55 protein-coding genes and 2 pseudogenes (2 of these 57 cut by a window edge) are annotated in these 55,528 nt (G+C 72.9%); 26 read left to right on the top strand and 31 right to left on the bottom strand.

The features are described from left to right. The 3 genes from ACZ7LT_RS25940 to ACZ7LT_RS25930 all read left to right on the top strand — a co-directional run. Positions 1–368, top strand: partial view of an alpha/beta hydrolase family protein gene (locus ACZ7LT_RS25940; protein WP_471238492.1) — the 3' end only. The gene continues 610 nt to the left of window position 1, outside the view; only the last 368 of its 978 coding nucleotides appear in the window; its start codon lies beyond the left edge, outside the window; it ends in the stop codon at positions 366–368. A 47-nt stretch (positions 369–415) separates the two neighbouring features. Further along, positions 416–964: a heme-binding beta-barrel domain-containing protein gene (locus ACZ7LT_RS25935; RefSeq protein WP_471238491.1), complete on the top strand. Its 549-nt coding sequence runs from the start codon at positions 416–418 to the stop codon at positions 962–964. 234 nt (positions 965–1,198) lie between these two features. Next, a complete protein-coding gene (locus ACZ7LT_RS25930; RefSeq protein WP_471238490.1) occupies positions 1,199–1,732 on the top strand; it encodes a hypothetical protein in 534 nt (177 codons plus the stop codon). Here ACZ7LT_RS25930 and ACZ7LT_RS25925 read toward each other — a convergent pair. Further along, on the bottom strand, positions 1,719–3,107 hold the full coding sequence (locus ACZ7LT_RS25925; protein ID WP_471238489.1) for a glycosyltransferase 87 family protein: 1,389 nt from the start codon (positions 3,105–3,107) through the stop codon (positions 1,719–1,721). The genes ACZ7LT_RS25930 and ACZ7LT_RS25925 overlap by 14 nt on opposite strands. A 230-nt stretch (positions 3,108–3,337) precedes the next feature. Between ACZ7LT_RS25925 and ACZ7LT_RS25920 the strand changes: the two genes are divergently transcribed. Both ACZ7LT_RS25920 and ACZ7LT_RS25915 read left to right on the top strand, forming a co-directional pair. Further along, positions 3,338–4,498: a molybdopterin-dependent oxidoreductase gene (locus ACZ7LT_RS25920; RefSeq protein ID WP_471238488.1), complete on the top strand. Its 1,161-nt coding sequence runs from the start codon at positions 3,338–3,340 to the stop codon at positions 4,496–4,498. Continuing rightward, positions 4,495–5,028 carry a hypothetical protein gene (locus ACZ7LT_RS25915; protein ID WP_471238487.1) on the top strand — a complete coding sequence of 178 codons (534 nt, stop codon included), beginning with the start codon at positions 4,495–4,497 and terminating at the stop codon, positions 5,026–5,028. Before ACZ7LT_RS25920 ends, ACZ7LT_RS25915 begins: the two co-directional genes overlap by 4 nt. Here the strand turns inward: ACZ7LT_RS25915 and ACZ7LT_RS25910 are convergent. The 5 genes and pseudogenes from ACZ7LT_RS25910 to ACZ7LT_RS25890 form a co-directional block, all read right to left on the bottom strand. Next, positions 4,943–5,617, bottom strand: coding sequence for a class I SAM-dependent methyltransferase (locus ACZ7LT_RS25910; protein ID WP_471238486.1), 675 nt, complete (start codon positions 5,615–5,617; stop codon positions 4,943–4,945). The genes ACZ7LT_RS25915 and ACZ7LT_RS25910 overlap by 86 nt on opposite strands. Then, positions 5,614–6,258, bottom strand: coding sequence for a TIGR04282 family arsenosugar biosynthesis glycosyltransferase (locus ACZ7LT_RS25905; RefSeq protein ID WP_471238485.1), 645 nt, complete (start codon positions 6,256–6,258; stop codon positions 5,614–5,616). Before ACZ7LT_RS25905 ends, ACZ7LT_RS25910 begins: the two co-directional genes overlap by 4 nt. A gap of 611 nt (positions 6,259–6,869) precedes the next feature. Then, positions 6,870–7,565, bottom strand: a pseudogene (locus tag ACZ7LT_RS25900) (glycosyltransferase family 2 protein); the annotation flags it as partial. A 355-nt stretch (positions 7,566–7,920) separates the two neighbouring features. Further along, the gene (locus tag ACZ7LT_RS25895; protein ID WP_471238484.1) at positions 7,921–9,003 is read right to left on the bottom strand and encodes an NAD-dependent epimerase/dehydratase family protein; all 1,083 of its coding nucleotides are present in this window, start codon (positions 9,001–9,003) and stop codon (positions 7,921–7,923) included. Between the two features lie 95 nt (positions 9,004–9,098). Beyond that, entirely contained in the window at positions 9,099–9,545 is a 447-nt protein-coding gene (locus ACZ7LT_RS25890; protein ID WP_471238483.1) for an SRPBCC family protein, read from the bottom strand. A 120-nt stretch (positions 9,546–9,665) separates the two neighbouring features. Between ACZ7LT_RS25890 and ACZ7LT_RS25885 the strand changes: the two genes are divergently transcribed. The 4 genes from ACZ7LT_RS25885 to ACZ7LT_RS25870 are packed head-to-tail and all read left to right on the top strand — an operon-like array spanning position 9,666 to position 13,043. Then, the gene (locus ACZ7LT_RS25885; protein WP_471238482.1) at positions 9,666–10,379 is read left to right on the top strand and encodes a hypothetical protein; all 714 of its coding nucleotides are present in this window, start codon (positions 9,666–9,668) and stop codon (positions 10,377–10,379) included. After that, entirely contained in the window at positions 10,376–11,584 is a 1,209-nt protein-coding gene (locus tag ACZ7LT_RS25880; protein WP_471238481.1) for an MAB_1171c family putative transporter, read from the top strand. Before ACZ7LT_RS25885 ends, ACZ7LT_RS25880 begins: the two co-directional genes overlap by 4 nt. After that, on the top strand, positions 11,581–12,558 hold the full coding sequence (locus tag ACZ7LT_RS25875; RefSeq protein WP_471238480.1) for a DNA-binding protein: 978 nt from the start codon (positions 11,581–11,583) through the stop codon (positions 12,556–12,558). Before ACZ7LT_RS25880 ends, ACZ7LT_RS25875 begins: the two co-directional genes overlap by 4 nt. An 8-nt stretch (positions 12,559–12,566) precedes the next feature. After that, a complete protein-coding gene (locus ACZ7LT_RS25870) occupies positions 12,567–13,043 on the top strand; it encodes a DUF3574 domain-containing protein (RefSeq protein ID WP_471238479.1) in 477 nt (158 codons plus the stop codon). A 27-nt stretch (positions 13,044–13,070) separates the two neighbouring features. On the opposite strand, the gene ACZ7LT_RS25865 is transcribed toward ACZ7LT_RS25870, so the two are convergent. Beyond that, on the bottom strand, positions 13,071–14,618 hold the full coding sequence (locus ACZ7LT_RS25865) for an FAD-dependent oxidoreductase (RefSeq protein ID WP_471238478.1): 1,548 nt from the start codon (positions 14,616–14,618) through the stop codon (positions 13,071–13,073). Positions 14,619–14,777: 159 nt separating this feature from the next. Between ACZ7LT_RS25865 and ACZ7LT_RS25860 the strand changes: the two genes are divergently transcribed. Further along, the gene (locus ACZ7LT_RS25860; RefSeq protein WP_471238477.1) at positions 14,778–14,948 is read left to right on the top strand and encodes a CsbD family protein; all 171 of its coding nucleotides are present in this window, start codon (positions 14,778–14,780) and stop codon (positions 14,946–14,948) included. Positions 14,949–15,103: 155 nt separating this feature from the next. Here the strand turns inward: ACZ7LT_RS25860 and ACZ7LT_RS25855 are convergent, their stop codons facing one another. Continuing rightward, positions 15,104–15,901, bottom strand: coding sequence for a VOC family protein (locus ACZ7LT_RS25855; protein WP_471238476.1), 798 nt, complete (start codon positions 15,899–15,901; stop codon positions 15,104–15,106). 45 nt (positions 15,902–15,946) lie between these two features. Beyond that, on the bottom strand, positions 15,947–16,222 hold the full coding sequence (locus ACZ7LT_RS25850; RefSeq protein WP_471238475.1) for an isoamylase early set domain-containing protein: 276 nt from the start codon (positions 16,220–16,222) through the stop codon (positions 15,947–15,949). Positions 16,223–16,442: 220 nt separating this feature from the next. On the opposite strand from ACZ7LT_RS25850, the gene ACZ7LT_RS25845 reads away from it, so the two are divergent. Next, positions 16,443–18,464 carry a SpoIIE family protein phosphatase gene (locus ACZ7LT_RS25845; RefSeq protein WP_471238474.1) on the top strand — a complete coding sequence of 674 codons (2,022 nt, stop codon included), beginning with the start codon at positions 16,443–16,445 and terminating at the stop codon, positions 18,462–18,464. A 26-nt stretch (positions 18,465–18,490) separates the two neighbouring features. On the opposite strand, the gene ACZ7LT_RS25840 is transcribed toward ACZ7LT_RS25845, so the two are convergent. The 3 genes from ACZ7LT_RS25840 to ACZ7LT_RS25830 all read right to left on the bottom strand — a co-directional run bounded on the left by ACZ7LT_RS25840 (position 18,491) and on the right by ACZ7LT_RS25830 (position 23,383). After that, positions 18,491–21,184: a SpoIIE family protein phosphatase gene (locus ACZ7LT_RS25840; protein ID WP_471238650.1), complete on the bottom strand. Its 2,694-nt coding sequence runs from the start codon at positions 21,182–21,184 to the stop codon at positions 18,491–18,493. A 385-nt stretch (positions 21,185–21,569) separates the two neighbouring features. Then, a complete protein-coding gene (locus ACZ7LT_RS25835) occupies positions 21,570–22,019 on the bottom strand; it encodes an SRPBCC family protein (protein ID WP_471238473.1) in 450 nt (149 codons plus the stop codon). Between the two features lie 98 nt (positions 22,020–22,117). After that, on the bottom strand, positions 22,118–23,383 hold the full coding sequence (locus ACZ7LT_RS25830; protein ID WP_471238472.1) for an MFS transporter: 1,266 nt from the start codon (positions 23,381–23,383) through the stop codon (positions 22,118–22,120). A 324-nt stretch (positions 23,384–23,707) separates the two neighbouring features. Between ACZ7LT_RS25830 and ACZ7LT_RS25825 the strand changes: the two genes are divergently transcribed. Further along, on the top strand, positions 23,708–24,862 hold the full coding sequence (locus tag ACZ7LT_RS25825) for an epoxide hydrolase family protein (protein ID WP_471238471.1): 1,155 nt from the start codon (positions 23,708–23,710) through the stop codon (positions 24,860–24,862). 3 nt (positions 24,863–24,865) lie between these two features. Here the strand turns inward: ACZ7LT_RS25825 and ACZ7LT_RS25820 are convergent, their stop codons facing one another. Both ACZ7LT_RS25820 and ACZ7LT_RS25815 read right to left on the bottom strand, forming a co-directional pair. Continuing rightward, positions 24,866–26,239, bottom strand: coding sequence for a vWA domain-containing protein (locus ACZ7LT_RS25820; RefSeq protein WP_471238470.1), 1,374 nt, complete (start codon positions 26,237–26,239; stop codon positions 24,866–24,868). Continuing rightward, a complete protein-coding gene (locus ACZ7LT_RS25815; RefSeq protein WP_471238649.1) occupies positions 26,236–27,093 on the bottom strand; it encodes an AAA family ATPase in 858 nt (285 codons plus the stop codon). The genes ACZ7LT_RS25820 and ACZ7LT_RS25815 overlap by 4 nt, the downstream gene beginning before the upstream one ends. Before the next feature lie 197 nt (positions 27,094–27,290). Between ACZ7LT_RS25815 and ACZ7LT_RS25810 the strand changes: the two genes are divergently transcribed. Then, positions 27,291–28,556 (top strand): MFS transporter, encoded by a 1,266-nt coding sequence (locus ACZ7LT_RS25810; protein WP_471238469.1) that lies wholly within the window; start codon positions 27,291–27,293, stop codon positions 28,554–28,556. Here ACZ7LT_RS25810 and ACZ7LT_RS25805 read toward each other — a convergent pair. The 3 genes from ACZ7LT_RS25805 to ACZ7LT_RS25795 all read right to left on the bottom strand — a co-directional run bounded on the left by ACZ7LT_RS25805 (position 28,535) and on the right by ACZ7LT_RS25795 (position 30,248). After that, positions 28,535–28,903 (bottom strand): cupin domain-containing protein, encoded by a 369-nt coding sequence (locus tag ACZ7LT_RS25805; RefSeq protein WP_471238468.1) that lies wholly within the window; start codon positions 28,901–28,903, stop codon positions 28,535–28,537. The genes ACZ7LT_RS25810 and ACZ7LT_RS25805 overlap by 22 nt on opposite strands. A 109-nt stretch (positions 28,904–29,012) precedes the next feature. Then, on the bottom strand, positions 29,013–29,690 hold the full coding sequence (locus ACZ7LT_RS25800) for an HAD family hydrolase (protein WP_471238467.1): 678 nt from the start codon (positions 29,688–29,690) through the stop codon (positions 29,013–29,015). A 69-nt stretch (positions 29,691–29,759) separates the two neighbouring features. Continuing rightward, positions 29,760–30,248 (bottom strand): Lrp/AsnC family transcriptional regulator, encoded by a 489-nt coding sequence (locus ACZ7LT_RS25795; protein WP_471238466.1) that lies wholly within the window; start codon positions 30,246–30,248, stop codon positions 29,760–29,762. A gap of 321 nt (positions 30,249–30,569) precedes the next feature. On the opposite strand from ACZ7LT_RS25795, the gene ACZ7LT_RS25790 reads away from it, so the two are divergent. Then, positions 30,570–32,069, top strand: a complete 1,500-nt coding sequence (locus tag ACZ7LT_RS25790) for an FUSC family protein (RefSeq protein ID WP_471238648.1) — start codon at positions 30,570–30,572, stop codon at positions 32,067–32,069. Between the two features lie 83 nt (positions 32,070–32,152). Continuing rightward, entirely contained in the window at positions 32,153–33,217 is a 1,065-nt protein-coding gene (locus ACZ7LT_RS25785; RefSeq protein ID WP_471238465.1) for a lactonase family protein, read from the top strand. A 77-nt stretch (positions 33,218–33,294) separates the two neighbouring features. On the opposite strand, the gene ACZ7LT_RS25780 is transcribed toward ACZ7LT_RS25785, so the two are convergent. From ACZ7LT_RS25780 to ACZ7LT_RS25760, 5 genes are all read right to left on the bottom strand, one after another. After that, positions 33,295–34,215, bottom strand: a complete 921-nt coding sequence (locus ACZ7LT_RS25780) for a sirohydrochlorin chelatase (RefSeq protein ID WP_471238464.1) — start codon at positions 34,213–34,215, stop codon at positions 33,295–33,297. Between the two features lie 95 nt (positions 34,216–34,310). After that, positions 34,311–35,378 carry an N-acetylglucosamine kinase gene (locus ACZ7LT_RS25775; RefSeq protein WP_471238463.1) on the bottom strand — a complete coding sequence of 356 codons (1,068 nt, stop codon included), beginning with the start codon at positions 35,376–35,378 and terminating at the stop codon, positions 34,311–34,313. Continuing rightward, a complete protein-coding gene (locus tag ACZ7LT_RS25770; protein WP_471238462.1) occupies positions 35,375–36,052 on the bottom strand; it encodes a uracil-DNA glycosylase in 678 nt (225 codons plus the stop codon). Before ACZ7LT_RS25770 ends, ACZ7LT_RS25775 begins: the two co-directional genes overlap by 4 nt. A 52-nt stretch (positions 36,053–36,104) precedes the next feature. Continuing rightward, on the bottom strand, positions 36,105–37,190 hold the full coding sequence (locus ACZ7LT_RS25765) for a WD40/YVTN/BNR-like repeat-containing protein (RefSeq protein ID WP_471238461.1): 1,086 nt from the start codon (positions 37,188–37,190) through the stop codon (positions 36,105–36,107). Between the two features lie 156 nt (positions 37,191–37,346). Then, positions 37,347–38,426, bottom strand: coding sequence for an NADH:flavin oxidoreductase/NADH oxidase (locus ACZ7LT_RS25760; protein ID WP_471238460.1), 1,080 nt, complete (start codon positions 38,424–38,426; stop codon positions 37,347–37,349). A 134-nt stretch (positions 38,427–38,560) separates the two neighbouring features. Between ACZ7LT_RS25760 and ACZ7LT_RS25755 the strand changes: the two genes are divergently transcribed. After that, positions 38,561–38,911 (top strand): ArsR/SmtB family transcription factor, encoded by a 351-nt coding sequence (locus tag ACZ7LT_RS25755; protein ID WP_471238459.1) that lies wholly within the window; start codon positions 38,561–38,563, stop codon positions 38,909–38,911. A 103-nt stretch (positions 38,912–39,014) separates the two neighbouring features. On the opposite strand, the gene ACZ7LT_RS25750 is transcribed toward ACZ7LT_RS25755, so the two are convergent. Further along, positions 39,015–40,361, bottom strand: a complete 1,347-nt coding sequence (locus tag ACZ7LT_RS25750; RefSeq protein WP_471238458.1) for an FAD-dependent oxidoreductase — start codon at positions 40,359–40,361, stop codon at positions 39,015–39,017. A 120-nt stretch (positions 40,362–40,481) separates the two neighbouring features. Continuing rightward, positions 40,482–41,120: a DUF305 domain-containing protein gene (locus ACZ7LT_RS25745; protein WP_471238647.1), complete on the bottom strand. Its 639-nt coding sequence runs from the start codon at positions 41,118–41,120 to the stop codon at positions 40,482–40,484. 199 nt (positions 41,121–41,319) lie between these two features. Between ACZ7LT_RS25745 and ACZ7LT_RS25740 the strand changes: the two genes are divergently transcribed. After that, on the top strand, positions 41,320–42,840 hold the full coding sequence (locus ACZ7LT_RS25740) for an LVIVD repeat-containing protein (RefSeq protein ID WP_471238457.1): 1,521 nt from the start codon (positions 41,320–41,322) through the stop codon (positions 42,838–42,840). Here ACZ7LT_RS25740 and ACZ7LT_RS25735 read toward each other — a convergent pair. From ACZ7LT_RS25735 to ACZ7LT_RS25720, 4 genes are all read right to left on the bottom strand, one after another. Beyond that, positions 42,810–43,496, bottom strand: a complete 687-nt coding sequence (locus tag ACZ7LT_RS25735; RefSeq protein WP_471238456.1) for a TetR/AcrR family transcriptional regulator — start codon at positions 43,494–43,496, stop codon at positions 42,810–42,812. The two genes, ACZ7LT_RS25740 and ACZ7LT_RS25735, sit on opposite strands and share 31 nt — an antisense overlap. A 117-nt stretch (positions 43,497–43,613) precedes the next feature. Next, positions 43,614–44,312, bottom strand: a complete 699-nt coding sequence (locus ACZ7LT_RS25730; RefSeq protein ID WP_471238455.1) for a phosphatase PAP2 family protein — start codon at positions 44,310–44,312, stop codon at positions 43,614–43,616. Positions 44,313–44,344: 32 nt separating this feature from the next. Further along, a complete protein-coding gene (locus tag ACZ7LT_RS25725) occupies positions 44,345–45,280 on the bottom strand; it encodes a M56 family metallopeptidase (protein WP_471238454.1) in 936 nt (311 codons plus the stop codon). A gap of 105 nt (positions 45,281–45,385) precedes the next feature. Next, positions 45,386–45,967, bottom strand: a complete 582-nt coding sequence (locus ACZ7LT_RS25720; RefSeq protein ID WP_471238453.1) for a DUF5134 domain-containing protein — start codon at positions 45,965–45,967, stop codon at positions 45,386–45,388. A 165-nt stretch (positions 45,968–46,132) separates the two neighbouring features. On the opposite strand from ACZ7LT_RS25720, the gene ACZ7LT_RS25715 reads away from it, so the two are divergent. Beyond that, positions 46,133–46,687, top strand: coding sequence for a GNAT family N-acetyltransferase (locus tag ACZ7LT_RS25715; RefSeq protein WP_471238646.1), 555 nt, complete (start codon positions 46,133–46,135; stop codon positions 46,685–46,687). A gap of 93 nt (positions 46,688–46,780) precedes the next feature. Here ACZ7LT_RS25715 and ACZ7LT_RS25710 read toward each other — a convergent pair whose 3' ends face one another. Together ACZ7LT_RS25710 and ACZ7LT_RS25705 are read right to left on the bottom strand one after the other, a co-directional pair. Further along, complete coding sequence (locus tag ACZ7LT_RS25710) at positions 46,781–47,464, bottom strand: glycerophosphodiester phosphodiesterase (protein ID WP_471238452.1); 684 nt, start codon at positions 47,462–47,464, stop codon at positions 46,781–46,783. 181 nt (positions 47,465–47,645) lie between these two features. Further along, entirely contained in the window at positions 47,646–48,275 is a 630-nt protein-coding gene (locus ACZ7LT_RS25705) for a PadR family transcriptional regulator (RefSeq protein ID WP_471238451.1), read from the bottom strand. Positions 48,276–48,327: 52 nt separating this feature from the next. On the opposite strand from ACZ7LT_RS25705, the gene ACZ7LT_RS25700 reads away from it, so the two are divergent. From ACZ7LT_RS25700 to ACZ7LT_RS25675, 6 genes and pseudogenes are all read left to right on the top strand, one after another. Then, a complete protein-coding gene (locus ACZ7LT_RS25700; protein ID WP_471238450.1) occupies positions 48,328–49,455 on the top strand; it encodes an LLM class flavin-dependent oxidoreductase in 1,128 nt (375 codons plus the stop codon). Between the two features lie 152 nt (positions 49,456–49,607). Further along, positions 49,608–51,002 carry a DUF6421 family protein gene (locus ACZ7LT_RS25695; RefSeq protein ID WP_471238449.1) on the top strand — a complete coding sequence of 465 codons (1,395 nt, stop codon included), beginning with the start codon at positions 49,608–49,610 and terminating at the stop codon, positions 51,000–51,002. A 32-nt stretch (positions 51,003–51,034) separates the two neighbouring features. Further along, positions 51,035–51,793 carry an SDR family NAD(P)-dependent oxidoreductase gene (locus tag ACZ7LT_RS25690; RefSeq protein WP_471238448.1) on the top strand — a complete coding sequence of 253 codons (759 nt, stop codon included), beginning with the start codon at positions 51,035–51,037 and terminating at the stop codon, positions 51,791–51,793. Continuing rightward, positions 51,790–52,860 (top strand): threonine aldolase family protein, encoded by a 1,071-nt coding sequence (locus tag ACZ7LT_RS25685; RefSeq protein ID WP_471238645.1) that lies wholly within the window; start codon positions 51,790–51,792, stop codon positions 52,858–52,860. Before ACZ7LT_RS25690 ends, ACZ7LT_RS25685 begins: the two co-directional genes overlap by 4 nt. A 92-nt stretch (positions 52,861–52,952) precedes the next feature. Then, positions 52,953–53,093 (top strand): annotated as a pseudogene (locus ACZ7LT_RS25680) (transglutaminase); the annotation flags it as partial. 38 nt (positions 53,094–53,131) lie between these two features. Beyond that, positions 53,132–53,827, top strand: coding sequence for a B3/B4 domain-containing protein (locus ACZ7LT_RS25675; protein ID WP_471238447.1), 696 nt, complete (start codon positions 53,132–53,134; stop codon positions 53,825–53,827). 15 nt (positions 53,828–53,842) lie between these two features. Here ACZ7LT_RS25675 and ACZ7LT_RS25670 read toward each other — a convergent pair whose 3' ends face one another. Then, a complete protein-coding gene (locus ACZ7LT_RS25670; RefSeq protein ID WP_471238446.1) occupies positions 53,843–54,559 on the bottom strand; it encodes a lysophospholipid acyltransferase family protein in 717 nt (238 codons plus the stop codon). 299 nt (positions 54,560–54,858) lie between these two features. On the opposite strand from ACZ7LT_RS25670, the gene ACZ7LT_RS25665 reads away from it, so the two are divergent. Together ACZ7LT_RS25665 and ACZ7LT_RS25660 are read left to right on the top strand one after the other, a co-directional pair. Further along, positions 54,859–55,194 carry a thioredoxin family protein gene (locus ACZ7LT_RS25665; protein ID WP_471238445.1) on the top strand — a complete coding sequence of 112 codons (336 nt, stop codon included), beginning with the start codon at positions 54,859–54,861 and terminating at the stop codon, positions 55,192–55,194. Between the two features lie 198 nt (positions 55,195–55,392). Next, positions 55,393–55,528: the 5' end (the start) of a flavin reductase family protein gene (locus ACZ7LT_RS25660; RefSeq protein WP_471238444.1), read on the top strand. Its footprint extends 398 nt past the window's final position; the window shows 136 of its 534 coding nt (coding positions 1–136); the start codon lies at positions 55,393–55,395; its stop codon lies off the right edge, out of view.

The raw sequence follows: 55,528 nt of genomic DNA, 5'->3' as shown, positions 1-55,528 counted from the left end.
GTGTCAACATGGACGGCAACTTCCGCTACCTCAACGACATACCCCTGAACCGGCCGTTCCTGATGCTCGGCAAGCCCAGCCACGTGCCCGGCGGTCCCGACACGACCTGGGACGAGACCTGGACCGAACTGACCGGCTGGAAGCGCTGGCTGACCATCGACGGCAGCGAGCACAACTCCTTCACCGACCTGGCGCCTCTGGCCAAACAGCTCGCCGTCCCGCTCCAACCCCTCGACGGCGACCGCTGCGACGCGATCACCCGCGCCTATGTCACGGCCTTCCTCGACACACATCTACGGGGACGGGAAGCGCCGTTGCTGGACGGGCCGTCGGCGCGGTACCCGGAAGTCGCCTTCCACCGGCCGTAGCGTTCACTTCCCCCGTCCGGAATCGTCTCGACCCAGGAGTGCGCAGCATGTTCGACCCCACTCAGGAGCCCCCTTACCCCGACGCCCTCGGGCCGGACCAAGCACCGGCGCCGCATCCACTGCTCGCGCCGGTGACCGGGCTCCTGGGCACCTGGGTCGGGCGGGGCCGCGGGGAGTACCCGACGATCGACGAGGGGTTCGCGTACGCGCAGGAGGTCACCTTCAGCCACGACGGGCGGCCCTTCCTCCACTACGAGGCGCGCGCCTGGCTGATCGACGCCGAGGGCCGCCCGCTGCGGCCGTCGGCTCGGGAGAGCGGCTGGTGGCGGGTGCAGCCCGAGGGGAGCGTGGAGGCGTTGATCACCCAGCCCACGGGAATCGCGGAGATCCTGGTCGGCCGCGCCGGCGACGGCAGGGTCGACCTCGTGACCCATCAGGTGGCTCTCACTCCCACCGCCAAGGAGGTCAACGCCACCCGCCGTCGCTACACCTGGAGCGACGACGGCCAGCTCGAGTTCATCCACGACCTCGCGGCGGTCGGCCAGTCGCTGCAGCACCACCTCTCCGCACAGCTGCGACGTGGGGGCGGAGCCTAGGTCACCGGTGGCCGTGGGGCCATCATCCCGCCGGGTCGGCGTCAGCGGCGCCGCGCCCCGGGGAGGTCCTCCAGCTGCTGCCACGCCTCGACGACCTGGGCGGGAGAGGGCGTGTCGCGCATTTAATTGGTCAGCCAAGTAATTCCATCCTTGGGGGGACTCATGCGAACCATCAGTGCGACCGTGCCGGTCAACGACCCCGCCCGGACGGATCAGGTCCATACCCTCCGCCCTGTGACAACGGAGAGGAACGAGGCCGAGGAGCCGGCCGAGCACGCGCGCTTCGCGCGGTACCTCGACGCCTTCGCGCAGGTTCCGCCCGAGCGCGAAGTCGCTCTGATCGCCGACGTACTCGCCGATCCCGACCGGGCCATGGCCGAGTCGGCCGTGACCCGGCACCTGGACCGGCGGGCGGCGGAGCTGCTCGCGGACCCGCGATTCGGGGTCTGGGTGGAGACCGTGAGCGAGGCCGTCGCCTCCGTCCCGTTCCTCACCCGGCGGTTGGCCGAGTGGTCGCTGCTCAGAGCGGTCTCAGCCGTCTCAGCCGTCTCAGCCGCCTCGGGTGTCTCAGTCGTCTCGGTCGTCTCACTGGACGAGCCCTGGGAGCCCGACGCGCTGATCGCCGCGACCGACTGGCTCCAGCGCAAGGTTGTTGGGGGGTCGGCCTCCGCGCAGGCCCTGCGGATCCTCGCCGAGCACGGCCGGACCCGACGCGTCCGTAACGCCGCCAAGGCTCGGCTGAACAAGCAAGGGCTCAGAGGCGGATGACGGCCGCACGATCAGCGCGATCCGCCGGCCGGCGCCGTAGCAGCGCGCCCGCCGTCACCGTCGCGGCCGCCAGACCGTAGGCCACTGTGCCCGTCGCGGCGCCGAACGTGCCCGCCCCGACGTACGTCACCGCGCCCGCGGCGGCCACCGTGAGCCATTCCCAGCGGCCGTCGAGGGCGACCAGCGCCACCAGGAGCAGGGCGTACCAGGAATAGCCGGGGGTGATCAGGAGGAACACCGTCCCGGTCACCAACAGGGCGCCGCTCCAAGGGCGTTCGGGATCACCACGGCGCAGGACATGGACGGCGAGTGCCGTCATGGCGAGGACGACGGCAGGCAGCGCCCAGGCGTCCGGGAGCGCGAGCCTCAGCAGGGCGTAACGGCCGCCCGCCGACGGGTCCTCGTACCCCTCCTCCCGCGCGTACCCGCCGAGGTAGCCGAGGACCGAGGTGCTGGAGGTGAGGACGTACGGCAGGTAGAGCAGGGCGACGATCGCGGCGGCGGGCAGCAGGACGGCGGCCGCGTCGCGCACCCGCCGTACGCCCGCCAGCGCACCCGGCAGCAGAACCGCCGGGAGCAGCTTCACCGCGACGGCCAGGCCGAACAGCGCGCCGCCGAGCGCCCGGCGCCGGCCCACCACGGCGAGTGCGGCGACGGCGAGGAGGATGCCGAGGACGTCGGCGTGGGCATTGTTCACCGCCTCGACCGGAACGGCCGGGCAGAAGGCCCAGTACGCGGCCGTGCGCGGGTCGCCCCGCCGCCGCAGGACGGCCAGCAGCACCGCCGTCACCGCCACGGACAGTAGCGCCCCGCCGAGCTGGAGGGCCTTGTGCCGGGAGCCGGGCGGCGACAGCACGTGGACGGCGAGGAAGTAGCCCTCAGCGGCGGGCGGGTAGATGGTGTGCACCAGCGGGCGGTTGATCCGGGTGCATACGTCGTCCCCGACCGGGGCGAGTTCGGGACCGTCGCAGTCGGCGCCGCGTGGGAAGAGCCATCCGTCGCGCAGGGCGGCGAGCGCCTCGTCGGCCGGGGCGTGGTCGTACGGCGAGACGCCCGCCGCCTGCACCCGGCCGTCCCAGGCGTAGCGGAAGGAGTCGGTGCTCGTACGTGGCGGCCCGGCCAGGCCGGTGGCGGTGATGGCCAGCGAGCCGGCCAGTACGAGCGGTACGACCCGGCGCGCCGGGGCGTACCGCAGCGCGAGGACACAGCCCGCGAAGAGCACCCAGCAGAGCGCGTACCACCCGGTCAGCGCCGCCGGGCCGGAGGCGGGGCCGTCCTCGCGGGTCGCGACCGTGAGCGCGGCGACCAGCGCGGTCAGCAGGACGGCGACGGTCGCGAGGGCCCAGACGGCGACGGCGGTACGGGGGCGGCTCATGCGGCCAGAGTGGCAGCGGGGGAGGCCGGGTGACGGCGCACGCGCCACGGTGTCCGCGTTTCGTAAGGCCGCCACGTGTCGGACGCCCGCCGACCCCGCGGTGAGCGCACGCGCCGGGCCGTCACGTGCCGGCCACCCGGCCCGCCGCGGCGGGCGCACGCGCCACGGTGTCCGTGTTCCGTAAGGTGTCGGACCCGCCATCCGTCCCGCCGCGGCGGTGTGATGGGGGCATGACCCCGCACACCCGACGGCGCCCCGCCCTGCCGCCCCTCCGGCCGCCCTCCTTCACCCGCCCGTTGCACGACGCCCGCACCGCCACCGCCGTCGGCCGCTGGCTCGGGCTCGCGTTCGCGGTGTGCTTCGTCACCGGCCTGATCAGCCATTACCTCCAGCATCCGCCCGACTGGCTGGCCGGCTACCTGCCCAGCCGGCCCGTCTGGGGCTACCGCTTCACCCAGGGCCTGCACGTCGCCACCGGACTCGCGGCGATCGTGCTGCTGCTCGTCAAACTCTGGGCCGTCTACCCGAGGCTGTTCGTCTGGCCGGCCGTACGCGGCGTACGGCACGCCCTCGAACGGCTGTCCGTGGCGGTGCTGGTGGCCACCGCCGTCTTCCAGGTCTTCACCGGGCTGCTGAACATCGTCGAGTGGTATCCGTGGCCGTTCGCGTTCGTGCCCACGCACTACGCCGTCGCCTGGATCGTCGCCGGGTCCGTCCTCCTCCATGTCGCGGTCAAGGCGCCCGAGATCAGGGCCCACTGGAGCCGTCGGTCGCCCGGCACCCTTCAACTGCCCGCCGAGGACGGTCCCGACCGCCGCTCGCTGCTGCTCGGCGTGGGCACCGCCGTGGGGGCGGTCACGGTGACCACGGTCGGCCAGGCGCTCACCCCGCTCGCGCCGCTCGACCTGCTGGCACCCCGCCACCCCGACCATGGCCCCCAGGGCCTCCCCGTCAACCGCACCGCGGCCGCCGCGGGGGTGACCACGACCGCCCTGCGCGACTGGCGGCTGGAGGTCCTGGGCCCCCGCCCGTACACGCTGACCCTCGATCAGCTCCGGGAGCTGCCGCAGACGACCGTACGGCTGCCCATCGCCTGCGTGGAGGGGTGGAGCATGGACGCCCAGTGGCGGGGCGTACGGGTACGGGACCTGCTGGACCGGGCGGGAGCGGCGCCGGAGGCGGGCGCGCGGGTGGTCTCGCTCGAAGTGAGCGGCGCGTACCGGGTGATGGACATGGGGCAGGAGTACGCGAAGGATCCGCTCACGCTGCTCGCGCTCGCTCTCAACGGGCAGGCGCTCTCCCTCGACCACGGCTTCCCGGCGCGCATCATCGCGCCCAACCGGCCCGGGGTCCTGCAGACGAAGTGGGTCGCGCGGCTGGAGGTGCTGTGAGCGGCACGACGGTCCTGCGGTACGCCCTCGGAGTGCTCGGTCTGGTGCTCGTCGGCGTCGGCGCCCGGCAGCTGGCGCTCGTACCCGAGGCGGGGGCCGTGGCCCTGTGGCTCGCCGGGGCGCTCGTCCTGCACGACGCGGTGATCGCGCCGCTCGTCCTCGCCGTCGGGCTGCTCGTCGCGGCGGCCCCGGCGCGGGGGGTGCTGCGAGGGGCGCTGGTGACCGGTGGCGCGCTCGTACTGATCACCCTGCCGGTGCTGCTACGCCCCGGCGCGCCGCCCAACCCGTCCGCGCTGCCCCTGCCGTACGGCCGCAACCTGCTGCTGGTCCTCGCGGCGGTGGCCCTCGCGGCTCTGCTCGTGACCGCCGTGCGGTCGTGGCGTCGGCGGTCCTGGCAGCGCGGCGAGCGCGACGGACGGCGGGAGCTGACGGGGCCCCGCGCGTTCAGGAGCGTGGCGACGGGAACGCGCCGTGCCCCGGCCTCGCCAGCTCCGCGAAGGCCCGTCCCGCCGCCGTCCACCGGTGCGTGACGGCCCATCCGGCCGTGGCGGCGTACGCGCTGAGCGCCGACGTGCCGAGCCGGGCCCAGGAGAATGGCGCCCCGAGGCCGCCCCGGCCGTTGTCCACCCTGACCTCGCAGCGCTCGTCGACCTCCACGGCCGCGCACTCGACGACGGCCCGGCCGATGGGGGCGAGCACGTCCGTCAGCCGCCGCAGCAGCCCGGCCGGATCGCCCCCGATGCCGATGTTGCCGTCGACCAGCAGCGCGGTGTCCCAGCGGCCCAGGCCGGGCAAGGGGTCGAACACCGACCGGCAGAGCGCCGCACCGCCGGTGTCTCGGGTACGGGCCACCGCCGCCGGGCTCACGTCGATACCTAGGACGCGGTGGCCCCTCGCCGCGAGCGCGGTGACCAGCCGCCCGGGGCCGCAGCCGATGTAGAGGACCGTGCCACGGCCCCGGGCGAGGACGGTCCGGTCGGCCGGGTCCGGCTCCTCGCACCAACGCTCGACCTCCAGCGGCAGCGCCCAGCCGTCCCCGCGCCGCAGATAGAGCGGGCCGCGGCCCGCCCGCAGCGCGTCCGTGTACGGATCGGCCGTCCACCCGGCCGCCCCGCTCACCGGCCCACCGCCGCCCCGAGCCGAGCGGTCAACTCCCCGTGCAGGGCGGCGAACCGTCCGGTCGGAGCCTCGGCGGCGACCAGCCGGGCGTCCTCGGCGGTATCCACGTCCCGCAGCTCGGGCAGCAGGCCCACCCGCAGCCCGGCCGCCCTGAGCCGCTCGTACTGGACCGCGCCGGTCTCCGGCACGGACATGGGTACGCCCCGCAGCAGCGCGGGGTCCGCGTCGGCCAGGCCGAGCGCCCAGAAACCGCCGTCCACCGCCGGTCCGAACCAGGCGTCGTACGCGTCCCACGCGTCCGGGGCAAGGGCCGGGGCGAGCAGCTTCGGTGTCACCTGAGGGGTGTCCATGCCGATCAGGAGAGCCGGCCCGGCAACGGCGCCGAAGGCCGCGGCGAGGCGTTCGTCGAGGCCCCCGGCGCACTGCGGCACCACCGTGAACCCGGCCGGCACCCACGGACCCGGGCGGCCGTCGAGGACGAGAACCCGTCGGCGGACGGGGCAGGCGGCGACGACGTCCAGCGTGTCGACGAGCGCGGCCCGCGCCAGCCCGGCGGCCTGCGAGGCGGTGAAGGGCGGCGTCAACCGGGTCTTGACCCTCCCCGGCAACGGCTCCTTGGCGATGACGAGCAGGGTCGTCACCGGCCGACCTCCGGGGTGGCGGGTGCGGTGGGTGCACCGGGTGCGCCTGCCTCGGCAGCCGCGGCGGTCTCCGCGGGTGCGGCCGGCGCGACGGTCTCCCCGGCCGCGGGCGGCGCGGCCGGCACGGCGGGTCCGGCGGGTGCGGCCGACGCGGTGGTTTCGGCAGCCGCGGCGGTCTCGGCAGGCACAGCGGCTTCCACAGGCGCCGTCGGCGCGGTGGTCTCCATGGTTGCGGGTGGCGCGAGTGGCGCGGCCGGCACGGCGGGTCCGGTGGGTGCGGCCGGCGCGGTGGTTTCGGCAGCCGCGGCGGTCTCGGCAGGCACAGCGGCTTCCACAGGCGCCGTCGGCGCGGTGGTCTCCATGGTCGCGGGTGGCGCGGCTGGCACGGTGGGTCCGGCGGGTCCGGCGGGTCCGGCGGGTCCGGCGCGTCCGGCGGGTCCGGTGGTCTCCGTGGTCCCGGGTGGCGCGAGTGGCGCAGCCGGCACGGTGGGTCCGGTGGGCTCTGCGGGTGCGGCCGGCGCGGTGGTCGCGGCAGGCACGGCCGTCTCCGAGGCCGCGGCTGACTCGGCGGTGTCGGTGGGTGCGGCAGCCGCAGCGGGTTCCGCGAGCGCGGCGGATGCCGCCGGTTCGCCTGCCGCCGTCGGCTCCGCCAGGACCCGGCTCATGTCGCGGACCGCCTGCCAGGTCCCGCGCCACGTCCCGGTCACCTTCGAGCGGCCCGTACGGGGCAGATAGGGCACGTCGACCTCGCTCACCCGCCATCCCGCGTCGGCCGCGCGTACCACCATCTGCAGCGGGTAGCCGCTGCGGCGGTCCGTCAGGCCGAGGGTGAGCAACTCCGCGCGGCGCGCGGCCCGCAGCGGGCCGAGGTCGTGCAGGCGCAGTCCGGTGCGGCGGCGCAGCATCCGGGCGAGTGCCAGGTTTCCGGCGCGGGCATGGGCCGGCCAGGCCCCGCGGCCCTGCGGTCGGCGGCGGCCGAGGACCAGGTCCGCCCGGCCCTCGGACACGGCCGTCACGAACCCGGTCAGCAGCCCCGGATCGAGGGAGGCGTCGCAGTCGCAGAAGCAGACGATGTCCGCCTCGGCGGCGAGGAGCCCGGCGTGGCAGGCGGCGCCGAAGCCTCGGCGGGGTTCGTACACCACCGTGGCGCCGCACACGCGGGCGACGTCGGCGGATCCGTCGGTGGAGCCGTTGTCCACGACGAGGGCGCGCCAGTCGGCCGGGATCCGGGCCAGTACCCACGGCAGGGCCTCGGCCTCGTTCAGACAGGGGAGTACGACATCTACGGTCACGGTCACGCCCTCCACCGTAGGAATCCGGGCCGGACATTGCGGACATCGACTCCTTACGAAACGCGGACACCGCCCCGGTGGCGGCCCACCCGGCCCCCCCCGCGCCGGGTGGTGGCTGCCAGGCTCGGTCCATGGAGCGACCCGAGCCCCGGCCACCGTCCTCGTCGTGGACGACCCGACCGTCACCGAAGTCGTCACCGGCTGTCGAGGACGACCCGCCCGCCGGCCCTGGAGCGCGCGGCCCGGCACCCCGCACGCACCCCCGGGCCGCCACGGCCGTGCGGCCACCAGTCCCGTCCTGCCGTGGCAGTCGTCGCCTGCCTGGCGGACCTGCACGCATCCCCGGTCCGCCACCGCCCCCGCCCCGCAGTCACCCGCGCTTCGCCGACACCCGTTGCCCCGCGTGGGCGAATTCCGTCATGCCGGCCGTGAACGGCACACTCGGGCGCCAGCCCAGGTCACGGCGCAGGCGGGCCGAGTCGGCCGTGATGTGGCGGACGTCGCCGAGGCGGAACTCGCCCGTCACCAGGGGCTCCGGCCCGCCGTGGGCCGTCGCCAGGGCCGAGGCCATCTCGGCGACCGTGTGCGGCTCGCCGCTGCCCGTGTTGTACGCGGTGAGCGTGCCGGGCGCGCCGGGCGCATCGGACGCGGCGGTCGCGAGGGCCTCCAGGGCGGTGACGTTCGCCGTGGCCACGTCCCGTACGTGCACGAAGTCCCGCCGCTGGCCGCCGTCCTCGAAGACCCGCGGTGCCTCGCCGCGAGCCAGGGCCGAGCGGAAGAAGGACGCGACGCCGGCGTACGGCGTGTCCCGGGGCATCCCCGGCCCGTACACGTTGTGGTAGCGCAGCGACACCGCCGTGCCGCCGACCGCCCTCGCCCAGGCGGCGGTGAGGTGCTCCTGCGCCAGTTTCGTCGTGGCGTACACGTTCCGCGGGTCGGCGGGCGCGTCCTCGGTGACGAGGCCGGGCTCCAGCTCCGCCCCGCAGTGCGGGCAGCGCGGCTCGAACCGCCCGGCCGCGAGGTCCTCGGCGCGGCGCGGGCCCGGCCGTACGAGCGCGTGGACCGGGCAGGTGTAGCGCCCCTCGCCGTACACCACCATCGACCCGGCGAGCACCAGCTTCCGTACCCCCGCCTCGGCGGCGGCCGCGAGCAGCACGGCGGTGCCGTGGTCGTTGCAGTCGACGTACGCGGGGGCGTCGGCGAAGTCCTTTCCTAGGCCGACCATCGCGGCCTGATGGCACACGGCGTCCACGCCGCGCAGCGCCCGCCGTACGGCCTCGCCGTCGCGCACGTCGGCCCGTACGAACTCCGCGTCCGGCAGCTCGGGCGGCGGCCCGGGGTGGGCGGCGGGCACGAGCGCGTCCAGGACCAGGGGTTCGTGGCCGCGCGCCGTCAGCGCCGTGACGATGTGGGCGCCGATGAAGCCCGCGCCTCCGGTGACGAGTACTCGCATGGGCGCAGCGTAGGGACGCCGCGGGGGGCGTGGTCGCTCCCGCGCGCGACCGTAAGATTTCGGTCACTGTCTCCGCACGGCCGGCCCCCGCCCCCTCAGGACGCTTCGACCGCGGCTTTGATGCGGCGCCCGAACGCGGGCGCGTCCTTGCGCGCGGCGCGCAGGGCGAATCCGGCCAGGAGCTTGCCGAAGCCGTGGCCCTCCAGGACGTTGAAGATACGCACCCGCGTCCGCCCGCCGGGCAGCTCTTCCAGGTCGTAGCCGCCCTCCGGGACCGTCACGAGGTTCTCGCTCACCTCGGCCCACCGGATCCGGTGCGGCGCCTGGAACTCGCTGATGCGAAAGGCCCGTCCGGTGGTGACCCCGGCGTCCTTCACCGTGCTGCGGAACACCGTCCCGACCTGCGTCGGTTCGTCCGGGGACCGCTCGATGCGCTGGACGCGGGGGCTGAAGGCGGGGTCGTTGCGGCCGTCGGCGAGGAAGGCGAAGACCTCCTCGATGGGGCGGTCGATCTCGACGCTCGCCTCGAACTGTCCGGCCATGTTCTCTCCTGACTCACCGGTAACTGCTCACCCGCAGGATCCCAGAGCCCCCGAGGCCCCGCGCGCCGGGCCGCGCGGGGCGAACACCCTCGGCCATCGGCGTCGAACACCGGATCCCGAATGCATCATCAGTTTGTCAAGGGTGTGGCATCATGGCGGCGCATCCGCAAGACCGCCGGCAGGACCACGGGATGGACCACCGGCAAAGACCATCCAAAAGCTTCAGGGACTTCCGAACGTGAAGGACTGCGAATGAAGTTACCTGGCCCTGCGTTACCGTCGTCGGAAGAGCGGCGGCTCAGGCGCCGTCTCAAAGAGGTGCGGCACACCTGCGAGGCGCTGCTTGCGGACTGGGGTATGGAGCACGGCTGTGGGATAGAGGAACTCCACCACTATCTGTCCACGCAGCGCCGAAGGCCCATACATCTGATACCGATGACCTTTCCGGAACGGCATCTCTTCGGCATGTGGCTGAAAATGGATGACTTCGACATCATCGTTTTCGAGAAGGCCGCTTCGGCGTCCCACAAAGAGCACATCATCGCCCATGAACTCGCCCACATCGCCTTCGAGCACCGTGGATCCGTGAGCCCCTCCCCGAGTGGTTCCGGCCAATTGCTGGACGATGTGGACCCCGCGGACGTACGCAGCATGCTGATGCGCTCGCGCTACAGCGAGGACGAGGAGCAGGAGGCCGAGACCATGGCCTCGCTGATTCTCGCGCGGGCCACCAAGCGCTGGCTCGAACCGGCCTGGGGCGTCCCCGAGGAAGCGGCGGAAATCGTCGCGCGCATCGAGAGCGGTGTCGGAAACCCGGACCAGGGGGCCGTGTGATCTACGGAGTTCTCTCGTGGATCTGCGCGATCGGCGGACTCGCGGCCTTCGGCTACCGGCTGCCCGATCTGCTGCGCAGAAAGCACGACATCGCCCTGTGGGCGCTGTGCACCTACTTCCTCTGCTCCGGTCTCAGTTTCCTCGTCGACCTGGACGTCCTGCGGCTGCACATCTCCGACCTGTTCGGGCTCCCCAACATCACCTCACTGATCGTGCAGGTGCTGGTCGTCGTCCTCACCGCGGCCCAGCAGGTCGTGCTCGTCTACTGGTCCTGCCCGCCCGACGAGGCCCGGCGCCGGGCCCGCGGCCGGCTGCTCTTCTTCGCCGCCGCGCTCTGCGTCCTGGTGGCCGCGTCCCTCGCCGTCAGCCCGGTGGCCGACTCCGAGACGGCGACCTCGACGATCCTGCTGAGCATCCAGGACGGCGGATACGCGGCCTACATGTCGTTCTATCTGCTGCTGTGCGCCGTGGGGCAGTTCGAGACCGTACGGCTCTCCCTGCGGTTCACCAAGATGGCCAACCGGCAGTGGCTCAAGGTCGGCATGCGCACCGTCACCCTCGGCGCGAGCCTGATCATGGTCTACTGCGTCACCCGCGGCATCCAGATCGCCGGCACCCGGCTGCACTTCGACGGCTCCGGGCTCGACCCCATCCAGTGGACCTGCGGCAGCATCGGCGCCCTGCTCCAGATCACCGGCTGGACCATTCCGTCCTGGGGCATCCACCTCACCCGCGCGCTCGGCTGGCTGCGCAGCTACCGCTCCTACCTCCGGCTGCGGCCCCTGTGGTGGGCCCTCTACCAGGCCTCGCCGGACATCGCGCTGGCCCCGCCCCGGTCCTGGCCGCGCGACATCATCCCCACCCGCGACCCGCACTACAGCCTCTACCGGCGCGTCATCGAGATCCGTGACGGCCAGCTGATGCTGCGCACCTCGCTCTCCCTGGAGGACTTCTCCCGGATGGCCCGCTCCCTGCGGCTCCCCGAGGACCCCACGTCACCGCTGGGCGAGGCGCTCCAGGTCCGCGCCGTGCTCAGCAGGCCGCCCGCGGAGCGGGCCGAGCGGGCCGACGCCACCGACATTCCCGTACGCCCGCCGTACGAGGACTTCCGTGACGAGGTGGAGTGGCTGACCAAGGTGGCGTCGTCGTTCTCCGCCCTCGGCCGGCGCCGCCTGGGCCGCGACGACGCCCAGCTGCTGTCATGACGCGGGCCGCCCGGCCCGCTGCGGGCCTCGGGGCGGCGTGCGGCGACGGATCCGGTACGACGGTTGCGCGCGCCCTGAGTGCCATCCGGCGGCTCGTCGCCCTGGACGCCGAGCACGGGGCGACCGCCGCGATGGAGGGCGTACGGGCGACCCTGCGGGAGGTCCCCGAACTCACCGCACCACCCGCGAGACTGACCGGACTCGACGGCGACCTGCTCGCGGCGCTGTCGGAGCTCACCGAGGTCATCGGCTGGATCCTCTTCGACGCCGGTCTGCCCCGGCACGCCCACCGGGCCAACCTGCGCGCCCTGGCGCTCGCCGAGCGCGCGGGGGACCGCTGGACGGCCCGGCTCGTGCTGCTCAACCACAGCATGCTCGGGGCCCACACAGGGCAGCCGAAGGCCGCCCTGGAGAGCGCCGCCCGCGTGGGCGGCGCGCGCCCCCTGCCGGCCCGGGTGGACAGCCTCGTCCTCATCCGTCAGGCGCACGCCACCGCCCTGCTCGGCGGCCACGACGAGACCCTGCGGCTGCTCTCCCGCGCCCGCGGCCGCTTCCTCGATGGTCTCTCCCGCCACGATCCCCCCTGGGCGTGGTGGATCGACGAGACCGAACTCCTCGGCCACCGGGGCTGGGTCCTGGCCCGGCTGCGGCAATGGGGCCGGGCCATACCCCTTCTGTACGAGGCGGCCACCGCGCCCGGGCCCTCGTACCGCCATCTGTTCGGCGCGGAGCTGTTGTCGGCGCTGGTGCGGGCCGGGGCCTGGCGGGAGGCGGAGGACCTGATCGAGGACCTCGCCCCCCGGGCCGCCCGTATCGGGTCCGTACGGACCACCGAGAGACTCGGCGGCACCGCGCGCGCCATGCGCGCCCACGCCGCCGCTCCGGCGCGGCTACGGGACGCCGCCGCCTACCTGCTGGACTCCCTGCCCGCCTCGGCAGCCGGCACCAGCAGCCCCCACCCCCGCTACAGATAAGGGACAGCATGCGCCACATCCGGGTGTCGACGTCCGCGGCCGCGATCTTCATCGCGGCGTTACTCCTCCTCGCCTCCGGAGGACCCGTCACGGGCGCCGCCGTCCAAACCCCTGCGGCGCCCGCCGCGGCGGAGCAGAACACCACCGGACGCATGAGTCCGTACGTGTCCACCCATCTCTACTTCGGCACCGGCCGGCACGACGGCAAACCACCCATAACCGACGCGGAGTTCATGCGGTTCGTCAACGACGTCATCACCCCCCGCTTCCCGTCAGGACTGACCCTCCAGGAGGGCCGCGGCCAGTGGCGCGACAAGGATGGCGACATCAACCGCGAGCGGTCCTACGAACTGACCGTGCTCTACCCCGCGAGACAGGCCCCGGACCTGAACGACGACATCGAGTACATCCGCCGGGCCTACTGCGCCCTCTACGACCTGGAGTCCGTCGGCCGGGCCGACGTCCGCGCCCAGGTCGACTTCTGACCTTCTGACCGGCACCCGACCCGTCGGTCAGCTCCGGGGATCGTCCGCCGCCTCCAGAGGGTCGGTGGCCGGTCCCTGGAGGACCGAACCGTCCGGGGCGAAACGCGAGCCGTGGCACGGGCACTCCCACGCCTCCTCGACGTCGTTGTACGCCACCAGACAGCCCATGTGGGTGCAGCGGGCCGAGACCGTGCGCAGGGTGCCCGACGCGTCCCGGTGGACGGCATACGCGTGTCCCCGGTCGCGTACGACGGTGCCCGCGCCCGGGGCCAGGTCCGCCACGGTCTCGGGGCCCGGCAGATGGAGCCGGTCGCCCACGAAGTGCCCGGCGACCGTCGCCTGGGACTTCAGCAGCCCCGGCACCTCGCGGACCGGCGGCAGCCGGCGCGGGTCGTAGAGCTCGGTCCACGGCGGCCGCGGACCGCCCGTCAGATGCGCGGCGAGCAGCCGGCCGGCCATGATGCCGCCGCTCATGCCCCAGCCGCCGAACCCGGTGGCCACATGGACGTGCTCGGTCCCCGGATGCAGATGCCCCACGAACGGCAGCCCGTCGGCCGGGTCCACGTCCTGCGCCGCCCAGCGGAGCAGGGGCCCGGTCTCGCCGAAGCCGGGGAAGTACGCCCGCGCCCAGGTCTCCAGCCGCTCCTGGTGCCCGGCCACGTCGCCGTCGCCCGGCCGGAAGGCCTCGCCGGTCACGATCAGCAGCCGGGTGTCCCGCCCGTACGGCGCCGTGCGGACCGAGCGGGTCCCGTCCTCCGGGCTGATGTACATGCCGTCCGGATCCGTCTCCAGCGGTACGGGGGCCGCCACGACCAGCTCCCGCCGCGGGGTCAGCCGGACCATCAGGGAGACCGGGCCGAAGGCCGGGAAGTGGGTGGCCACCACCACGTCGGAGGCGTGCACGTCGAAGCCGTCGGACGTCTCCAGGTGGATCCGGGCGTGCTCGTGCAGGGAGGCGACCCGGGTGTGCTCGAAGATCCGCCCGCCGGCCGCCGTGAACGCGTCCGCCAGGGCCGTCAGGAAGGCGGCGGGGTGGAACTGGTACTGCTCGTCCAGCCGTACGGCGGCCGCCACCGGAAACGGCAGCGGGGTCTCGGTGACGAAGTGCGCGTCGAGCCCCGCGGTCCGGGCGGCGGCCGACTCGGCCCGGATCTCCCGGACGCGGTCGTCCGCGCGGACGTACGTGTAGGCGGACCGCCGCTCCAGTTCGGCGTCGATGCCCCACTCGGCGCAGCACGCGGCCGCATGGGCGAGGGCGTCCTGCTGCGAGGCGGCGTAGAGCTCGGCGCCTTCGGTGCCCACCGTGTGCCGCAGCCGTTCGTAGCGCAGACCGTGCAGGGCCGTGAGCTTGCCGGTGGTGAAACCGGTGGTCCCCGAGAGGATCTGATCCGCCTCCAGGAGCACCGTCTCGCGCCCGGCCTTGACCAGCTCCCAGGCCGTCATGAGCCCGGCGATCCCACCGCCGACGACGGCGACGTCGGTGCTGAGGTCCTCCTCCAGGCGGGGCCTGGCGGGACGGTGCGCGGTGGCCAGCCAGTGCGAGAGCGGGGCCGCCCGCCCGGTCGTGCCGTTCATGATGCCTCCCGCCGCTCGTAGGCCCGTGTCGAAGGGCGGCTACCCGACGAGGGGAGCCGGATGCGTGAGTGATCGGACCGTCACGGGTTGCGACCGGCCCCGGGGCGCCCCAGAGTGAATGAGGCAAACCCCCTCAAATGCCAAGAAAAGGAGTCTGAGATGGCCAAGGCAAAGGGCAAGGCGCGTCAGGTCAAGGGCAAGATGAAGGAAGCCGCCGGTGACATGACCGACGACCAGCGCATGCAGGCCGAAGGCCGCGGTGAGCAGGCCGGCGGCAAGATGGAGGAGACCGCGGCCAAGGCGCGCGAGCGGATGAAGAAGAACAAGTAATCCGCGCGGATGAAGAAGGACACGTAGTCCGAGCCGCGAGCTGTCCGTGACCGGTGGCCCCGTACCCGCTTTCGGGTACGGGGCCACCGGCTGCCGGGGATCGTCGGGTGCGAGGGCACGTACGGGCCCCTCCTGCCGCCCAGGATGAGGCGTGGTCACCCGGCCCTGGGGGATTCGTCGAGGGTGAACAGGCCGCCGTCCGGGTCGCGCAGGGTCACCTGCTGCCCGCCGCGCCACGCGGCGCTCTCGACGACACCGCCGCCGTGCTCGATCGCCGCTGCCTTGGCCGGTTCGAGGGCGGGGACCTTGAAGTGGACCAGCCAGCGCGGCCGCAGCTGCGGCTTCGGCGCCGCCTCCTCCACCGGGCCGCTGTTCAGCCGGGCGACGGCCTGGCCGTCATGGCGCAGGACCACCCGGTCCTCCTCGTAGGAGACCTCGCAGCAGCCCGCGCCATCCTGGCTGTCCTGACCCCATTCCAGGACCTCGCCGTAGAACATGGCCGCGTCGAAGGCGTTGCGGGTGTGCAGCTCCAGCCAGGCGGGCGCCTCCCCGTCGCCCACCCGCCAGTCGGCCAGCACGCGCCCCTCCCAGACTCCGAAGGACGCGCCCTCGGGGTCGGAGACGAGGGCCGCCCGGCCTCCCGGCGGGTAGGAGACCGGGCCGACGCCGACCGTCCCGCCGCGCTCTCGGACGCGTGAGGCGGCGGCGTCGGCGTCGTCGACGGTGAAGTACGGCATCCAGGCCACGGGCACGGCGAGCTCGCCGGCTAGCGCCCCGATGCCCGCCACCGGCACACCGTCCAGCTCGGCCACGGAGAACACCTGGCCGAGCGCGCCCCGCTGGAACGTCCACCCCAGGACCGCGCTGTAGAAGCGCTCCGCCGCCTCGAGATCGCGGGCCATCAGACTCAGCCAGCAGGGCGCGCCGAGCACCTCCGACTTCACCAGCACCATGGCCACCCCTCCTTCCGTCGGTGCGGGTCCGTTCGGTGAGGTGAATCAGGTGTGCAGGCGGCTGTTGGGGCCGTCCTGACCGTCGGCCGACTCGTCGTTGAACCAGTAGTCACCTGCGGCCAGATAGCGGAAGGAGTGGCTGCTGCTGCTCGGTAGGGCGATGGTGACGGCCCGCCGCTCGTCCGCCGTGGCCTTGAGGGGGTGGGCGTGCGGGTCCCAGTCGTTGAAGTCGCCGACCACGCTCACCGGCCCCGGCGGGTTGTCGGCCGGAAGGACGAAGGTGACCTCGGTCCGGTCCTTGCGGTGGGTGCGTTCGAGCATGGGGCGGCTCCTGCCGGAATCGGAGGGGGAATCGCGACCATCCTGCTCCCGGCTCCGGCGGTCCGCACGTCGACACGGCCGACGGCCACCGGTCGGCGGGCCTGAGAGGCGCTCCCGCTCGATGTCTCGGATAGGGTGATTCGATAGGAAATGCGCCCCCCGGGGTTAGGTCGTTGCGTTGGACACTCATCAGTCGACGAGCGAGGTACCGGACCAGCACATGGCGGCTGTCGGGTACGCGGGCGTGCTCCGCGAGCTCCTGCCGATCGCCCTGTGGCGCGAGGACACCCACGGACGCGTCGTGGAGTGGTCGCTGGCCGCGCAGGACCTGCTCGGATACCGGCCCGAGGACGTCATCGACCGCCCCGCCACCCCCCTCCTCGTCCCCGAGGCCAACCGCGCACTCGCCGACCAGCTGACCCGCCGCGTCCAGGCCGGCGAGACCGTCGTCGGCACCCTGCCCGTACGCCACCGCGACGGCCATGACGTCACGATGGAGATGTGGATCGTGCCCGCGCGCGACCCGCAGGGCAGCCCCGGCGCCATGCTGATCGCCGTGGAGACCTCCGAGGTGCTGCGGATGCGGGACTCCCTGGCCGCCCTGGAGAGCCTGTTCACCCAGTCGCCGATCGGGCTCGCCACCCTCGGCCCCGACCTGCGCTTCCTGCGCGTCAACGACGCCCTGGCCCGGATGAACGGCGTCTCCGCCGCCGCCCACCTCGGCAAACGCCTCACCGAGGTGGTGCCCGGCGTCAACGCCACCGCGCTGGAGTCGATGATGCGGCAGGTCCTGGAACGCGGCACGGCCATCGTCGACGCCCGCCGCACCGGCCGCACCGCCGCCGACCCCGACCGCGACCGGACCTGGTCCTGCTCGTACGCGCCCCTCCTCGACAACGCCGGACGCCCGCTGGGCCTGATCGCCTCCCTGATCGACATCACCGACAGCGAGCAGGCGCAGATCGACGCCGAGCGGGCCCGCCACCGCTTCGCCCTGCTCGCCGAGGCCGGAGCGCGGATCGGCACAACCCTGGACCTGCACCAGACCGCCGAGGAGGTCGTCGAGGTCCTCGTGCCCCAGCTCGCCGACTCCGCCGACGTACAGATGCTGGAATCGGTCCTCGAACCCGACGAGTCGGCCGCCTCCACCAGGGGCGTACTCCGCCGTCTCGCGGCCAGGTTCCCCGACCCCACGGCCCCCACGGCCACACTCGCCGCGGGCCAGACCTTCCAGATCCCGCTCGGCTCGGTGTACGAGCAGGTCATCCACGACGGCGTGCCGATGAACCTGTACACCTCCGACGTCCCGGCCCTGATCAAGGAGCCCCGCGCCGAGGCGCTGCGCACGTACCTCACCACCCACATCGGCTCCGCCCGGCTCGTGCCGCTGGTCGCCCGCGGCAAGGTGCTCGGGGCCGTGGCGGTCACCCGCGTCCGCGGCCGGGAGCCCTTCGACCAGCAGGACTGTGTGCTCATCGACGAACTCGTCGCCCGCGCCGCCCTCAACATCGACAACGCCCGCATGTACACCATGCAGCGGGCCGCCGCCCTCACCCTCCAGCGCAGTCTCACCAACAGCGCCCTGCCGGACGTCACAGGACTGGAACTCACCGGGCGCTACCTGCCCGCCAGCGACCATGACGTGGGCGGCGACTGGTTCGACGTCATCACCCTGCCCGAGGGCAGGACCGGCCTGGTCATCGGCGACGTGATGGGCCACGGCATCCACGCGGCCGCCGTCATGGGGCAGCTGCGCACTGCGGTCCGCACCCTCGCCCGGCACGACATTCCCCCCGAGCGGATGCTCCGCTCCCTCGACGCGGTCGTCGCCGACCTCGGCGAGGACGAGATGGCGACCTGCGTCTACGCCGTCCACGACCCGACCACCGGCGTCTGCGTGATCGCCCGGGCCGGGCACCCGCCACCCGCGGTCGTCGGCCCGGACGGCACGATCGCCTTCCTCGACGGACCCCAGGGCACCCCGCTGGGCACCGGCGGACACGACTTCAGGACCGAACAGGTGCCGCTGCCGCCGGGCAGCCTCCTCGCCCTGTACACCGACGGCCTCATCGAGGCCCGCGACCGGGACCTCGACCAGGGCATGGAGCAGCTCGGACAGGCGCTGAGGCAGTTCGCCCGGCCGCTGGACGAGCTCTGCGACGGCATCCTCGCGCGGCTCCTGCCGCTCCCGGCACAGGACGACGTGGCGGTCCTGCTGGCCCGTACCCTCCCCAGCACCTGACCCAGGGCCGGCGCGGAGGGGGCGGCTCAGATCGGCTCGACCGAGTCGATGTCGAAGAAGTCGGGGAAGGGGCCCTCCGGCTCCTCGGAGGAGCCCGGCAGCGGCTGCTCGGCCCAGATGACCTTGCCCTCCGGCGTGTACCGCGTCCCCCAGCGCCGGCTGAACTGCGCCACGAGGAAGAGCCCGCGCCCGCCCTCGTCGGTGGTGGCGGCGTACCGCAGATGCGGCGAGGTGTTGCTGCCGTCGGAGACCTCGCACGTCAGGGTGCGGTCGCGCAGCAGCCGGACCCGCACCGGCGCCGAGCCGTGCCGGATCGCGTTGGTGATCAGCTCGCTGAGCATCAGCTCCGTACCGAACGCGAGCTCGGAGAGCTCCCATTCGGACAGCTTCTCCGCGACGACCGCCCGCATGGCGCCGACCGCGCTCGGCTCGAACGGCACGGCCCACTCCACCACCCGGTCGGGGCCGAGGGTCCGGGTGCGGGCCACGAGCAGCGCCACGTCGTCCCGGGGCCGTTCCGGCAGGAGGACGTCGAGGGCGGCCCGGCAGCTCTCCTGAGGGCCCCGGCCCGGCCGGCTCAGGGCCTCGCGCAGCAGCTCCAGGCCCTGGTCGATGTCGCGGGTGCGGTCCTCGATCAGCCCGTCGGTGTAGAAGACGAGCTGGCTGCCCTCGCTCAGCTCCAGCTCCACCGTCTCGAAGGGCATCCCGCCCACGCCCAGTGGCTGCCCGGCCGGGACCGGCGGGATGTCCACCGTGCCGTCGGGCTGGACCACCAGCGGCGGCGGATGCCCGGCCCGCCCCACCACACAGCGCCGCGACACCGGATCGTAGACGGCGTACAGGCAGGTCGCGCCCAGCAGACCGCCGCTGTCACCGCTCTCCGCGCCATGGTCGATGCGCTGCACGAGGTCGTCGAGGTGGGCGAGGAGTTCGTCGGGCGGCAGGTCGAGGGCGGAGAAGTTGTGCACGGCGGTCCGCAGCCGGCCCATGGTGGCGGCGGCGTGCAGACCGTGCCCGACGACATCGCCGACGACGAGCGCGACGCGGCTGCCCGGCAGCGGGATCACGTCGAACCAGTCGCCGCCCACCCCGGACTGGGCCGGCTGGTAGAAGTGCGCCACCTCCACGGCGCTCTGCTCCGGCAGCGCGCGCGGCAGCAGACTGCGCTGGAGCGTCACGGCCATCGCGTGCTCACGGGTGAAGCGGCGGGCGTTGTCGATGCTGACCGCGGCCCGCGCGGTCAGCTCCTCGGCCAGGGACAGATCGTCGTCGTCGAACGGCTCCGGCTTCTGCGAGCGCCAGAAGTTGACCACACCGAGCATGACGCCCCGGGCCTTGAGGGGGGCCGTGATCAGCGAGTGGATGCCGTAGTCGAGGATGGCCTGCGCCCGCGGCGGGTCCTGCGCGTACCACCCCGGCGCCTCGTTCAGGTCCGATACGACCTCCGCCTGGCCGGTGCCGAAGCCGCGGGCCTGCGGGGTGGACGGCAGGAAGTCGATCAGCCGCCCGCTCGGGTAGAGCGGCGAGTCGTCCCGGATGCCACTGACCGCCGAGCGCCGCAACGGCACGCTCGTACCGCTCGGCTCGTCGCCGTGCAGGACCGGCTCCGCCAGGTCGACGGTGACGAAGTCGGCGAACCGGGGCACGGCCACGGCGGCCAGCTCCTCGGCCGTACGCACCACGTCGAGGCTGGTGCCGATGCCGACCCCGGCGTCGTAGAGCAGCTTCAGCCGTCTGCGGGCCAGCTCGGCGCGGCTGCTGAGGACGCGCATCTCGGTGGAGTCGCGGATGGTGACCACGGCTCCCTCCGGCTGGCCGCGGGGCTTGGCGGGCCGCTGGTTCACCACGAGGAGGCGGTCTCCCGCGGCGAGGACCTCGTCGGTGGCCACCCGGCCGGACAGCAGCAGCTCGGCCATGCCCTGGTCGAGCGCGGAGAGCTCCCGGATGGCGCGGCCCTCGGCGTCGCGGGGGAGGGCGAGCAGCCGCCGTGCCTCGTCGTTGGCGAGGACCAGCCGGGCGTCCCCGTCGGTGATCAGCACGCCCTCGCGGACGGCGTGCAGGACGGCGTCGTGGTGCTCGTACATTCGGGTCATCTCCAGCGGCCCGAGGCCGTGGGTCTGCCGCTGCAGCCGTCGGGTGATCAGCGCGGTGCCGACGGTGGCCAGGGCGAGCCCGGCCGCGCTGACGCCGAGGATGACCGGGAGCTGCCGGTCGACCACGTCGGTGACGTTCCGCACGGTGAGCCCGGCCGAGACCAGGGCGATGACCCTGCCGTCCTCGGTCACCGGCACGACGGCCTGTATCTCCTCGCCGAGCGGCCCCCGCACGCTCTCGGTGTGCACCTGACCGGCGAGCGAGGGCTCGATCGTGCCGACGAACCGCTGGCCGATGCGGTCGGGCTGGGGATGGGTGTAGCGGATGCCGTTGGTGTCCATGACCACGATGAAGTCGACCCCGGCGCTTCTGCGGGTCTCCTCCGTCAGCGGCTGCAGGATCGCGGACGGGTCCGGGGCCCTGAGGGCCTCACGCAGTCCGATGGAGTGGGCGAAGGTCTGGGCGACGCCCACGGACCGGTTCCGGGCCTCGCGGTCGACGTCGCTGCGGCTCTGGAGCACCAGCGCGAGGACCGCTCCGGCGGCGAGCAGCACCACGACCGCCACCTGGAGGATGAACACCTGCCCGGCGACGCTGCGCGGATGCCCGGTCAGTGACCGCACCATCGCGCCTGGCACGGGTTGCGAGGATCGCCCACAGTCTTATTTGTAGCACCGAGAACCTGAGCAACAGCGGCAAAAGGTGCAGCAAATGAAAAACAGCCTCTCCTCTTGACTTGTGTCAAATAGGGAGGAAACTCGTCATTACACCAGACAACCAGAGAGAGCCGCACCCGCCGAGGGAGACGTCCCAAGGCCCGCGTGACCCTTGTCTCGGCTCTGGCCAGGCCCCCGGCAGGTCCTGCCCACGAGGGAGCCGTCAGCGACGGCTGACGACCCTCGGAGTGGAGCAGGAATGCCGGGGACTGTCGTGTCCGGGCGGCCCTGTACGCGCGGCGTCGGCGTGTCCGGACTGCCCTCTCCGGCTACGTGGCCGGTTCCATGCGTCCGGCTACGCGGCGGTCGCCTCCAGCAGCCCCTTCAGACGCTGCTCGTTCTTGGGCATTTCCTTGCGAGCCTGCGGCCGCGCGACCAGCGGGACGATGACCTTCCCGATGCCGTGCGACTCGAAGTCCAGGGCGAGGGTCAGCCGGGAGCGCGCGCCGCCCTCCAGCGGCTCGATCGTGCCCCGCACGTCTCCGCGCACCGGGCCGTCGATGCCCCTCATGTGCCAGTACCGCGGTGGGTCCAGCTCGGTGATCTGCATGGTCATGGGGAACTCCCGCTTGCCCACCCGCCGGGTCACGGCGACCTTGGAGCCCACGGCCAGCGGAGTGTCGCCCAACGGCTGGGCCGACACGGCGCTCTCCTGCCATTCGGGCAGATGGGAAGGGTCCGTCACATAGGAGAAGACCTCTTCGGGACGACGGGAGATGTCGATGGATTCCCTGATCTCTGACATCGTGCCCCCTTCAGGGCGCCCCCCTCATTGGCCTTTCGCCCAAATGATCCCACTTGGCGCCCCGCTTGGCCATGGCTGACCGGCCGCCCGCCCGACGGTCAGCCGGTGGTACGACGCCGGGCCGCGGCGAGCAGACCCACCAGCGCGACCACCATCCAGCCCGTCAGATACAGGAACGCGGCCGTCGGCGAGAACGCCGTCCACAGGACACCGGCGACGGTGGAGGCGGCCAGGTTGCCGAAGGACTGGACCGTGGCGAGCAGCCCGAACGCCGAGCCGCGCAGGTCGCGGGGGGCGAGCGCGGCCACCGCCGAGTGCTGGGCCGTCTCCACGGCCCCGATCCCCGCCCCGGCGAGGACGAACGGCACGGCGAGCACCGCCACCGCGGCCCCGGCGCCCGCGAACAGCCCGTACGCCGCGCCGAAGAGCGCCACCCCGCCCGCGAGCACCAGCACCGGCCCCCGCGCCCCCAGCCGGTCCGACAGCCGCCCCGCCGGGACGGAGGCCGCCGCCGCGGCCACGTTGTACGCCGTGTAGAGGGCGAGCGCGACCGTGGTCGCCGTCCGCGTGCCATACGCGGGCGACAGCAGCTCGGAGGCGCGCAGGATCAGCAGTGTCGCGGCCACGTTGCCGACCTCGAACGCCGCCACCGCGCCCATCAGCCGGCCCAGCTCGCCCCGCAGGACCGGCCGCACCCTGATCCGCAGCGGCACCCGGTCCCGGCGGACGGGCCGCGGCGTCCGGCGGATCGCGTAGAGGATCGCGGCGGCCGCGAGCAGGCCGGGGATCACCGACAGGCTGATGGCCCAGGTGACACCGAGCCAGGCGACCAGCCCGAGCGCGAGCAGCGGCCCGAAGATCGCGCCCAGATTGTCCATCATCCGCTCGAAGCCGTATGCCCGTCCGTACGCCTTCGCCGGCACGATGTCCGCGAGCAGTGCGTTACGGGCCGGCACCCGCAGGCCCCGGGCCGTCCATGCGGCGGCCCGCAGGACGCCGACCTGCCACACGGCCGTCGCCCCGGCCGTCGCGGCACCCAGCACGGCGGTGGCCGTGTATCCGCCGACCGCCACCTTCCGCCGCCGTGAGGGGTCGTCGGCGAGGACGCCCCCGGCGAAGCGCGCCGCGCCGGCCAGGGCGTCCGAGACGCCCTCGATCACCCCGAGCGCGGCGGCCGGCGCGCCGAGCGTCGAGGTCAGCAGGGAGGGCAGGAGCGCGGTGGGGATCTCGTGCCCGACATCGGCGAGCAGGCTGGCCGAGCCGATGCCCTTGACCCCGGGCGTCAGCCACGTCTCCCGGCCGGGGCCGCCGTCGACGCTTCCCGGCCCGCTGTCCGGCCCGCTGTCCGTTCCGCTCTCGCTCACGCTCCGGAGTCTTCCCCAGAAGGCCAGGCCCAGGACATGGGACGATCGCCCACTGCGCGCGCCCGGCGCTTGTCGGACCAGCCGGGACACCACCGGGCGCGGCCACCGGGCCGAAGGCAACAGGCCCTCCCGTAAAAGGGTTTGCGGCCGCCCGGGCGTCCCGTACAGTCGCACCGGCCGCACGGAGCACAGGAGGTGAGCCCGATGACCATGCCGTTCGCAACAGAGCCCGTCCGGGCCCACCCGGCCGTCCCCGCGTCCTGCTGACCGCTCGACAGGAGGGCCGGGCGCCCGCCCCGTTCATCCCTCCTGAACGAAGGACCCATGACGCCCACCCCTTTCCGGATCTCCGTGTCCGACGACGTCCTCGACGACCTGCGCGGCCGTCTGCGCCGCACCCTCTTCACCACCGCCTCCGACCCCGACCGCTGGACCGCCGGGACCGACCCCGGGTATCTGCGGGAGCTCGTCACCCACTGGGCCGAGTCGTTCGACTGGCGGGCGGCCGAGCGCGCCCTCAACACCCATCCGCAGTACACCGCCGAGGTCGACGGCCGGACCGTGCACTTCGTCCACATCCGGGGCGTGCGGCCCGAAGGCGCCCCGGCGCCTCTGCCGCTCGTCCTCACCCACGGTTGGCCCAGCAGCTTCGTGGAGATGCTGAAGGTGGCCGGCCCGCTCACCGACCCGGCCGCGTACGGCGGCGACCCCGCCGACGCCTTCGACGTCGTCATCCCCTCCCTGCCCGGCTTCCTGTACTCCGCGCTGCCCCGCGGCCCCTTCACCCGTAAGGCAGTGGCCCGGCTCTGGCACCGGCTGATGACCGAGACCCTCGGCTACGAGCGGTACGGCGCCTTCGGCGGGGACATCGGGGGAGGGGTCACCCAGTGGCTCGGCGCCCTGTACCCCGAGCAGGTCGCCGGAGTCCACATCACCTCGGCCGTCGTCACCGCAGACTTCTCCGAGCGGCCGCCGACCGCCGCCGAACAGGCCTATCTCGACGCGCTCGACGCCTACGACGCGGACGACCAGGGCTACAGCGAGATCATGTGCACCCGGCCCGACACCCTCGCCGCGGCCCTCGCCGACTCCCCGGCCGGACTCGCCGCCTGGATCGTCGACAAGTACCGCGCCTGGAGCGACTGCGGCGGCGATCTGGAGACCCGCTGGGACAAGGACACCGTCCTGACCGTCGCCACCCTCTACTGGGCCACCGGCACGATCGGCTCGTCGTTCCGCCAGTACTACGACTACCACCTGAACGAACGCGTCCCGCCCATCACCGTGCCCGCGGCCGTCACCCTCAGCCATGAACCCGCCTACACCGGCTACCCCCGCAGCCTCGCCGAGCGCCAGTGCACCGATCTGCGCCACTGGTCCACCCCCGGGCGCGGCGGCCACTTCATGGCCCATGAGGAACCGGACCAGGTGGCCGGTGAACTGCGGACGTTCTTCCGCCCCCTGCGGGCCGCCCGCTGACCCTCAGACCGGCAGCAGCCGCCCGATCAGCGCGCCCAGCTGCCGGGCGTTGCGGCACTCGTGCATGGTCACGAGCGCCGCGTACGCCTCGGCGGCCGAGTCTCCCGTCGGCCACAGGGAGCGCTGCTCGGGGTTGAGCCAGTGGACCTGCCGGGCCTTGTCGGCGATGTGCCGCAGGGCGGGCAGGTTCGGGTCGCGCATGTTGGTGCGGGCGTCGCCGAGGACGAAGACGGTGGTGCGCGGGCCCAGCGCGTCGGCGTACCGCTCGGTGAACTCACCGAGCGCCGCGCCGTAGTCGCTGCGCTCGTGCCACCCCGTCACCGCCGCCTGCGCGAGGATGCGCTCACCGAGCCCCTCGGGGTCGGCCGAGCCGCGCCTGAGCAGACCGGTGACCTCGTCGACGGTGTTGACGAAGGCGAACACCCGCACCTTGCTGAACTGTTCATGCACCGCCTGCACCAGCAGCATCGTGAAGTTCGCAAAGCCCGCCACCGAACCGGACACATCACACAGCAGCACCAGCTCCGGCCGCCCCGGTCGGCGCTTGCGCAGCACCGGCCGCACCGGCACCCCGCCCGTCGACAGGGAGCCGCGCAGCGTCCGTCGCAGATCGATCCGACCACGGGCGGCCCGCCTGCGCCGCGCGGCGAGCCTGGTGGCCAGCTTCCGGGCGAGCGGTTGTACGGTCCGGCGCAGCTCGGCGAGCTGATCGCGGCCCGCCACAAGGAAGTCGACCTGGTCGGCGGTCGGCCGTAGCGCCCGGCGCGCGATCAGATCCGTGCCGCGCCGCTCGGCGACCCGCCGCCGCGCCTCGGTCCGCACCCGCTCGCGGAACGCCTCGATCCGGCGCCGGATCTCGTCGTCGACGAGCCGGTCGGTGAACTCCGCCCCGGCCGCCCCGCCGGCGCCTTCCCGCACCGACGCCCGCACCCGGGCGAGCAGGGTCTCCGGCCGCAGCCGCGACAGGGTCTGGTACGAGGACCAGCCGTCGGAGCCGGGGGAGTTGCCATAGCCGCCGAGCCCGTCCACGGCCTCGCCCGCCAGCCGGTCCAGCAGCGCCCGGTCGTCGGCGGCCAGCGCCGCGGCGAGCCGCTCGCGCAGCGCGGCCGTGTCGAACTCCTGGTCCGGTGCGCGGCCCGTACCCTCCCGGACCCCTACGCCGAGCGGGAAGTACAGATCGAAGACCGGGTCGAACACCGCCCTCTGCCCCTGGTGGTGCAGAAGCGCCGCCGCCAGCCCCTCCCGCAGCCGGACCCGGTCGGCCAGTCCCAGCACGGACACCACCTGGGCCGCGTCGACCGTCTCGCCCGTACCGACCCGCACGCCGTGCGCGCGCAGCGCCCCCACGAGCCCGGTCAGCCGGTCCGGAACGCTCACACCGCGTCCAGGTCCAGGGAGCCGACCGCCTTCACGATGTCGTCCTGGTGCTTGAGGATCACGCCGAGACTGTCGCGTACGACGGTCTCGTCCAGCGTGTCGGCGCCGAGCGCGAGCAGGGTCCGCGCCCAGTCGATCGTCTCCGCGACCGACGGCACCTTCCGCAGGTCCATCGCCCGCAGCGCGCCCACCACCCGCACCACCGAACGGGCCAGCGTCTCGTCGAGACCGGGCACCTTCAGGGTGACGATCCGGCGCTCCAACTCCTCCTCGGGGAAACCGATGTGGAGGAAGAGGCAGCGGCGGCGCAGCGCCTCGGACAGTTCGCGGGTGGCGTTCGAGGTGAGGACGGTGAAGGGCCGGCGGGTCGCGGTGATCGTGCCCAGCTCCGGCACCGTGACCTGGAAGTCGCTCAGCACCTCCAGCAGCAGGCCCTCGGCCTCGACGTCAGCCTTGTCCATCTCGTCGACCAGGAGCACCGTCGGCTCGTCCCCGCGGATGGCCGTCAGCAGCGGCCGGGCCAGCAGGAACTCCTCGCTGAAGATGTCCGTACGGGTCTCGTCCCAGCTCTCGTCCCGGCCCGCCGTGATGCGCAGCAGCTGCTTGGCGTGGTTCCACTCGTACAGCGCGCGGGCCTCGTCGACGCCCTCGTAGCACTGGAGCCGCACCAGCCGGGCGGCGGCCGCCTCGGCGACGGCCTTGGCCAGCTCGGTCTTGCCGACCCCGGCCGGGCCCTCGACCAGCAGCGGCTTGCCGAGCCGGGCGGCGAGGAAGACGGTGGTGGCGACCGCAGGCGAGACGAGATAGCCGGTGGCGGCCAGTCGCTCGGTGACATCGTCCACTGACGTGAACAACAGGACCTCCAGCTCGGCGCGCACGATGGGCAGTGACCGCACTTGATCAGCTCCCGGCCCTCTCGCACAACGGGTGAGCGCTCGTTCATGTCGAACATCACGCCCCCGCCATCCGGCCCCCAGCCCGAAAGTGGCCCACACATTCAGCGGGGAATTGGTCCTGCTGAAGCCCCCATTCCGACAGTAGATTTCAGCCTGTGACGCACACCAACCGGCTGATACCGGCTCCCGGATCCCCGCGTACCCTCGCCCTCGCCCAGCTCGCCAACTCCCTGGGAGACGGCGCCTATTACGTCACCTCCGCGCTCTACTTCACCCATGTCGTCGGTCTCGACGCCACCCAAGTCGGACTGGGCCTGACCATCGCCTGGGCCATCGGCTCGGTCGTGGGGGTGCCGCTGGGCCGGATCGCCGACCGACGCGGGCCGCGCGGGGCCGCCGTCGTCCTCGCCGTCGCCACGAGCACCGCCGTCGCGTCGTTCCTCGTCATCCGCTCCTTCGTGCTGTTCCTGCTCGCCGCGACGGTGTACGCCATCGCCCAGTCCGGCCTCGCCGCGGCCCGCCAGGCCCTGCTCGCCGGACTGGTCACCCCGGCCGAACGCACCGGCCTGCTGGCCCAGTTGCAGTCGACCCTCAACGCCGGGCTCGCCGTCGGAGCCGCCCTCGGCGGCCTCGCCCTGCACCAGGGGACCCAGGGCGCCTACCTCGCCGTCTTCGCGATGGACGCCGTCAGCTTCCTCGCCTGCGCGCTGCTCCTGCTCCGGCTGCCCGCCGTGGCGCCCGCGCCGCCCGCGAAGGGCGACCGGCTCGCCGTGCTGCGCGACCGGCCGTACGCGCTGGTCACCCTCGTCAACACCGTCCTGCTGCTGCGGATGCCGCTGCTCAGCCTCGGCATCCCGCTGTGGATCACCGAGCGCACCGAGGCCCCCGCCTGGCTGGTGTCGGCGCTGTTCGTCCTCAACACCCTCGGTGTGACGTTCTTCCAGGTCCGTACGGCCCGCGGCATCACCGGGCTCGCCACGGCCGGGCGGGCCGTCCGCCGCTCCGGACAGATCATGCTCGGCGCCTGCGTGGTCTTCGCCCTCTCCGCGGCCGGCGACTCACCCTGGCTCGCCGCCACGGCCCTCGTCGCCGGTGCCGTCCTGCTGCTGGTCTCCGAGATGCTGCACTCCGCCGGTTCGTGGCAGATCGGCTTCGACCTCGCCCCCGCCGACCGGATCGGCGAGTACCAGGGCTTCTACGGGACAGGTGTCACCGTCGCCCGGACCCTCGGACCGCTGCTGCTGACCGCGCTCCTGGTCACCTGGGGCGTACCGGGCTGGCTGCTGCTCGGCGGGCTCATCCTCGGCGCGTCGTACGCCATGGGGCCGATCGCGCGCCGGGCCGCCGAGCGGGACCCGGGCGCGGACACCGGAGAGGACCGGGACGCGGGGCGGGAGCGTCAGCCGGAGGGCTTGGCGTAGTCGACGAAGCCCTGCCAGTCGAGCACCACACACGGCTCGTCGCCGACCACCCAGGCGTCGTGTCCGGGCGGGCAGACCATGGTGTCACCGGGGCCGAACTCCTCCTCGGTGCCATCGTTCATGCGGATCCTGATCCGGCCGGAGAGGCAGTAGCCCGCATGCGAGGCCTCGCAGCTCTCGGTGCCGGCGATCGGCTTCACATGCTCGGACCAGCGCCAGCCGGGTTGGAAGGTGGCCCGTCCCACCGACGCGCCTTCCATGTCGACCAGTTCGAGCTGGCCCATGCCCGCCTCGAAGGGGCGGGTCTCTTCCGGAGTGTCCAGGCTTTTCTTGATGAGACCGGGCATCGTGTCATCTCCCTCGCCGGCTGCCCAAGCGGACCTCGCCGCCGCGAGGACAGCCTTCCTTCTTCAGGCTACGCCCGGGCTCCGCGGCCCGCCGGACGGGCCGCGGAGCTCACCGCGCCAGCCACCGCAGCGCGGCCTTCGCGGTGAACTCCTCCTGGCCGCCCGGGAACAGCAGCCCCGCCGTCGCGAACGCCGCGTCGGCGACGGTCGCCGGCACATAGGGGACCGCGATGCAGCGCATGCCCGCCGCGTGCGCCGCCGCGGCCCCGGGCGGCGCGTCCTCCAGGACGACGCAGTCGGCGGGGTCCGCGCCGAGCCGCCGGGCGGCCTCCAGAAAGACGTCCGGCTCCGGCTTGCCGCGCGGCACCTCCTCGGCGGAGACCAGCGTCGAGACGTACGCGTCCAGGCCGGTGCCGGCGAGGACCGCCTCGATCGTCGCTCGCGACGAGCCGGACGCCACGGCCATCGGCACCCCTTGCGCGTGCAGCTCCTCGACGAACAGACGCATCTGCGGGAACACCTGGGTGGAGGCGCGGGCCAGCTCCAGATAGGCCCGGTTCTTCCCCGCGAGCAGCTCCTCGATCGGGGCGTCGAGACCGTACTCCCGCTTCAGCGCCAGCAGCGTCTCGCGGGTGCCGATCCCGATGAAGTCCGTATGGCGCTCCCAGCCGAAGTCCGTGACGCCATAGCCCTCCAGCAGCCGCCGCCCGGCCTCGTAGTAGTTGGGCTCACTGTCCACGAGCGTGCCGTCGAGATCGAAAATCACCGAAGTGCCAGGAGTGCTCATGGGCTCAGCATTCCAGGGAGGGGCCCGCCCACGGCACCCGCCGTCCGGCCGGTCTTACGAGGCGTGAGGTCAGGCCGTCCGCCCCGGCCCCGACGCCCGGCCGACCGCCTCGACCAGCGGCAGCAGCCGGTACGGCACCCGCTCGCGCAGCGCCATCTCCGTCCGCGTCCGCACCACCCCGGGCAGCTGGATGAGCCGCTGGATCACATCCTCGAGATGGCCGTTGTCCCTGGCCACGACCCGGGTCAGCAGATCCCCGCCACCGGTGATCGAGAACGCCTCCACGATCTCCGGCACGGCCGCCAGCGCGTCGCCGACCTCGTCCAGATGGCCCTGGGTCACCTCGATGTGGACGAAGGCGAGGACCGGATGGCCGAGCGCGGCGGGCGACAGGAACGGACCGGTGCCCGTGATCACCCCGTCCCGCTCCAGCCGGTCGATACGCGCCTGGAGCGTGCCCCTCGCGATGCCCAGGATCCGCGCGTACTCCCGCACGCTCGTGCGCGGCCTCTGCAGGAGGAGCCGGAGGATGCGGGTGTCGAGCTCATCCACCGCCATGGTCCGTTGGCCTCCTTCCGGCCGGGCTGTCACCGCCGCGACTGTACCAATGGCTCAGTGTAAGAGGAGCCAGTTGAGCCACTGGTGCCTCCGATGCTTCCATCGTCGGGTAGATGGCGCCGCGCACGCGCCGGACCGGCGAAGGAGCCGGCCCCGGACCCGCGGCGCCTTTGCCATGTTCCGAAAGACTCCGAGACCCGAAGGGTGTGCGTGTTCGGCAGTGGGGGCGGGTCGACCGCCGTGAAGGGCGCGACGAGCGTCGAGAACAGCTCCAAGAGCAGGCCCGGGAGGGGCACGAACCTGATCGGCACTGTCCGGCGGATGTTCGTCGCCCCCGACCCCGGACGCGTCCGGCTGCGCGTCTCCACCCGTGCCGTGCTGGGGGTCGCGCTCGCCGTGGCCGCCGCCGAGCTCGCCGGGCTCTCCCTGACCGCCTCCATCACCGGTGGTCTCGCCGCCCTCCTGGCACTGTTCACGGTCGCCGACCCGACGGTCCGCCGTCAGGCCGTCACCACCGCCCTGCTGCCCGCTGTCGGTTTCCCGGTCCTCGCCCTGGCCACCACTGTGCACGGGACCCCTCTCGTACGCGACTCGGCCTGGCTCGCGGTCGTCTTCTGCGGTGTGTACGCCCGCCGCTGGGGGCCGCGCGGCCACGCGCTCGGCATCTTCGCGTTCATGATGTTCTTCGTCACCCAGTTCCTGCACGCGGTCCCGGCCCAGCTGCCGGAGCTGTACGGAGCCGTGGCCCTCGCGCTCGCCGCGGCCTCCGCCGTCCGCTTCGGCGTCTGGTGCATCGAACGGCACGTGCCGCCGCCCGCAGCCCCCACCCCGCTGCCCGGCCGCGGCCTCGACCGCCCGACCACCCGGCAGGCCTTCCAGGCCACCGTGGCCTGCGCGGTCGCCCTCGCCGCCGGACAACTGCTCTCCCAGGAGCGCTGGTACTGGGCCGTCGGCACCGCCTGGTGGATCTTCGTCAACACCACGTCCCGGGGCGAGACGCTCGTGCGCGGCTTCCGCCGGGTCCTCGGCACGGTCACCGGCATCGCCGCCGGACTGCTCATCGCGGTCCCGCTGGGCGGCGCCCCCGGACCCACCGCCCTCCTGGTCGCCGTCTGCGTCTTCGGCATCTTCTACACCGCCGCCCCCTCCTACAGCTGGATGATGTTCTTCGTCACCGTGATGGCCGGGCTGCTCTACGGCCTCCTCGGCGTCCTGCACCCGGGGCTGCTCCTCCTGCGCTTCGAGGAGACCGCGGTGGGCGCCCTCGGCGCGGTGGCCGGCGTCGCGCTGATCCTGCCCGTCACCACCCACGCCGCCACCAACGCCTGGATTCAGCGCGCCCTGACCTGCGTCCACGCCTGCACGGCTGCCGCCGCCCGGCGCCTCGCGGGCGACCCCGAGGCCGACCCGGCGCCGCTCGCGGCCGAACTGGAGCTACTGCTCGGGCGCGTACGGCTCTCCCTCGCCCCGCTCGTCCACCCGCTCAGCCCGCTGCGCGCCCGCAAGGCACGGGCCCGCCAGGTCATCGCCCTGCTCGACGCCTGCGCGCGTGAGATCCGCGGCCTGGCCGCCGTGGCGGCCGACCCTGCCGCCTCGCACGATGCCCGGCTCGTCGCCGCCGCCTGGCGCGTCGAGGCCGCCGTGCAAGCCCTGGTAAGCCCCGACGAGCCGGTACGCCCCACCCCGGCCGAGGTGGCCGCCCCGCACCACCACCCCGGCGCCGAGGCGGCCCTCGGCCACCTCCAGGGCCTGGAGCGGGCGCTCGCCGACCTGGCCACCCCGCTGCGCTCCGCGCCGGGCGCCCCGCTGGTCTCCGCCTGACCTTTTGTCGCAAGCCCCCTCTTTGGTCTAGACCGCCTGCTACGGTCGGCGTGATCACGTGGACCGGCAGAGGGGGAGAGGCCATGGGCGGCACAGACGGGAAAAGGGCGGGCCTGCGGGCCTACATCGGTTCGTTCACCTCGGCCGGCGGCCGCGGGATCATCGCCGCCACCGTGGACGAGACGACCGGCGCCGTGACCCCCACCGGCGCGACGGACGCCGTCGCCGACCCCTCCTACCTCGCGCTCGACCCCTCCCGGTCCGTGCTCCACGCCGTCTCCGAGACCGAGGAGGGGGCCGTCGCGGCCTTCTCCGTCGACGGCCCGAGCCCCCGGCCGCTGGGCGAGGCGGTGGCCGTACGGGGCTCAGGCCCCACCCACCTGTGCGTCACCGCCGGGCACGTCCTGACCGCCAACTACACCTCCGGCAGCGTCACCGCCCTGCCGCTCGGCCCGGACGGCACGCCGGGGCCCGCCCGTGACGTGCTCCGGCACGAAGGCGGCGGCCCGGACCCCGACCGGCAGACCGGGCCCCACGCCCACCAGGTGCTGCCCGACCCCGCCGGCCGCTGGGTGCTCGCCGTGGACCTCGGCACCGACAGCGTGACCGTCGCCGCCCTCGACCCCGCGCGCGGCACCCTCCGGCTCCACGGCCAGGCCCGGCTGCGCCCCGGCTCGGGCCCCCGGCACCTCGCCTTCCACCCCTCCGGCGCGTACGCGTACGTCCTCAACGAACTGACGCCCACCCTCACCGTCTGCCGCTGGGACGCGCAGGCGGGCGTCCTGACGCCGCTCCACGAGGTCCCGGTCCTCCCCGAGGACACCCCGGCCCGGGCGGCGCGGTGGTACCCCTCGGAGCTCGTCGTCGCGCCCGACGGACGCTTCCTCTGGGCCGCCGTACGCGGCCACGACGGCATCGCCGTCCTCGCCCTCGACCCGGCCGGTGAGCGGCCCGCCCCGGTCGCCACCGTGGGCTGTGGCGGACGCTGGCCCCGCGACCTCGCCCTGGACCCGTCGGGCCGCCGCCTCTACGTCGCCAACGAGCACTCCGGCGACGTCACCTGGTTCGACCTCGACCCCCAGACCGGTGTACCCCGGCGAGCGGGCGCGGTCGAGGCCCCCGCGGCCTCCTGCGTGGTCCTCGGCTGACCCCCCGCCGCCACGCGTGAGGGCCCGCACCGGACATCCGGTGCGGGCCCTCACGTACGTACCGTCGAACCGCCAGGTCAGCGGACCGGGGCCCCCTGCGGCTGCGCCGGGATCCCGAGCGCGGTCGCGTACTGGGCCAGCACCAGCTTGCCGATGGCCGGGTACGCGCCCAGTGGCTCGGCGGCCTGGCAGCCGGCCTCCTTCGCGGCGTCGTCGAGCAGCCCCTCCGCCAGCTCGGGGCCGATCAGGTACGGGGCCAGCGCGAGCTGCGCCGAACCCGAACCGCGCAGCTGCTCGGCGACCGCGGTGATCGAACCCTCCTGGTCGAGCGCGGCGGCCATCACCGGCACAGCCAGGCGCGCGGCCAGCAGCATGCCCGTGATCCCGGCGGCCTGCACGGCCTCCTCGCCGCCCACCGTGGCCAGGACGATGCCGTCGGCCGCCGTGGCGACCGTGAACAGCCGGGCGCGGTCGGCGCGGGCCAGACCGGCCTCGGAGAGCCGTACGTGCACGGCCTCCGCGAGCAGCGGGTGCGGGCCGAGGACATCCGTCAGCTGGGCGGTGGCACGGCTGTCGGTCACTGCCTGGCGTATCGCCCGCACCAGCGCGCTGTCCGGGCCCGCGAGCAGCGGCACCACGACCGCGTCCGGGCCGGTGGGCTCCTCGACCTCGCGGCCGGCGGCCTGGGCGAGCTCGTAGCGCTCCACGCGCAGGGCCGCGGTCCGCGTCAGCACGGTCGCCAGCGTGGGGTACTCGTCGTCGTCGCCGTCCAGGTACCCGATGGCCGCCTCCAGGCCGGGCAGCTCGGAACGCGCGATGCTGACGACCTCTTCGGCCAGGCCGCGCACGGCCGCGGAAGGGGCGCCGGGAACGGCGAGAACGAGCGCGGGTGCGCCCTCAGGGGCCGCCGCGGGTTCAGGGCGACGGTGCCGCCCGGACTGTCGGGGTCGCGGCATTCGTACAGGCAGGCCGGAAGCGGGCCCAGTGGGGGAGCTCATGGCGCCGCATGCTACTGGTTTTGCCCCTCCGGCTGCTCGGGGAGGGGGCAGTCCCGTGCCATCTGTCCGACTTTGTCCGTTGAGTTCGCTACCGGTCAACTGCCCTGAAATGCCGGTACGTACAGCATCCGGCCGTCCTGAGGCAGCCGCAGCGACCCGGCGGCCAGGGCCGAGGCGATCCGCAGCGCACCGGTCAGCGGATCCCCCTGCGCCGACACCGGTCGGGCGTGCGGGAGTTGCCCGGCGATCTCCGCCCGGAGCGGTACGAGCAGCGGCTCGCCGAGCTTGAACAGGCCGCCGGTCAGGGCCACTTCACACTCCCCGTCCGCCGCCGCGGCGCCCGGGCACACCGTCGCGGCCGCCTCCGCGATGTGTCCGGCGGCTCGCGCCAGGACGGCCGTGGCCACCGGGTCCCCGTCCACCGCGCAGGCCGCCACCTCCGGCGCGAAGGACGCGAGGACGGCCGGCCGGTCGGAGCGTGGGTACAGCAGTCCGGGCAGCCCGTCCGCCGCTGTCCCGAACGCCGCCCCGGCCCGCGCGAGAAGCGCCGCCGAGCCGCCGCGGCGACCGTCGAACGCCCGCATCGCCGCCTCCAGGCCCGCCCGCCCGATCCAGGCGCCGCTGCCGCAGTCCCCGAGCAGATGGCCCCACCCGTCCGCCCGGCGCCACCCGGACGCGGCCGACAGGTCCGTGCCGAGGGCGATCAGGCCGGTGCCGCCCGCGACCACCGCGCCCGGCCGCTGCCCGAGCGCCCCGGCGTACGCGGTGACGGCGTCGGCGGCCAGCGCCAGGCGCCGTACCCCGAGTGTCCGCTCCAGGGCCGACGGCAGCTCGCTCCGCAGCCCGTCGCCGAGCGTCGCCATCCCGGCGGCCCCGACCGCCACCGCGACCAGCTCCGCCCCCGCCGCCGGACCACCCGGGACCGAGGCGTCCGGCCCCGCTTCCGCCGTACCGCCCACCCGGGCCAGCAGCTCCCGGGCGGCGGGCAGCAGTTGCGCCAGCAGGTGCCCGGCGTCGATGCCCGACGCGCCCGTGCGCACCGGCTCGCGGGACGACACGGTCTCCACCGGCGTGCCCGTGGCCGCGTCCGCGAGGGCGATCCGCAGCCCGGAGCCGCCGGAGTCGACCCCGAGCACCCAGCCGGACGGGGCGGCCGGTCTCACGGCAGGCGCCAGTCGACCGGCTGCGCCCCCTGACGGATCAGCAGGTCGTTGGCGCGGCTGAACGGACGCGAGCCGAAGAACCCCCGGTCCGCGGACATCGGCGAGGGGTGCGACGACTCGATCGCCGGCAGGTCCCCGAGCAGCGGGCGAAGATTGCGGGCATCACGCCCCCACAGCACGGACACCAGAGGCTTGCCGCGTGCGGCGAGCGCCTTGATGGCCTGCTCGGTCACCTCCTCCCACCCCTTGCCGCGGTGCGCGGCGGGCTTGCGCGGCGCCGTCGTGAGCGCCCTGTTGAGCAACAGCACCCCCTGCCGCGTCCACGGGGTCAGGTCGCCGTTCGACGGCCTCGGCGCGCCCAGGTCCGTGTGCATCTCCCGGAAGATGTTCTCCAGACTTCCGGGCAGCGGCCGCACCTCCGGGGCCACCGAGAAGCTGAGTCCCACCGCGTGCCCGGGGGTCGGATACGGGTCCTGGCCGACGATGAGGACCCGCACCTCGTCGAACGGCTGCTGGAACGCGCGCAGGACGTGCGCTCCGGCCGGAAGGTAGGTCCGTCCCGCCGCGATCTCCGCGCGGAGGAAGTCGCCCATGGACGCGATGCGTTCGGCCACGGGCGCGAGGGCGTCCGCCCACCCCGGCTCGACGATTTCTTTCAAGGGTCGTGCTGCCACGCCGTCACTCTACTGGCGCAGCCGTACGGCCCCGGACCCGCTCGGGCCGCGCTCAGCCGATCATCGCCGCCCGTACGCACAGCACGTCCGGCAGATGCGCGGCCACCTGCTGCCAGCTGTCGCCGTCGTCAGCGCTCGCGTACACCTCGCCGTTGCGGTTGCCGAAGTAGACGCCCGCCGGGTCCGCGTCGTCCGTACGCATCGCGTCCCGCAGCACCGTGCCGTAGTGGTCGCCGCCCGGAAGCCCGGCCGACAGCGGCTCCCAGCTGCGGCCCGCGTCACCCGTACGGTAGACCCGGCACCGCCGTCCCGCCGGGACCCGGTCCTCGTCGGCGTTGATGGGGAACACATAGGCCACGTCGGGCCGATGGGGATGGGCGGCGACCGCGAACCCGAAGTCGGAGGGCAGTCCTTCGCCGATGTCGGTCCAGCTGCCGCCCGCGTCGTCGCTGCGGTACACCCCCCAGTGGTTCTGGAGATACAGCCGGTCCGCATTGCCCGCGTCTTGGGCGATCTTGTGCACGCACTGGCCGAACTCCGGATGCGGATCGGGCAGGAAGACCGCCGAGACCCCCTTGTTGGACGGGGCCCAGCTGTCCCCGCCGTCCAGGGAGCGGAACACCCCGGCCGCCGACACGGCCACCGTCAGGGCCTCGGGGTCCCGCGGGTCGGTCACGACGGTGTGCACGGCCTCGCCGCCGCCACCAGGCTCCCACCGGGACCGGGTGGGGTGCTCCCACAGCGGCCGCACCAGCTCGAAGGACTCGCCGCGGTCCTCGGAGCGGAAGAGCGCGGCGGGCTCCGTGCCCGCGAACACCACGTCGGGCTGCTCGGGTCCAGCCGGCTGCAGCTGCCAGACACGCTCCAGCGAAGCGCCCGTGTCCTTGGGGAACTTGATCGCCTGCCGCTTCGGCTCGGTCCAGTTCGCGCCGAGGTCGTCGGAGTGGAACACCGAAGGACCCCAGTGCGAGCTGTCTCCCCCGACGAGCAGTCTCGGCACGTCCCGGCGCGTGTCGATGCCGATCGCGTACACGGCCTGCGCGTTGAAGAACGGGCCGTCCAGCTCCCACCGGCCGCCGCGCCTGCGGCCGAGGAAAAGCCCCTTACGAGTACCTACCGCGAGTAGTACGTCGGACATCGCCGACACCTCCAAAACGCCGTTGTCTCGGATACGGGCAAGTCTGCACCCCGCCACTGACAACGGCCCTTGGAGCCACCGTTTACGCAGGTCGGCTCGGTCGTGTTCGCCTCGGGGCGGACGACCGGGCCGACCTGCGTCGGGATCGGGTCGGGATCAGATCGCCCAGGCGTACTGGTCGGGGGTGGCCGTCCGCGCGCCGAGCTCCCGGGCGGCGTGCAGCGCCCACGACGGGTTGCGCAGCAGTTCCCGGCCGAGCAGGACCGCGTCCGCCTCGCCGTTGGCGACGATCTTCTCGGCCTGCGCGGTGTCGGTGATCAGGCCGACGGCCGCGACGGGCAGATCCGTCTCGGCCTTCACCCGCGCGGCGAACGGCACCTGGTAGCCGGGCCCGACCGGAATCGAGGCGTCCTTGACGTTGCCGCCGGACGACACGTCGAGCAGGTCCACGCCGTGCTCCTTGAGCAGGCGGGCGAGGCGGACCGTGTCGTCGCCGTCCCAGCCGCCCTCCTCCAGCCAGTCGGTGGCGGAGATCCGGAAGAACAGCGGCAGTTCCTCGGGCCACACCTCACGCACGGCGTCGACCACTTCGAGGGCGAAGCGCGTGCGGTTCTCGAAGGAGCCGCCGTATTCGTCCGTGCGGCGGTTGCTGTGCGGGGAGAGGAACTCGCCGATCAGGTAGCCGTGGGCGCCGTGCACCTCCAGCACCTCGAAGCCGGCCGCGAGGGCCCGCTCGGCCGCCGCCCTGAACTTCCCCACGATCTCCCTGATCCGGTCCGTCGTCAGCTGGGTCGGTACGGGGTATCCCTCGCCGAACGGCACCGGGCTCGGGGCGACCGGCTGCCAGCCGTGGTCCTCGGGCGCCACCGGACCCCGTCCCTCCCAGGGGCGCCGGGTCGAGGCCTTGCGGCCGGCGTGCCCGAGCTGGATGCCGGGGACGGTCCCGCGCTCCTTCAGGAATGCGGCGATCCGGCCGAGCGCCTTGGTCTGGGTGTCGTTCCAGAGACCGAGGTCGGCGGGGCTGATCCGGCCCTCGGGGGAGACGGCGGTGGCCTCCACCAGGATCAGTCCGGTGCCGCCGGCGGCCCGGGCGGCGTAGTGGGTGAAGTGCCAGTCGTTCGCGACGCCCGCGTTCGGACCGAAGACGTCGGCCGAGTACTGACACATCGGAGCCATCCAGACGCGGTTGGGGATGGTCAGCGACCGCAGGGTGTAAGGCTCGAACAGGGCGCTCACGGCGGACTCCATTCACGACGGGGGTGGAACCGACGGGTTCCGGCTCACGTTTGTACGATACGCATCGTAGTACGGCGACTGTCAAACTACGATGAGTCTCGTACGATGAAGGCCCCGGACGAAGTGGAGCCGCAGTGACCACCGCCGCCAGCCCCCGCTCTCTCGAACACCCCACGCGCGCCGAGATCCGCCTGGAGGGCGTCCTGCACGCGCTCGCCGACCCCGTCCGGCTCCAGGTGGTCCGTGAACTGGCCGCGGCCGAGTCCGAGCTGTCCTGCTCGTACTTCGAACTGCCGGTCACCAAGTCGACCACCACGCACCACTTCCGTGTCCTGCGCGAAAGCGGCGTGATCCGGCAGACCTACCGGGGGACGGCCAAGATGAACGGCATACGCCGCGAGGACCTTGAGGCACTCTTCCCCGGCCTGCTCGCCGGCGTCCTCGCCGCGGCCGAGGCCGAGGCGACCCGCCCGCCCGGCACCTGACGGCGGACGATCTGCCCGTGCGGCGCCTGACGACGGATGACCCGCCGGTCCGGCGTCTGCCCGCGGACGATACGCCTGTCCGACGCTTGACTGCCGCCGGCCCTCAGCCCTGGCCCAGTGCCGCTCCCCGCAGCCCCGCCCAGTCCGGGATCTTCACCGTCTGGCGGCCCAGCGAGCGGCCCAGGGCGGCCTCCGCCTCCTCGATGGCCAGCCAGCCCGGCCACTCGACCGGATGGTGTCCCAGGGCCCTCAGCGCCGCGAGCGGGTCGTCCTCGACGGTCCGCCCGGCCAGCGCGTCGGCATCCGCGAGCAGGGAGGTGACCGTCTCCTTGGCGCAGGGGCGGTTGGTGCCGATGACCCCGGTCGGGCCCCGCTTGATCCAGCCGGCCACGTACTCGCCCAGTGACGGCGCGCCGTCCCGCAGCACCCGCCCCGCGCTGTGCGGCACCGTGCCGTGGCGCTCGTCGAAGGGCAGCCCGACCGGCGGCGCCCCGCGGTATCCGACCGCCCGCAGCACCAGCTGGGCCTCGACGTCCTCGTACGTGCCGGTGCCCCGCACGCCGCCCGCGCCGTCCGGAGCCGTCCGCTCGAACCGCACCCCGGCCACCCGGCCGTCCGCCTCCAGGAACTCGGCCGGCCGCAGGAAGAACCGCAGCGTGATCCGGCGCTCCAGGCCGCGCGGGGCGCGGTCCGACCAGCTCCGTACGACTTCGAGATTGCGCCGGTTGACCGCGGGCAACCCCGACGGGTCGGCGAACGCCGGATCGAGCGCGAGGTCCTCGGGGTTCACGACCACATCTGCGCCGGGCAGCGCGCCCAGCTCGCGCAGCTCCTTGGTGGTGAACTTCGCCTGCCCGGGCCCCCGTCGGCCCACCATGTGCACCTCTCGCACCATGGACCCCGCCAGCGCCGTCAGCGCGGTCTGCGGCACATCGGTCGGGCGCAGCTCCTCCGCCCCGCGCGCCAGGATGCGGGTGACGTCCACCGCGACGTTCCCCACCCCGATCACCACGGCCGAGCGGGCCCCCAGCGCGAAACCGTTCCCCGCCGCGTCCGGATGGGCGCTGTACCAGGAGACGAAGTCGGTGGCTGAGACGCTGCCGGGCAGGTCCTCGCCGGGCACGCCGAGCCGGCGGTCGCGCGCGGCCCCGACGCAGTAGACCACCGCGTGGTAGAGCCCGAGGAGCCGCTGCGGGGTGAGACCGTGCGCCCCGATCTCCACATTGCCGACGAAGCCGATCCGCTCGTGCTCCAGGACGGTGCGCAGATTGTTCTGCAGGGACTTGATCTTCTCGTGGTCTGGGGCGACCCCGTACCGCACCAGGCCGTACGGGCAGGGGAGCCGGTCCAGGACGTGCACCCGGACGTCGGGCACCAGGGTCTGCTCCACCAGGGACTGGGCGGCGTAGACCCCGCTGGGTCCGGAACCGACGACGGCGACACGCAGCACGGCCGTACTCCTTCCCACCGGGGTTTCCAGCATCGCACCGTGGCGCCTTCAAGGGGAGAGGCGCGCGGGTGATGTCGTGGCGGGCGCCCTACGGTCACACCGCCGCTGTCACTGCCGCTCTCACAGCGAGCGCATCCGGTTGATCTCGGCCGTCTGCTGGGCGATCACGTCGGTGGCCATCTCCTCGATCTGCACGTTGTTGCCCTCCGAGAGGGCCTCGGTGGCCATGGTCACCGCGCCCTGGTGGTGGGTGATCATCAGCTTGAGGAAGAGTTCGTCGAAGGCCGTGCCGCGGGCGGCGCGGAGCTGGGTCAGCTGCGCCTCGGTGGCCATGCCGGGCATCGTGTGATGGCCGTGGGCGTCGGCGGACCGGGGGCCGCCATGTGTTTTCAGCCAGCCCCGCATCGCGCCGATCTCCGGCTGCTGGGCGGCGGCGATCCGCGCGGCCACCTTCTTCACCTGCGGGGAAGAGGCCTGGCCCGGCGCGAGGGCGGTCATCGTCAGCGCCTGCGCGTGATGCGTGATCATCATCTCGGCGTAGCGGAAGTCGGCCGAGTTGGGTGAGTCGTCGGCCACCGAACGGGCCGCCTCCTCGGGTGAGATGGTGCGCGCGGGCTCGCCCGGCCTGCCCGGCGCCACGACCACCGGCCCCCGGTCCGCGGCGGCGCCGGGCGCGGCCTTGGGCTCCGACTCGCAGGCGGCCAGCGTGAACAGGGCGCCGACGACGGTCGCGGCGACGGCGGCCGAGCGGGCGCGCATGGCTCTGCGGTTCGGCACAGTGACCTCCTTGGGTGCGGCTGGGTGGCGGGGCGGCACAGCTTCTAGCAATCTTTCCGACACGACTGATCAAAAACTTGCATGACGTCTCCGTTGCCCTCTGTTGAGATGTGCATGCAAAGGAAGATACTGCCGGGGTCCGTGACCCGTTCCCCTGCGAACGGAGACAAGGGAGGACGCAGTGACCTCGTTGCGAACCACGCGTACGCGGCGCAGACGTCTGGGTGTGGCGACAGCCGCGGCCGGACTGCTGGCCACCTTGCTGACGGCCGGACCCGCGGCCGCCATCCCCGACCCCGGAGACTCTCCCCCCGCCCAGACCTCGGTGACCTCGCAGGACGCGGCCGCAGCCAAGGCCGCCATCAAGTCCGGCGAGATCCCCGCTGTGGACCAGATCGTCCACAGCGACAACATCACCCACGTCGCGAACATCCCGAAGGACGCCCTCCAGGGCACCAACTCGGACCTGGCCTTCCAGGGCCGATACGCCTTCGCCGGCAACTACGACGGCTTCCGGATCTTCGACATCAGCGACCCGAAGGCCCCCAAGACCGTCGCGCAGGTCCTGTGCCCCGGGTCGCAGAACGACGTCTCGGTCTCCGGGAACCTGCTCTTCCTGTCCACCGACTCCTCCCGGAGCGACGACTCCTGCGCGAGCACCAGCCAGCCCGCCACGGAGAAGTCCTCCTGGGAGGGCATGAAGATCTTCGACATCAGCGACATCCGCAACCCCAAGTACGTCGCCGCGGTCGAGACGGCCTGCGGCTCCCACACCCACACGCTGGTGCCGGAGCGTCGCGACGTCTACATCTACGTCTCGTCGTACTCGCCCGACGCGGCGTTCCCCGACTGCCAGCCGCCGCACGACGGCATCTCCGTGATCAAGGTCCCGCGCACGGCACCGCAGCGGGCCGCGGTCGTGAACTTCCCGGTGCTCTTCCCGGGCGAGGGGCCCGACGGCGGCGGCAACCCGGGCCCGCCCACCAACCCGGGCGTGCGGAAGACGACCGGCTGCCACGACATCACCGTGCTGCCCTCCAAGGATCTGGCGGCCGGGGCCTGTATGGGCGACGGCATCCTGTTCTCCATCAAGGACCCCGCCAACCCGAAGGTGATCGACCGGGTACAGGACAACGTGAACTTCGCGTTCTGGCACTCCGCCACCTTCAACCAGAAGGCGAACAAGGTCGTCTACACCGATGAGCTCGGCGGCGGCTCCGCGGCCACCTGCAACGCGGCCGTCGGACCGAACCGCGGCGCCAACGGCGTCTACGACATCGTCGGCAAGGGCGACCACCGCAAGCTGGTCTTCCGCAGCTACTTCAAGATCCCGCGCCACCAGGCCGACACCGAGAACTGCGTCGCCCACAACGGCTCGCTGATCCCGGTCAAGGGCAAGGACCTCATGGTCCAGGGGTGGTACCAGGGCGGCGTCTCCGTCTGGGACTTCACCGACTCCACCAGGCCCAAGGAGATCGCCTACTTCGAACGCGGCCCGCTCAGCACCGATGTGATCCGCTCCGGCGGCTCCTGGTCCGCGTACTACTACAACGGCCACATCTACTCGAACGACATGGTCAAGGGCTTCGACGTGCTGAAGCTCGATGACCGCCGCACCGATCCGGCGAAGCGGATCCGGATGGACACGCTCAACGTCCAGACCCAGCCGGACTACTTCGACGACTTCGACCACGACGACTGAGCCGGGGGCCGGCCCAGCGTCCGCGCCGGGCCGGTGATCGCCGCGCCGCCGCCGGGGGCATCCTCCGGCGGCGGCATCCCCAGCTCCAGGCCCAGCCCGTAACGCTGGAAGAGCTCCGCCCGCAGCCGGGCCCGCGGCATCGGCGCCCCGGGCAGCAGCACCGCGAACACCGCGCCCATCAGCAACGCCCGCAGCAGCGGATAGTCCACGTCCACCTGATCGGAGCCGTACCGCCGCACCGTGTCCCGCAGCAGAAAGGCCAGCCGCTGCTGTTCGGGGCACTGCACGAACCCCTCGGCCTGCAGGATTCCGGCCATGTGCGCGCGCATCAGTACGGGCTGCTCGACGGCGAGCCCCAGGATCGCGTCGATCGCCCGGGCCAGCAGTTCGCGCCCGTCCTCCGTGCGCGGCTCGCGCTCCAGCGCCGCCTGGAGCGTCAGGTGCATCAGCCGGTGCACGGCGGACTGGAGCAGCTGCCGTTTGCCGGGAAAGTAGTACGAGATCAGTCCGCGCGCGGCCCCCGCCCGATCCGCGATGTCTCCCAAGGTCGTGGCCTCGTAGCCCCGCTCCGCGACCAGCTCAACGGTCGCCTGGAGGAGCCGCTCGCGGGACCGCCGCCTCAGCTCTTCATTGACCTCTGCGCTGCGCGGGGACATGCTTAACTCCTGCGTTGACTGGCTCCCAGCCAATATACTCAGCGCGTCCCGGTGCGACGCCCTTCGTGGCTGGTCAGCGGGGTGGCCGTCTGTTCTGGGGCGACGCGGGGGATCGCCTCAGGACAGGCGGTTTCGGCCTGCCCTCATGTCCTTGGTCCATCCTCCTCCCCTCTCGTACAGGTGAACAGCGAGGGCCACCGTCAGCCCGCCGAGCAGCCAGCCGCCCACCACGTCGGTGATCCAGTGGACCCCCAGATAGATCCGGGTCAGTCCGACCCCGAGCACGGACACGGCGGCGAGCGCCACCGCCGCCCACCACAGCCGCGGGCTGGGGGACCGGCGGGCGAGCAGCCACAGCAGCAGACCGCAGGTGACGGCGGCCGTCATGGCGTGGCCCGAGGGGTAGGCGGCGTAGTGCGCGAAGTCCACCGGGTCGGGCCACCGCGGCCGCTCACGGCCCAGCGCGGTCTTCAGTCCCTGCTGGACGACGGTGGCCAGCACGCTCGTCGCGGCCACCCAGAGCGCGAGCCGCCGCTGCCCCCGCCACCACAGGGCGATCACGGCCACGGCGATCAGGGCCCGCATGGTCCAGGGGTCCCAGATCCAGTCGCTCAGCACTTGGTTCGCCTCGGTGAGCCCCGGTTCGGCCACCGCGTCGCGGTGCAGTCTGTCGGCCACCTTCCGGTCGACGGAGACCAGTGGCGCCCAGTCGATGGCCACCAGAACCAGCAGCACCGCGGAGAGCGCGCCGGTCCACAGGGCCCACGTCCGGGCGGACAGCAGGGTGGGCGGGACACCGCGGGTGGAGGAGCGCATGGGGCGATCTTCCCCGAAGGCCGTCAGGGGAGCTATCCCAGCGCGCTGAGCCCGGGCACGAATGCCACCAGAAGCGGCACCACGGGCACCAGCGAGGCCGCCGCGGTGAGCCGCAGACGCCGGCCCGCGGTGAGCCGGGGCGCCGCCGTGAGGAGCCGGTTCACACGCCGGGGCAGCTCGGAGTCGGGCGTCGGACACGGCCCGAACACGCCCCGGTGTTCGTTGAGTTCGACCAGCGCCAGCGCGATCGTGAGCCGCCCGAACCGCCGCGACGCCACATCGTCGGCGGCCAGCTCGACGAGCCGGTGCATCTCCGCACGGAACGCGGCGAACACCGGGATCCCCGGAAAACCGTCCGCCAGCGCCGCCGAACAGTGCAGCAGCCAGTCGTGCCGGGCGCGCGCGTGCCCCTGCTCGTGGGCGAGCACCGCATCGAGCTGACGGCCCTTCAGCCGCCGCAACGCGGCGGTGGTGATGACTAGTTGGGGCGCCGACCCCGGCATCCACCAGGCATCCGGCCGCTCCCCCTCCAGCACCACCAGCGGTTCGTCGCCCGGCTCCTCGCCGGGCAACAGCGGGGCGCGTACGAGCAGTTCACCGCGGCGCAGGCGGCGCCGGGCCGCCGCGCGGCGGATCTCGCGGGTGAGCATGGCGCCCGTCCACAGCCCGCCGCCGGCCAGCACCACGGCGAGCGCGGCCGACCACGGCTGATGGGTGCCCAGTTCGTAGGCCTCGACGACGCCCCGCGGCGCGGGCGCGAACACCTGGCCCCGTACCGCCTGCCAGGCCGCGGCCGCGCTGAAGGTCATCGACAGCGCGAAGCTCAGCAGCACCGCGCCCACCACGCACTGCCACACCCACAGCGCCACCACGGGCTCTCGCTCCACCCAGTCGGCCCGTGACAGAAGCCGTGGACCCACGACGGCGGTCAGGGCGCCGAGCGCGAGCAGCGCGAGGGAGACCAACATGACGCCAGCCTATGAGTGCGCTCGTACTCCCGGGTATGGCCTCGCGCGCCAAGTGACGTACGCCACGGCCCTCGCCGCCCCTGCCGGTCCGCGACCGATGGCGCCTCAGAGCGCGAACAGCATCGCCAGCATGGCCATCCCCATCGAGAGCCGGCAGGCGAGCGCCAGCTCCGGACGGACGGTCCACGCGAGGGCTCCGCCCGGGTGCGCGGCCGCGGGCACGAGCCGGGACCCCGTCCGCAGGACGTACCCCGAGTAGTAGAGGAGCAGCACCCCCGTCAGCAGGGGTATGCCCGACGCGCCGGTGGCCACCGTGTGCCCCGCGTGCGCGGCCCCCGCCCCGGACCAGGTCCCCGTCATCGCCACGGCCATGTACACCATCGCCAGCGACCCCATCAGATGGTGCAGATGGTGCGGGAGGCGGCGCCCCGCCCCCGGCCGCACGGCCCACAGCGCCCGCACGGCCGCGGCGCCGAAGACCACCGCGTACACCAGCCACGCCCACCGGGGCTGGGCCACCACCGCGGCGGGCAGCGCCATCACCGCCATGCCGAACGCCATCAGCGCCTCACCGCCCGCCGCCCTGCGCTCCTCACCCGCGCAGCCGCGGCGGCGCAACAGGCAGTACGTCCCGGCCGCCGCGCACAGCACCACCAGCAGCCAGCCCGCCATCGACGGTCCGTGCACGGGCCACCTCCCCCTTCGACGGTGACGGACGGTCTCCTGAGGAATGCCCTGGGCGCGACGGTCGCACGCGAGCGCACAGATGTACGAGGAGGTGTACAGGGGGAGCGCGGCTGTCCCGTTACGCTCTGGGGCAGCAACGCCGCCGTGAGGGGAGACTGGAAGACCATGGACACCGCCGCGCTCCGGAGTGCCGGACAGCTCAGCTACCGGGACGCCGTCGAGGCCGATGTGCCCGCTCTGGTGTCCCTGATCGAGTCCGCCTACCGCGGCGACTCCAGCCGCGCCGGCTGGACCACCGAGGCGGACATCCTCGACGGCCGGCGCACCGACGCGGACGGGGTGCGCCAGGTCGTCACGGCCCCCGGCTCGCGCCTGCTGGTGGTGGAGTGCGACGGCGAGCTGGTCGGCTGCTGCCAGCTGGAACACCGCGGCGAGGCCGCCTACTTCGGTATGTTCGCCGTCCGGCCCGGCACCCAGGGCGCCGGTCTGGGGCGCCAGATCATGGCCGAGGCGGAGCGTCAGGTCCGCGAGGCGTGGGGCGTGCGCGAGATGCACATGACCGTGATCTCGGTCCGCGAGGAGCTGATCGCGTGGTACGAGCGGCGCGGCTACCGCCGTACGGGAAGGATGACGCCCTTCCCGTACGGCGACGAGCGGTTCGGCGTCCCGCTCCGCGACGACCTGCAGTTCGAGCTGCTGGTGAAGAAACTCGCTCCCTGAGCGAGCCCCCAGAGCCCCCAGAGCCTCCAGAGCCCCAGAGCCCGTGCAGTCTTCGGAGCCCTCAGAGCCCGCGTTCGACGGCCCGGGGGCGCGCTAGGCCGTGAAGCGGCCGGTGCGGCGGATCTCCGGGAAGTCGGTCGTCGCGCCGTCCAGCTCCAGGGCGCGCACCAGGCGCAGATGGTCCTGGGTGTTCACCACCCAGCCGATGACCCGCAGGCCGGCGCCGTGGGCCCGCTCCACGGTCTCCAGGGTCAGCCGGCGGATGTTCAGGGCGAGGGCGCCCGCTCCGACCGCCTTGGCCCGGTCCACGATGTCGCTCTCCCAGTGACTGGCGATCAGCACCGTCCGTACCCCCGGCACCAGCCGGGAGATCTCGGCGACGGCCTCGTCGTGGAACGACGACACCTCGACCCGCCCGACCAGGTCGCGCCGGTGCATCACCTCGGCGAGCGCGCGGGCCGCCGACTCGTCCTTGATCTCGGCCTGGAGCGGTGACTTCACGGCGTCCAGGACCTCTTCGAACACCGGGATGCGCTCGCCCTGCCCGGCGTCCAGCTCACGCAGCTCGGCCAGGGTCCGCTCGGCGATCGGCCCGGTTCCGTCGGTGGTGCGGTCCACGTCGGCGTCGTGCATGACGACGAGGGCGCCGTCCTTGCTCAGATGGAGATCGAGTTCGATGGCGTCCATGCCGGCCTGTTCCGCCCGGACGAAGGAACGCAGGGTGTTCTCCGGTTCGACACCCATGACTCCGCGATGACCGATGGTGAGGAAACTCAAGATCTTCTCGCTTCCCGTCGATACTTCGGCTCGGGTCCCATGAGGGGCGCGTCGGTTCAGTCGGCGCTGGTGCCCCACGCGGCACGGCGGCAGCCTAATGGCCCGCATCGACGATGTATCCGGTCACGCGCGGGCGAACGGAAGCATCCGTTCGCCTCCCGCGGGACCGGGCGCGGCAGCTTCACCCCTGGGTGGGCGCGTCGTCCCCGCCTTGACGCGCCAGCCGCTGGAGGTCGTCGAGCATCGCCTCGGCCAGCTCGAGTTCGGCGTGATGCTGCCGCTCGCTCCAGCGCAGAGCCACCCGCGGATGGGCCCATGCGTCGACGTCCTCGGCGTGCGCCAGCGCCTCCCGGACCGCGGCCAGCTCCGCCCGGGTGCGGGCGATGTGCTCCTCGACGAGCGTCCGCAGCCGCTCGGGCGCGGCCAGGTGTCCGAGCCAGACGCGCAGCAGCAGCGGATGCTTGAGCACGACCGGGCCGCCGTCGGTGTCCGCCCACGCGGCGAGGGCGGACCGGCCCGCCTCCGTGATCGCGTACCGGCGCTTGGTGCGGGGTTCCTCCGGGCCGGAGCGCCGGGACGTGACGTAGCCGGCCGCCTCCAGGCGGCGCAGCTCGGCGTAGATCTGGCTGATCGCGGGCGACCAGTAGAAGAAGCGGAGCGAGGCGTCGGCCCACTTCTTCAGGTCGTAGCCGGTGCGCTCGCCGGGGAACGAGAGCAGGCCGAGCACAGCCCACGCGGTGGGCGGCAGCTCGGGCCGTTCGGTCCGCTGCGTCCGCGACTCTTGCTTCTTCGAGACCTGATGATTAGTCATATGGCTGATTGAAGTAAGAGCAACCGCACGGACGCAACCCCCTGGAGGTTCCGTGAAGTTCTCCGTGATCTTCGAGGCGCAGCTCGCCGACCCGACCGTGGAGCGTGAGCACCAGCTTCTGCGTGACTGCGTCGAGCAGGCCGTCTTCGCCGAGGAGATGGGCTTCGACCGCATCTGGGCGGTCGAACACCACGCCCTCAAGTGGTATTCGCACCTGTCTGCCCCGGAGGTTTTTCTGACCTGGGTGGCGGCGCGGACGACCACCGTACGGATCGGTCATGGTGTCGTCTGCATGCCGTTCAACTTCAACCATCCGGTGCGGGTCGCCGAACGCGCGGCCATGCTCGACCTGCTCTCCGGCGGCCGCCTGGACCTCGGGGCCGGCCGGGGCGGCACGGAGCAGGAGACCTCGCTGTGCGGGGTCGACCGCGACCGTACGACCCAGGAGGTGGAGGAGGCGCTGCGGATCATCGGCCGGGCCTGGCAGAAGGACGAGCTGGAGTACGAGGGCGAGCTGCTCAGGATCGGTCCGCATCCGATCCTGCCCCGCCCGAAGCAGACCCCGCACCCGCCCCTCTTCCTGGCCTGCAGCCGCACCGAGACCCTCACCCGGGCCGCCGAGCTCGGCGTCGGCGCGCTCGTCATGGGCTTCGCCGGACCGGAGGCCGTCGCGCGGATGCGGGCGGCGTACGACTCGGCGCGCGCCGCGCGCAGCGGCGACAGCTTCGTCTCCACGGCCGTCAACGACCACTTCTCCGTGCTCTGCCCCACGATCGTCCTGGACGACGGGGCCGAGGCGCGCCGGATCGGGACACGGGGGCAGCGCTTCTTCGCCCAGGCCATCGGGCACTGGTACGGCGGCACGGGCGTCCCCGACGAGGCGGTGGTGGCGGGCGCCGACGAGGCGGCGGAGATGCGCAAGGCGGCCGAGCAGGTCATGGCGCGGCTGCACGAGCACGCCATTCCGGTCCGGCCGAACGCCACCGCCACCTTCAACGCCGACCACGCCTACGGCACCGCGGAGGACGCCATCGCCCATGTGAAGCGGCTCCGGGACGCGGGCGCCGACGAGATCATGTGCCTGGTCCAGATGGGCACGGTCCCCCAGGAGGCCTGCATGGAGACCCTGCGGCAGTGGGGCGAGAAGGTCATCCCCTACTTCCGGGAGACGGCCCGCTAGCAGGGGATGCGCTTGCCCGTACCCATCCGGACAGGAAAAACGGCGGTGACCATGGGGGTCAGGCAGGATAATTTCTTCCCCCTCCCCTTGTGGGGGAGAACCTCGCATGGATACGGTGTCTTGACGCGAGGTTCTCCTGTGAAGGAAGAGGCATGACGGAAATTCTTGTGCAGGACGTGGTGGGTGCGGACATAGCCGCCGCCAGGGTGGTGGACCACCCTGCCTGGCCCGAGCTCAAGAACGCGGTGGAGGAGATCCGTCCCTGGCAGTCCAAGGACGGCTCGATCGACTTCGACGCCGAGAGCGCGCCGTCCCGCGCGCTCGTCGAGAACGCCGTCGGCCGCATGACCGACGCGATCGAGCGGCTCTCCCCGCTGCTCCCGCACGACGCCGCCTACCACCGCGCCCTCGTCGCCGACCTGCGCGGCTGGGTGGACGGCGGGTTCGCCGTGCCGGACTTCCTGGACTCCCTGCTCGCCTTCCACCCCGCGGCCAACCGCGTGGACGGACTGCAGCACCTGGTCGTCTTCCCGATGTACACCCAGAACGGCAACCCCGACCGCAACTTCGAGGCGGTCGTGCTGCGCATGGTCTGGCCGGAGTGGCTCGCCGAGCTGGAGGCCACCCGCTACGACAACCCGCTCTTCTGCGGCATCACCTTCGAGGACTTCACCGCGGGGTACGACACCAACTCCGCCGTGCTCTTCCCGGAGACGATCGCCGTGCGCGAGGCCCCCGAGCGCTTCACCTGGGGCGGCATCTTCTGCGACCGCGAGGCCGCCCGCTTCCGCAAGGTCACCGAGGCCGCCGTCGACATCCTCGGCGTCGAGCTGCCCACGGACATCGCCGCCATGGTCGATGACCAGGAGCGCTGCGAGAAGGCCTTCGTGCTCTGGGACATGGTCCACGACCGCACCCACAGCCACGGCGACCTGCCGTTCGACCCGTTCATGATCAAGCAGCGCCAGCCGTTCTGGATGTACGGCCTGGAGGAGCTCCGCTGCGACCTCACCGCCTTCAAGGAGGCCGTGAAGCTGGAGGCCGAGGGCAACGCCCACGGCCGCGACGTGCAGTACGCCGTCCTCTTCGACCGGATGTTCCGCTTCCCGGTCTCCGGCGACCGCAACCGCAACTACGACGGCCTCGGCGGCCAGCTGCTCTTCGCGTACCTGCACAGGCACGACGTGGTGCGCTGGACCGACAACAAGCTGAAGATCGACTGGCAGCGCGCCCCCGAGGTCACCAACCAGCTCTGCGCCGAGATCGAGGAGCTGTACCGGGCCGGCATCGACCGTCCCAAGCTCGTCCACTGGTTCAAGGCCTACGAGCTCGTCTCCACCTACCTCGCCCCGCACCCGGGATCCCGCTGGGCCAAGGGCCCGGACGCCCTGGACCTGTCGCAGCCGCCGCGCAAGCTCGTGGACGACGTGCTTCCGGACGAGTTTCCCCTCAGCATGTTCTATGAGGCACTCGCCAAGAAGCTGAAGGGCGTCATCGCCTCGACCAAGGGGATCACCGCCGCGAACGCCGAGCGGGTCGCCGCGTGAGCCTTCGCACCGAGAACGTGGAGGAGGGGACCATGAACGGCAACGGAAACGGCGGACCGCTCGAAGGTGCCGTGATCGCGGTGGCCGGCGCGGCCGGACCCGCGGGGCGCGCCGCGCTGCTGCGGCTGGCCGAGGCGGGAGCCATCGTGGTCGCCTCCGACGCGGACGCCACCCGCCTCGCCGAGGCGGTCGACGCCGCCCGCTACGCCCACGGCGGCGCCACCGTCACCGGCGACACCGTCGACCTCTTCGACCTCGGCGCGGCCCGTGAGTGGGCCGACAAGACCGAGAAGGAGTTCGGGCGCATCGACGGCCTGGTCCACCTCGTCGGCGGCTGGCGCGGCAGCGCCACCTTCGCCGAGACCGACCTCGCCGACTGGGAGCTGCTCGAGAAGCTCCTGATCCGCACGGTCCAGTCGACCTCGCTCGCCTTCCACGACGCGCTGCTGCGCAGCGACCGTGGCCGGTACGTGCTGATCAGCGCCGCCGGCGCCTCACAGCCCACCGCCGGCAACGCCGCCTACGCCGCAGCCAAGGCCGCCGCCGAGGCCTGGACGCTCGCCCTCGGCGACGACTTCCGCAAGGCGGGGGGCGAGGACGGCCCCAAGGCCGCGGCTGCCATCCTGGTGATCAAGGCACTGGTGCACGACGCCATGCGCGCCGAGCGCCCCAATGCGAAATTCGCGGGCTTCACGGACGTCAAGGAACTGGCCGAGGCCATCGCCGGAGTCTGGGACCGGCCCGCACAGGAAGTGAATGGACAGCGCCTGTGGCTGACCCCCAAGCCGTGATCCCCACCAAGACCGACGCGCGCCGGCACCACGATCCGTCCGTACGCGGGTTCGCCAGCGACAACTACGCCGGCGTCCACCCGGAGGTCCTGGCCGCCGTCGCCCTGGCCAACGACGGCCATCAGGTCGCCTACGGCGAGGACGCGTACACCGAGCACCTCCAGCGGGTCATGCACAGCCACTTCGGTGCCGGAGCCGAGGCCTTCCCGGTGTTCAACGGCACCGGCGCCAACGTCACCGCGCTCCAGGCCCTCACCGACCGGTGGGGCGCGGTGATCTGCGCCGAGACCGCGCACATCAACGTGGACGAGGGCGGTGCCCCGGAGCGGATGGGCGGCCTCAAGCTGCTCACCGTCCCGACCCCGGACGGCAAGCTCACCCCCGAGCTCATCGACCGGCAGGCCTGGGGCTGGGAGGACGAGCACCGGGCCATGCCGCAGGTTGTCTCCCTCGCCCAGAACACCGAGCTGGGCACGGTCTACACGCCGGACGAGATCCGGGCCATCGTGGAGCACGCCCACGCGCGGAACATGAAGGTCCACCTCGACGGCGCGCGGATAGCCAACGCCGCCGCCTCGCTGAACGTGCCGATGCGGGCGTTCACCAACGCGGTGGGCGTCGACGTCATCTCGTACGGCGGCACCAAGAACGGCATGATGTTCGGCGAGGCCGTGGTCGTCCTCAACCCGGACGCCGTCAGCCATATGAAGCATCTGCGCAAGCTGTCGATGCAGCTCGCCTCCAAGATGCGTTTCGTCTCCGTGCAGTTGGAGGCCCTGCTCACCAAGGACCTGTGGCTGCGCAACGCCCGCCACGCCAACGCCATGGCGCAGCGGCTCGCCGACGGGGTGCGTGGGGTGGACGGGGTGGAGATCCTCTACCCGGTCCAGGCCAACGCGGTCTTCGCGCGACTGCCCCACGAGGTGAGCGTGCGGCTGCAGAAGCGGTTCCGCTTCTACTTCTGGGACGAGGCGGCCGGTGACGTGCGCTGGATGTGCTCGTTCGACACCACCGAGGACGACGTGGACGCCTTCCTCCAGGCGCTGAAGGAAGAGATGACCCGCTGACGCCCTGCATCGTCAAGGTGAATAGATAGACGGCCGGCCGGAAGTCCATTGACTTCCGGTCGGCCGTATTCATAGGCACGCTGATCGCCCCGCTGGCCTTCCCGGTCCGTCCGGAGTTCAATGAAGTGGACTATCCGGTACTCTATGCTGAACCGTATCCGGTGGTCCTGGGCGCCTTGAAGGCCGCCCCGGACCGCCCGTACCTGTGGCAGACGCTTCCCACCGAACCCTGACGACCGACCATCGACGACGGAACCCCGAACGGCGGATCATGACCCTGCAGCTCACCGTGGACGACGAGGTACGCACCCTCGTGCCCGGCTTCACCGCGCTCGCCATCGAGGCCCACGGCCTGGTCAACGGCCCGAGCGACGAGGCCAGTTCGGCCCTGCTCGACGACGCGGCCCGCCGCCTCGCCGCCCGTCTGGACGGCCGCGCCCCGCACGAGGACCCGCACATGGCGGCCTGGCGCGCCGCCTACACGGCCTTCGGCGCCAAGCCGTCCCGTACCCGCAACTCCGCCGAGGCGCTCGCCAAGCGCGCCCTCGCGGACGGCGGCCTGCCCCGCATCAACCGCCTCGTCGACGCCTACAACGCGATCAGCGTGGCCCATCTCATCCCCGTCGGCGGCGAGGACCTCGACCGGATCCGGGGCGGGATGCGGCTCGTACGGGCCACCGGCACCGAGCCCTTCGTCACGGTCGCCGGCGGCGAGGAGGCCGTGGAACACCCGGACGCGGGCGAAATCGTGTGGTGCGACGACGAGGGCGTCACCTGCCGCCGCTGGAACTGGCGCCAGGGGCCGCGCACCCGGCTGGAGGAGAGCTCGGTCAACGCGCTCTTCCTCCTGGAGAGCCTCGCGCCGATGACCCTCGCCGAGCTGGAGGAGGCGGGCGCCGAGCTCGCCGAATCGCTCCAGAAGCTCAGCCCCGGCGCGGACCTCGCCGTCCGCACCCTCACCGCCTGACCGGTCCGCCCGGTCTCAGTCGCGCACCTGCGCCGGCTCCGGAGCCGTACCCCCGAGGTGCGCGGGCACCCACCAGGTGTCGCCCGCGTCCTTGGGGCGTACGGGATAGGCGCGCTGCGCGGCCTCCAGGAGCTCCTGGACGCGCTCACGCAGCCGCCGGGTGATCGCACCCGCGTACTGGTCGGTGGGCGCCTCCACGGGCTCACCGACCCGGATCGTCACGGGGATGTGGCTGCGCTTGAAGTTCCGCGGCCGGCCCTTCGTCCAGACCCGCTGAGTGCCCCACAGCGCCATCGGGATCAGCGGGACACCCGCCTCCTGGGCCAGGCGCGCCGCGCCCGACTTGAAGCTCTTGAGCGTGAAGGACTGCGAGATCGTCGCCTCGGGGAAGATCCCGACGATCTCCCCGGACCGCAGCGAGTCCAGGGCGTGCTGGTACGACGCCTCACCCTGCTTGCGGTCCACCGGGATGTGCTTCATACCGCGCATCAGCGGGCCGGAGATCTTGTGGCGGAAGACCGAGTCCTTCGCCATGAACCGCACCAGCCGCTTCTGCGGCAGAGCCGCCAGGCCCGCGAAGATGAAGTCGAGATAGCTGATGTGGTTGCAGACCAGCACCGCGCCGCCCTGCCGCGGGATGTTCTCCGAACCCTGAGTGTCGATCTTCAGGTCCAGCGCCTTGAACATCCCGAGTGCGGCGCCGATGACCGGCCGATAGACAAGCTCTGCCATCTTGGGGGAGACCCTTCGTGTGTGCCTGGGGAGGTTCTCCCGGCGGAAGTTACGCAGCCGTAGGTTTTCGGCATTGGGCCGATCGTGCCCCATGTGCGCCGCGCTGGCCAGTCCTGACGCTTTTCGGCGGGGAGATTCCGGAGAGATTCTCATCACGTGCGACCGGCGGAAACAAGCCGGTGGGTGTGGGTACGGGACCTGCCAGGGTCGCAACGGACCCGGCGGGAGCGGGAATCCGCAGGACCCCGTGCGACGCTGCACAGGGCGTGGACGTGACGGACAGGTACAGGAGGCACACGGTGGTGACAGGGGAGCGCGAGGGCGCGCGGCGTCTGGGCCCCGACGAGCTGGGCGGCGCCCGGCTGGGGGAGCGCGCGACGCTCGTCCAGTTCTCGAGCGCCTTCTGCCAGCCTTGCCGAGCCACCCGGCGGACCCTGGCGGAGGTCGCGAGCATGATCGACGGCGTAGGGCACGTGGAGATCGACGCGGAGGAGCACCTCGGGCTCGTCCGTGATCTCGGCATCGTGAAGACGCCCACCGTGCTCGTCCTCGACAGCTTGGGCCGGATCGTCCGCAGGGCGGCCGGGCAGCCCCGCAAGGCCGATGTCATCGCAGCTCTGGGAAGGGCGGTCTGACCCGTCGTGATCCATCTCCCACACCCCGGTGCGCACTTGACTGCACCTGCCAACCATCGCCACGCTGGCGCCGTGCCCCAAGAACTCCTTCTTCACGGGCGGGCCCATGTGGACCTGGCCCGCAACGCGAGTGCGCGCTGTCCGGGTGACTGAGCAGCCACGGACCCCATGCACCCCTCGCAGAAGGAAACGCCTCCCATGACGGTCTCGCCCGAGCTCCGCATCCCCCGGCCGGCCCCCACCGAACCCTCCGGCGACTTCGCCCCCTCCGACCTGCTCCGCTCCGTCTTCCGGCGGCACGCGGCGGGTGTCGCGGTCATCACCGCCCAGGGGG

The sequence above is a fragment of the Streptomyces sp. NPDC039465 genome (assembly GCF_055639315.1).
Note: the sequence above shows the minus strand (reverse complement) of the source record. Positions and strands in the feature narration are given on the sequence as shown.

Coding starts and splice junctions, on each gene's coding strand:
- ACZ7LT_RS25935 (WP_471238491.1), top strand. CDS start 416: ATGTTCGACCCCACTCAGGAGCCCCCTTACCCCGACGCCCTCGGGCCG.
- ACZ7LT_RS25925 (WP_471238489.1), bottom strand. CDS start 3,107: ATGAGCCGCCCCCGTACCGCCGTCGCCGTCTGGGCCCTCGCGACCGTC.
- ACZ7LT_RS25920 (WP_471238488.1), top strand. CDS start 3,338: ATGACCCCGCACACCCGACGGCGCCCCGCCCTGCCGCCCCTCCGGCCG.
- ACZ7LT_RS25895 (WP_471238484.1), bottom strand. CDS start 9,003: ATGCGAGTACTCGTCACCGGAGGCGCGGGCTTCATCGGCGCCCACATC.
- ACZ7LT_RS25890 (WP_471238483.1), bottom strand. CDS start 9,545: ATGGCCGGACAGTTCGAGGCGAGCGTCGAGATCGACCGCCCCATCGAG.
- ACZ7LT_RS25885 (WP_471238482.1), top strand. CDS start 9,666: ATGCATCATCAGTTTGTCAAGGGTGTGGCATCATGGCGGCGCATCCGC.
- ACZ7LT_RS25875 (WP_471238480.1), top strand. CDS start 11,581: ATGACGCGGGCCGCCCGGCCCGCTGCGGGCCTCGGGGCGGCGTGCGGC.
- ACZ7LT_RS25870 (WP_471238479.1), top strand. CDS start 12,567: ATGCGCCACATCCGGGTGTCGACGTCCGCGGCCGCGATCTTCATCGCG.
- ACZ7LT_RS25865 (WP_471238478.1), bottom strand. CDS start 14,618: ATGAACGGCACGACCGGGCGGGCGGCCCCGCTCTCGCACTGGCTGGCC.
- ACZ7LT_RS25860 (WP_471238477.1), top strand. CDS start 14,778: ATGGCCAAGGCAAAGGGCAAGGCGCGTCAGGTCAAGGGCAAGATGAAG.
- ACZ7LT_RS25855 (WP_471238476.1), bottom strand. CDS start 15,901: ATGGTGCTGGTGAAGTCGGAGGTGCTCGGCGCGCCCTGCTGGCTGAGT.
- ACZ7LT_RS25850 (WP_471238475.1), bottom strand. CDS start 16,222: ATGCTCGAACGCACCCACCGCAAGGACCGGACCGAGGTCACCTTCGTC.
- ACZ7LT_RS25845 (WP_471238474.1), top strand. CDS start 16,443: ATGGCGGCTGTCGGGTACGCGGGCGTGCTCCGCGAGCTCCTGCCGATC.
- ACZ7LT_RS25840 (WP_471238650.1), bottom strand. CDS start 21,184: ATGGTGCGGTCACTGACCGGGCATCCGCGCAGCGTCGCCGGGCAGGTG.
- ACZ7LT_RS25835 (WP_471238473.1), bottom strand. CDS start 22,019: ATGTCAGAGATCAGGGAATCCATCGACATCTCCCGTCGTCCCGAAGAG.
- ACZ7LT_RS25825 (WP_471238471.1), top strand. CDS start 23,708: ATGACGCCCACCCCTTTCCGGATCTCCGTGTCCGACGACGTCCTCGAC.
- ACZ7LT_RS25805 (WP_471238468.1), bottom strand. CDS start 28,903: ATGCCCGGTCTCATCAAGAAAAGCCTGGACACTCCGGAAGAGACCCGC.
- ACZ7LT_RS25800 (WP_471238467.1), bottom strand. CDS start 29,690: ATGAGCACTCCTGGCACTTCGGTGATTTTCGATCTCGACGGCACGCTC.
- ACZ7LT_RS25795 (WP_471238466.1), bottom strand. CDS start 30,248: ATGGCGGTGGATGAGCTCGACACCCGCATCCTCCGGCTCCTCCTGCAG.
- ACZ7LT_RS25790 (WP_471238648.1), top strand. CDS start 30,570: ATGTTCGTCGCCCCCGACCCCGGACGCGTCCGGCTGCGCGTCTCCACC.
- ACZ7LT_RS25785 (WP_471238465.1), top strand. CDS start 32,153: ATGGGCGGCACAGACGGGAAAAGGGCGGGCCTGCGGGCCTACATCGGT.
- ACZ7LT_RS25780 (WP_471238464.1), bottom strand. CDS start 34,215: ATGAGCTCCCCCACTGGGCCCGCTTCCGGCCTGCCTGTACGAATGCCG.
- ACZ7LT_RS25765 (WP_471238461.1), bottom strand. CDS start 37,190: ATGTCCGACGTACTACTCGCGGTAGGTACTCGTAAGGGGCTTTTCCTC.
- ACZ7LT_RS25745 (WP_471238647.1), bottom strand. CDS start 41,120: ATGCGCGCCCGCTCGGCCGCCGTCGCCGCGACCGTCGTCGGCGCCCTG.
- ACZ7LT_RS25735 (WP_471238456.1), bottom strand. CDS start 43,496: ATGTCCCCGCGCAGCGCAGAGGTCAATGAAGAGCTGAGGCGGCGGTCC.
- ACZ7LT_RS25730 (WP_471238455.1), bottom strand. CDS start 44,312: ATGCGCTCCTCCACCCGCGGTGTCCCGCCCACCCTGCTGTCCGCCCGG.
- ACZ7LT_RS25725 (WP_471238454.1), bottom strand. CDS start 45,280: ATGTTGGTCTCCCTCGCGCTGCTCGCGCTCGGCGCCCTGACCGCCGTC.
- ACZ7LT_RS25715 (WP_471238646.1), top strand. CDS start 46,133: ATGGACACCGCCGCGCTCCGGAGTGCCGGACAGCTCAGCTACCGGGAC.
- ACZ7LT_RS25705 (WP_471238451.1), bottom strand. CDS start 48,275: ATGACTAATCATCAGGTCTCGAAGAAGCAAGAGTCGCGGACGCAGCGG.
- ACZ7LT_RS25695 (WP_471238449.1), top strand. CDS start 49,608: ATGACGGAAATTCTTGTGCAGGACGTGGTGGGTGCGGACATAGCCGCC.
- ACZ7LT_RS25690 (WP_471238448.1), top strand. CDS start 51,035: ATGAACGGCAACGGAAACGGCGGACCGCTCGAAGGTGCCGTGATCGCG.
- ACZ7LT_RS25675 (WP_471238447.1), top strand. CDS start 53,132: ATGACCCTGCAGCTCACCGTGGACGACGAGGTACGCACCCTCGTGCCC.
- ACZ7LT_RS25670 (WP_471238446.1), bottom strand. CDS start 54,559: ATGGCAGAGCTTGTCTATCGGCCGGTCATCGGCGCCGCACTCGGGATG.